Raw genomic sequence first — 57,671 nt, 5'->3', positions numbered from 1 at the left:
CTCCATCAAGAGTTCTAAGAGCATCTACTCGTCCTCGTATTCCTAATTCTTCACTTTCTAGAAATAATTCTTCCCAGATTTCATCTTCTTTTTTTTCTAAATCTACGTGCAGTCGACGTCCAGCAAATACAGCTGCATCTTGAGTGTAAAGCTGTTCGACTTCTTCAAGATAGAACAAACGTGGACAGTATGCTAACGCATGAAGTGCAGAAACCCTTATAGTTTCTGATGATAAATTTTCTTGAACCTCTATTAACTGATTAACGGGTTGCATATTGTTACCTATTTTTTTAATGTTACTTTACTATCAATTTACTAAATAGAGGCGGTAATAATACTTCCTCTTGTTTTATGATTTTTTGTGATTTAGGAAAAATTAACAACTTGCAATAACTTTTACTTGCACAACCCTACTGGTAATGGGATTGAGATTCTTGCATAAGATTAAATAGTCTAAAGCATAATGCTGAGGGCTTTCATAACTACCTTTTGTTATTTTTCCCGATTGTTTCCCTCTGGTAAGTGTAATTGGTGAAAAAATCTTGTCTAAAATTTGACATAAACAAACACACTGTTACTTTAGTAGTAATTAGTAGTAAATTTGTAAGTGTATTTAGTAACTTACAAAACAAAAATAGGTAAAATTATATTATTTAAGTTAAATAAAGGATTATAATAAACGTATTAAGTTAAGACTGAGATACAAATGATTCAGATAAAACCATACACAGAAGATGACAACCCTGCCCTATTCACACTCCTACGCGGTGAAGGTAACAACTGGTCTTGCTACTACAACCGTGAACAGGAATATGGTCAGGTACTCGCTGATTGTATTGTTTACGTCGCTGTGGCAAATAACTGTATAATCGGGTATATACGTTGCCGAAAAGATGGAATATTTGGCCTCTATGTCTACGACCTGCTCGTGTCCAAGCAATGGAGGGGAAAGGGACTAGGAAAACGTCTTATTGAAACTGCTGCTGCTGACCAACCACGTACAGATGTTTATATGCTATCTGATGAAGATGGATATTATAAAAAACAGGGATTTGAGCGTATTGGCTCTATTTTCAGTTTTGCAAGAGAGACCAAAAATCAGTTGACATATTCTAGTCTATAACTAGCTAGTATCACTAATTAAAGGTAACGTATGGAAAACATTCACAATTTGAATATTACAGATGAGGAATACCTACACCTTATCTCAAAAGGTTATGATCCTAAACTTGAGTCCCAATTTATAGAGTTAGGCGAGACTGAAGACCAAGCTCGAAAACTGGCAAAGGTGGTCGGAATGTTTAAGGATGGTCCTCCACAATCAGATGAAGAATGGGAACATTTTCTCGAGGTTTGGGAAAATTGACCTTTCTATTAATTGGCGATCGCATATCGAAACTCAGGGAGAATAACATACCACTTACTCCCAAATAGGATTGTGAAGCACTCCCTATGGGAAATCGCATCTCATGCAGCGAATAAAACAACTTTTGAATATCCTATCTGTCAGGCGATCGCCCATCTTAGAACTCTTACTTCCTTACCCAAATAAAACAACTACTCGAAACCCCTATACACAAGAGCGATCGGATCTCCTGGAGTTACCCCAAGAAATGCGATCGCCTAATAATGGAAGTGGTCAAGACACATTTAAGACAAGCCTAAAACCAATATCCCCATAAGCACTATCAGCCATGTGGAGACTACGGGAGGTAGACCTACAATCCTGGGGACTTGTATTCCAGGAACCACCCCTTACCACTTTCCACCTACTACTCCGGGAAAACCAAGGATTTTGATTATCTGGTGCGCCATTATAATTGCTGTGCCAATCATCTAAACACCATTCATAAACGTTCCCGTGCATATCATAAAGACCATAGGCATTAGGCATTAGTGAACCTACTGCTAGTGTCTTTTGCCTAAATTTCTGTTTGTGCACCAGTCCATAGCTGTAATTACCATTGTAATTAACTAAGTCACTGTTAATACTATCTCCAAAGTAGAATGCTGTTCCTGTTCCTGCGCGACAGGCGTATTCCCACTGGGTTTCGCTGGGTAGGGTATAACTCTTTCCTGTCTTTATGGCTAACTCCTCACAAAAACTTACTGCATTATTCCAACTCACGTTTTCCACAGGAAGTTGATCACCTTTAAACATGGACGGATTAGCACCCGTAATAGCCTTGTACTGTTCTTGTGTTACTGGATATTTACTCATGAAAAAGTTTGGTAGTATTACCTCATGCTCAGGAAATTCCCAATCACATCTCTCGTCCCTTGAACCCATGAGATATTTTCCACCTGGAATTTGAACCATTTCCAGGTTCACACCATTTCCTAAATCTTGGATGAAGGATCTGGCATAACCTAGAGTTGTACTAATTATTTCTCCTCTTTTATTCGTAGTCACCAGATTGAAGCTAAAAGGTTTTGTATCAATTCCTTTGTGACTATAACCGTTCTGGTATTCAGATGTTTTTCCATTATTAAGGAAGGAGAACAGCAAATTTATACCCTTCTCCCCATAACTTATGGCTTGCCCAATAATATTCGGCTTGTGGGGAGTTTCCTCATAAGTGGTTAATAGTGGTTCTTCTCCTGAATGTGAGGGTTTTTCTTGTGTATCTACTGTACCACCTAAAACAGCATTGTACTGGTATTGTTGGTTTATACTGCTCATAACTATTACAGTTGATTATGCTCAAGATTTATATACATTAATTATCTAAATTTCTATTCTCTATAATCAATGTAGAAAATGCGGTACTTTTTAAATCAGTTCACCTGAACTCTGACAGTAAAAACACTCCATATTAGTTCGGTAAACCGAACCTATGCAAAAATATGACCAGAAAAATATCTATCTTGGGGAGGATGCTAATAAAGTTAGGCAATGATGCAAGATTTTTTAATTCTTAGAGCTATTCTTATTTGGAGTAAAATATACACATATCAATCATAACCAAACGATAGTACAAACTATAGTTGGAGTACAGAAATAATTCGCCTAAAAAGGTGGGTAATTTACCAAAAGGGATAACTAATCCTAAAATTAATGGTACAAATGTTCTTGTAGAGTGAAACAAAAAATATGGAATCAAACGTAAAAATAGCAAAGCTGATTTCTCACAATAGCAACGTGGTCGTAGTATTCTACACTCCTGCACATGCTTGGGAGTTTAGAGTAATTGCTTTAGATGGTTCAGTTTATGGTAAGGGAATTTACTACACAGCAGATGCTGCATTAAAAGTAGCTAAAGAGTGGATAAATGAGTAGCAAGTCATTTTTTCAGGTTTTATTGGACATTCCTAAGAGATTTAATCTTCTCTACCAACAGTTGTACCTGGGAACCTTTATTATGAAACCACTCTGTTGACCAAATACGATAGATTTTCCAACCTAGTTTTTCCAACTGTTCTTGTCTGAGGCGATCTCTGTCTCTAGCGGTAAGAGAACTGTGATAAGAAGCTCCATCACATTCTATACCCAGAACAAACTCTCCAGGTCTCTCTTTGTGGACAATCGCTAAATCAATTCGATAGTCAGAACATCCAACTTGAGTATAAGCATTATAGTCTTTGAGTTCGGGATGGTGACAAATAGACATATACACATCCTCTTCAAATGGAGAATCAAATTTTAGTGACTCAGTGAAAGAGTTACCAGACAAGAAATTGCCACCACTTTCGACATATTGTAGGTATTCACGTAATAATCTACCCCCTTGACTGTTGACCCGTGTAGGATCGATATCCCCAGCAGTTATGGAGGAGACTAAAATCAGTTTATTTTTAGCTCTTGTAATGGCAACATTGAGTCTACGTTCTCCACCTGCTTTATTAAGCGGACCAAAGTTAAGTGTAAACTTACCGACACTATCTTTTCCATATCCAACACTTAATAATATTATGTCTTTTTCATTACCTTGTATATTCTCCAAGGACTTCAGAAAAAACTGAGTTGAATCATTTTCACAAAAATCTTGTAAATCTGGGTTGGCTTTGTATAACTTTTCTAGCTCTTGCTCAATGGCGTTAGTTTGAGATTGGCTAAAGGCAATAATTCCCAAAGATTCTTGAGGATTAGTTCTCACATGCTCCAAAGCAAGCCCTGCAATCGTTTGTGCTTCTTTTAGATTAACTCTACTTTCTCCACGTTGATAAATTCCATCTTCAATGTATTTAAACTCCACCCCCAGTTGTTTACTTTGAATAGCGTTAGGAAATGTAATCAATCTGGAGTCATAAAAATGATAGTTGGAGAAAGCAATTAGTCTCTCATCTTGGCTACGGTAATGCCATTTTAGGGTTAATTGCTGTAAAAAAACTGAACACTCATCTAATATGCTGTCAAATGATAGATTTTCTGGTACATCTTCCTCCATGTCTTCTTCTTCCTCAGTTGCCATAAAAAATGAAGTAGGTGGAAGCTGTTTAGTGTCTCCGATAATTATTACTTGCTTTGCCCGTATAATTGATGATATAACATGTTCTGTTCGTAATTGAGAAGCCTCATCAAAAATTAAAACATCAAATATAGTTTCGTCAGGGTCAATATACTTAGTGACAGCAATAGGACTCATCATCCAGCAAGGTTTTAAAGTTTTAATCACACTTTTGATACCTTGATTTTTATCATTGAGTAGTTTACGTATAGGTAAATATTTTCTTTTTTTCTTTTGCTCCTTTCCTAAATTTTGGATTTGGAGTGAATTATCAGGATTAACTTCAAAAGTTTGCCATCTTTGAGCATGGCTTAGTCTAAGTCTTATCTGTGCAATCTGTAACTGTTGAACATCTAGTTTTTTGAAATTATTAATATCATCTTGATGGGATTGTGAGTTAAATAACCTTAACCCTGGTTGTTTAAACAGAATACCCTGAATGTGTGCTTCATAAATAAGTTTTTCTAAAATTGTAAACCAATCCTGGCTTAAAATATCCTTATTCTTACGCAATAGTTGTAAGAAAGACTCACACCCTAACTTTTCCAATTTACGGCAAATATCTTGACATAAAAACCATTCACTTAACTTATCTAGATCTAAACTAGCTAGTTCTAAAAACTCCTTTACTTTTCCTAAATCTACTTGCTTTATATTTTCCCTAGTATAAATATAATTGAGTTGTCGCTGGTTAAACAAAAAGTCTAATCCAAAATCTATTTCCTGTTTTATTAACTTCAGGTTATGAACTTTTTTGATAACATCGTCCAGTTCAAGCACGGATTTCTGTATAGTATCTACATTTTCACGAGAAAGATAATATTTATCTAACTCATCTATCCAATTTAATAATTGCTCAAAGTTCTCTAGTTCTACTTCTACTTCATCCATATTGTGAATATTAGATAAAGATAGAAAAGAGCCTTGATTTTCGTTATTTGTATAATCTTGCTCTAAGTTATTTTCAATAGACTGAATTTTAAGTGACCTCAATAGGTCTTGTCTAAATTGATGTAAAGAATGGGATTTTCTATCATTGTTTAATTTACATAATAACTTCATATCTTGTCTATAGACCGGATTGAGCATATTAAGAATCCAGCACTTCTTAGCATAATTCTCATATCTTTGAGATAATTCAAATAAATTAAGAGAGAAAAACTCTTCTGAATATCTCTCCCTAATTAAAGTATTCTGAGGGTCATTAATGATTTTCAAGGAAGATTTATAATGCTCAATACTGGCTCTCTCTTTATCAATATCTATAGTTACCCAATTGTTTGGTAAATTAATTTCAGTTACTTTTAATAGATGACATAAGGCATTATAGGAGAACTCTATAGAATCTATATTATGGAGGATATAATCATTATTAAAAATTAATTTTAGTTCAGTTTCTAACTCTCTAGCAGAATCTATACCTTGCTGAAGATTACTGATTATTTGTTCCAAGTTCATTTTTTGAGCAGGAGAGAAATCATCAGAAGTAAAACTCTGTGACCAAATCGAATTTGTCTTTTCATAAAAAAGTTCAGACAAACTACCTAACTGTTTTAGCAGAGAATTAGCAATATTCAATTCCTGAGTAGACCAGCTTTCATAATTTGGAAACCTGACATTATAGTTTGGCAGATCTGCTCTCTTCTTTTTTAGTAACTCTCCATAAAGCTCAAAAAGAGACCTATCTAGAGGTTGATGTTTTGTATGTAAGTCAACAGGATATGAATTGATGTGTTCACGACTGCTGAGTAACTCATCGAAAAAATTTTGATGTTTACTAGTATCAAAACTACTATTAGTAGAAGTAATCGTTTTTAATAATTCTTGGATAACTTCCTTATTATTCATAGCTTGACTATTATGAAGATTTAAGCATAAATGCTCTAAACCACATTTAGATAACCTGTCATAAACGACTTTGACTGCAGTGTCCTTAGCTGCAACTAATAGGACTGACTTTCCAGCACCAATTAGTTCAGTAATCATATTGACAATAGTTTGGCTCTTCCCCGTTCCGGGTGGACCTTGGACAACAAAACTATCACCCTGTTTGGCTGCTTCAATAACAACCTGTTGGCTAGAATCTGCATCAAGTACCTGAAAAATATTTTGTGGTTTTACTTGAGAGTCTTTTATTGAGTTTTGCAAAATATCATTGAAGTTATATGGTATCTCTGTTAAACTACCGGAAAGGGATTGTAACATAGGATGGTCAAGAATTCTTTTTTCGTATTTATTGAAATCTTCAACCATTGCTATATTAGCATAAGAGAAAAGAGAGAGAAAAAGTTCATCTCGCACTTCCCATAAAGGATATTGATGTAAAATATTATCTCTGATAATATTTATGAAATCTCTGTATGAATTTTGAGATTTAATTTCTGATAGATTAATGTCAAACTTCTTTAATTTCAGACAAAGAGCAGGATTTATGATAATACTAGCCTCTTCATCCTCACGAATAGGAGATAGTTTATAAAAACTCTTTTTTGGTTCCTTAAACAAAGACACAGGAACTAATATCAAGGGTGATAACAACTTAGTTGACTTATCTTCATCCTCCCAAGTTAAAGTTCCAAAGGCTAGGAAAAGAATATTGACTCCCGTTTCCTCTAATGATTGTCTAGACTCCCTAGTTAAATTTTTGAGTATTTTTAATTTCTCATTCCAAGGCTGTACAGTTGTTAGTTCATTCGCAACTGATTTTATTCTTGGTCCATCTGGGCTTTCTACATTAAAGGAGAAAACCTTTTTCTCCTGTCGTATATCAGTGTAAACAGTGTCTATATTATCTGTAATTTGTAATGTTCGCTTATGGGGGCGAAATTGAATGAGAGGATTGTTCTTTGTCAGATCTGCTAAACTTTCTTTCCACTTCTCAATTTTCTTCCTGAGATTACTTGTTACCTCTTCTGAATTAAGTATCATTTTAATTCTCCCACTCAGCAAAATATTTTTTATATTGTTGATTTTGTTGACAGATATACTTATAGTCAAATACGTTAACATCAACTAAAGTATATCTACTAGAAGTTTCTATGTACCTGCATTTTTTAAAGTATGGTTATAGATTTAGAGCAGATCCTAATTTTTGCCAACAAAATACACTGCATTTAAATTATATATAATTAAGCATCTTCCTCATTTTCTTGATTCTTTATAAGCTCTTTCCATCTTTTGTTAATAGCAACTGACAGACTTTCTAGCTCGTCAATATTAGCTGACTTAACTAAATTAGCAAGCATCATTTTCTTATTGTCTAAATTTGTATTTTGTCTTCTATAATCTACTTCTATCAGTTTTTGACTAACAAGAGAATCGCAAAAATATTTAATCGATCCGGGGGATAACCGTTCCATTCCCCGCAAGAGAGCTTCCAGTGTACCCTCGCTAACCCATTTTCGCCCCTGGCGAAAGTCAGTCACATGTTGGGCTGAAACACCTGCGGTTACGGCTAGATCCTTACCTCGGACTCCGTACATATCCATTGATCTTTTAAAAATCTCATGAATTGCCATTTTAGTAAACTCCACTTGACTACATATCTACTAGCAATATTAAACGCGTATAATATAGCTATTAGAATAATATTTTTACTATTAAGTACAATAATTAAATAATGGTACAGAAAGGAATAAGAAGTCAAGAGAAAAAAGAAAAAATTAAAGTAAAGAAAAAACAAGTAACTATTCAAAACTAGTTTGAGAAAACAAAAGCAGAAATAGATAAAAAATAAACATCCAACTACCTAGACCTACGATTTTTAAGAATAAAGTCAACAATAGAAGAAACAGACAAATCCATATTAATCATCATTTTAACATCATCGACCAAATAAGAAGGAACAGAAAGGGTTCGATTTTTCCACTTGGTATCAACTTTAACTTCATAATAATAACCCCAACGCCAATGACTAACATTATTAACATCTCTATCAGAAAAGACTTTAGGATAAGTAGCAACAAGTCCACTTTTTAACTTCTTATTTTCAACATACTGAACTAAAGAACCAGTAGGAGTATAAGAAGAAAAAGAAGATTTTTGACAAGAAGAAGATAAACCAGAAAAATAAAGAACTAAATCAGTAGGGAGAAAAAGTAAAGAACTAAGATCATCATAAGACTTAACACAATCAGAATATTGAACACGTGTAGAACCAGAAGGGGAAGAATCAATGACCTGACCAAGTCTACCATTAAGAACAAAATCACCAGGTTTGAAAGAAAAAGTGGAAGAAGATATTTGAGAACCTAAATCAGAGTCCAAATCCCAAATAGAACCCTTACTAGACACAGAAATCATTTGAGAAATAGGAGTAAAATTCTCAAGCTTCCAAGCAAACTTACCTAACACCCATTGATGACCTTGTAACTCAAGCTGAGATTGTTGAGAAAGGAAAAAATTATCTATAAGAGAACAATCTGTAAGCTCAGCAAAACCAATTATTTTACCAAGAGGAAAATCTGAAGAAGAAAAAGAAAACTGATTCAGAATATTCTTGGAAGGAAGCTTAACAGCACAATGAACAGCAACCTTACCCCTGTAATTAGTGCTACGAGATTTAACGACATACTGCTTAGAAGACCCAAGACATAAAGCAAAAGGAGCTTGAACAGTCACAACCTTAATAGAAATATTATTTAAAAGAGCATCATGAATAGGAAGAAAATCAGAAGACTGATGTTCCTTTGAAGAAGATAAAACAGGATAATCGTCATCATCCCAAGCAGGATCGTAAAGAATACGCTCAATATCACCAACAATATACTTTGAATCGTAATCAGATATATAAGAATCTAAATCAAACAAAGTAGGCTGAGAAAAAGAACCTTCTGAAAAATTATGCTGAAAACTAGAAACCACAAAGCACCCCCGCTTTTTTAAGTAAGGAAAAAAGTATACAAAAACTAATAGCTATATATTTTCCTTTAGTATATCTAATAGAAATAATAAAGTAAAGACAAAAAAGAAGATTATTAAAATTCTTAACAAAAAAGCAAAAATAAACGGATTTAAAAAGAAAAAATAAGAAATAAGAAAGCTAAATAACGAATAAAGTATCAAAAGCAAACAGAGTAAGTACAAAAAGTACAGAAAAAATATATAAAAATTTACAGTACAAATATTGCATGTACGGAAAAAATAATCTAGGATAAAAGTAGAAATTACTAATTGTTGGAAAATAAGATGAAAAAGCTCTTAATACCTTTAGTTGGTGTATTGTCAACAGTGAGTTTAAGCCCTGCCCTAGCAATTCCCTATAACGGGAACACAGTATATAGAGGAACAGAGAGAGGAGTATTCGTCACTATCTTTAGTGGAACAGCAAATTCAGTTATTTCAGTTGGACTAAAAAACGATAGGCCAATAAGCAGAATCGTAGGTTCTTGTGGAGAAATCAGAATATCAGCAAATGCACTAGGAGCAATCCCACCCACATCTATAAGTGTAAATGGGACAAATACAGATATTAGCAATTTACCCACACACGCAACTCCAGCATGCGTAGGAGGAAATTTTGCAGATCCAGTTCCAACAAATTTCAAGACACCAAGTGGTGGATTAGTGTTAGGGGGTAGAACTGCGGGAAGTGCAGTGACTCTACTAATAGCTAGAGACGTGCCAAGATCAGTTCTAATAAACGCCTGTGGATTCGGAATATTAAGGTCTGCTCCAACAACATTTAATTATAATGGAACAAGCAGAACATACGCAGCACTACCAGACGCAGGAAAAGCACCTAAATGCATAAACGATCAAGCATTTGTTCCACAAGAATGGTTAACACCATAAAAGTTATAGCTATATAGCTAAACTAAAAGTTATTTAACTTACCAGGTTTTTTTTCATCCCCCATGAGAAATTAGAATCTCAAGGGGGATTGATAATAAAGGATTAAACTTCTGCATCTTTAACACCAAGAACCAAAAGCTTCAGCTCAAACAAAGATCTCCTAACCTTTCCCCAAGCAGAATAAGTCTGAGCCTTAGTCCTATCAAGCTGATTAAGCTTACCAAGATAAGTCTCAGTATTAGAATCACCAGTCAAATACTGCTTCTCAAAAATCTTAAACTGATCCACAGACCTAGAAGCTATTACCTGAGCAATCTGAAAGTCAGTCCTGGCCTCATCAAATTTAACCAAAGAAATAGCAACCTTTTCCCTAGTAGTATCAGCAAGTTGCGCTCTAGCTCTCTGTAACTCAGCAGTTTTTATTTGTAAATCAGATATAGCAATTGCATTTCTATTAGCTTCCTCATTAGCACCTTGAGAAGCTTTAAAGAAAGGAACACCTATAGCACTGATTAAACCATTAATTAAACCAATATCACCCCTAACTATACCAAGCAAATTATCTATAAACCCTCTTTGTTGAGGTTGACCAGGTTGAGGTGGAACACCCAAAAGATACTGTAAACCAGGAGTCAGAATAGATAAAGTAACAGTTTTAGCATTACGTTTCTTCGCATCATCTATCTTATCGTTAGCCTCCTGAATTCTAGCATCCAATTCCCTGAGCAACGGAGAACCAGCAACAGAACGAGATTGCAACTGGTCTAAACAATTAGACGAAGTTTCAAGACAAGGTAGACCACCACGCATAATACGCCACATATCAGCATTAAACTCACTAGTAATCAACTTATCAAGATCAGGCTTTGAAAAAGGATTTTGATTCGTATTAAGATTGAAATTATCATCACGTTCAGAATCAGTATCTTTGGACTGTTCTTCTGATCCATCATTATCAAGTTGTAAATCCTGACCAGAAGGAGATGGAGAATTAGACTGTGAAACAAGATTAGCTAAAGCAAAATCAATAAAAACACTATTTGACGTAATAGGCAAGATAAACAACAGTACGATTTTGATTATTTTTAACCTTCCAAGGTTGAATTCTTTGAATAACACCACTCCTAGGACTCCTAATTTTTACAGTTTGAGCCAACTTTTGATCAATTCCCGACAAAGACAATTTCAACTGAGAAACTTTATAATCCCTATCTCTAAGACTCTGATTATAATCAAGCTTAGAACGTTCAAACTTTTCTAAAAGTTGAGATTGTTTATTTTTCTGAGCAGACAAAAGACGAGACTGAGCCAAACGCAAATCAGACTCTGCTAATTCAACATTCATTCTCAAGTGTTCCAACTTTTCAGACTGAAGCAAAGAAGAAGCCTGCAACTGTGATTTTTTAAACTGAACTTCAGCATTCTGCAAAGAATGCTGACCAATAATCTTTTCTAACTTCTTTTTCTCATGAGTCAAAACTTCAGGAGGCATTTTAGAAGACTCCATAGAAAGAATTAAAGACTGTTGCTCCTTAATTTTCTCTGCCAGGATTTCTAAATTAGCTTCAGACTGTTGTAAATCAGCTTTTTTATGAGGATCTTCTGAAGACAAAACCTTAGAACTGTTAGATAATTTTAATCTAGCATGACGGAGTTTCAACTTAGCCTGCTCAAAAATTTCCTGCTCCTCAACGAAGCCTAAACTATCCAAGTTAGGAGAAATAGGAGGTTGAATAAGCCTTGAACTTAAATTATTAATTTCCAAATTAATAGACTGCTTCTGCAACTCTAATCGCCTACGCTCCTCCAAATCTTGAACAAGAATATCTCCTGTTTTTATAACTGTACCCTCACGTACAGTAAGATGATTAGGATTAGTAACAGCTATATTAATCCTTAAAGTTCTCTTATTTGAATCTGAGTCCTGATTTTGTAACTTAACCTTATTTGCTTCTTGAGCAACAGCTATAGAAGACTTATCATCAACCTGTCTAGAATTAAAGGAGAAAAGAAAAACAGTTAAAAGTAAAAAAGTGAACATATTCTTCATAATGATCTCTTATAATAAGGTATTATGTTAGTCTTTATTCCCTGATTACCCATTCTGACTAATGCTTCCAGTGGTTTTAAAGCAGCAACAACAGATTCAGAGAATCTAAAACGTCTAGCAACATTTTTAACCTCAGTCTGATCCACACTTAAAACAATCTTAGTAGCAGTATTAGCAACTATTTCCTTACTAATTTCAGCGTCTCTTTGAGAAGCAACAACACAACTCAACCCATACTTACGACCATCCTCCAGAATAATATTTAAAGTTCTACTATTACGAACCTCCTTACACTCATCAATAAATAAGTAAGTGCGTGGTATTTTAGATTCACCCATAATTCTATGAGCATCCATAATCTGCTTAATAATCGCTTCAGTAGCAATTGCACTTAATCCTACAACCTTACCTAAAGCAGATAAATCAAGCCTAATAAGAGGAACATTGTCAATCTTCTGAGGTTTAGTAAAGATACCATATTCAAAAGTAGCTGCAAGTTTAAGTGCCAACTTCTGAGAATCTTTACAACCACTTTGAATTCTTAACTCAATCTCCTTACGCATCTCATTAAAAGTAGGAGGTTCTTTAGTCCAAGTTTTATTATCTTCCTGAATTATACCCTTAGACTTATACAATTTAGAAAGAATATCAATAATTAAACCCTCCTGATTTGCTCCCATTAATAAAGATTTCCTAAGACTAGCAGCCACAGCTATTGCTTGTAAAGCAGGACCGCCACCCTTAACATCCTGATCAATAATCAAAGGATTAACGCCATGAGGAGAATTCATACTTAAAGAAAAACACTTTTCATCAGGAAGCTCCTGATCTCCATGATAATCTATAATTATCCTCTTAATATCAGGAAACAAACGAGGTAACTCATAAGCTAAAGCCTTTAAAGTTTGAGTTTTACCACTGCCAGAAGTTCCAATAATTGCAACATGTCCATTTGGTAAAAGAGCAGGGTTCCAATAACAATTATCGCCCAATAAAATACCTTGAGCATTATTAAATGAATTAAAATCAAAGGATTGATTAGTAGGTTGAAGAATTGGAGGAGGTAAAGGTTTTGATGGCATAATTGAAATGTAGGTTAATAAAAAGAATTAGTAAAAACTGACACTATTTATCAGAAATAGAAAAAATCTTAAGAGATCCAGTAAGAAACTCATCACCTATCTGATTAATAACTAGATTAAACGGTGCAGCAGTTAATTTAATTCTAGTAGTAGTAGCTTCAATAGGATTAAAGTAACTACTATCGCGTCCAAGATTTGAAATATCAAATTCATCAACACTAAAATCTCCAGACAAGAAAGACTTAACAGTTGAATCTGTATTTAAATTGAGAGAAACATCATTAATAGACTCATCTTCTAAATAAAAATCCTTAATCTGAGTCTTTACAGGAGGTCCAACCCTAGCAGTTATACGATTTATAACAATATTGCCAAATAACCTCTCAGAAGCCAGGTAAAGCTTATTTTCAGCCTCATCAAGAACTATTAAATCATCGTTCTTAATAGGTTGTATTAGAGTAAACTCCTTATTAATCAAATTTCTTGAGGTAGTATCAGTTCCTTCTATATTGAGAAGGATTTTATTTTGTTTAGAATGTTGCATATACAATCTCACAACTCCAGATGGAGAACTTATTATTTGGTTGAATTGCTGAAAAAATCCTCCTTGATAATTAATATAAAAAACTCCATAAGCTATCAATATCAAAAGAAAAAGAATGACATACTCTGCATTAGAACCAGTTGTCAATCGAAATTTCCGATTGGCAGGACAGACATAACGTGTTTTTGAGGGCCAAAAAACTTCGACACCATTTTTAGTAAACATATCTGCCAACCAACCAAAAATATAACCACAGACAATAGCAGAAGGAATTTGATAACCGAAATTAAAAAAGTAGGATATGGGGTAAACAATTAAAGCAAGCAAAAAAGAAGCAAGTAAAGAGTGCGTACAACTTCTGTGACGCATTTTTGCAGTTAAAAAATTTGAAATAAAGGGAAACAACCTTCCCACAATAGATTTTGGTGTATCTATATCAGGAAATAAACCTGCTATTCCACCAACTGCAATTACAATAGGATCAGAAGTATTAAGGACAATACTAGTAGCTAATCCACTAACGAGAACATGAGAAACTGCCAACATTATTGAATTTTAGCCCCCTCCCCCGGCAATAATCGCAAAGACCTATAAAGACCCCAAAAAAGAACAGCTAACAGACCACTGAAAGCGTAAAGCAATCTGTTATCAAGTCCAATAGCAAAAAATCTAACTGCAATAAAAGTAACAACACCAACAAATATTAAGAAACTGCCATCGCCATATTTTTGGTGATCCCCCTCCTCAAAATCAAGGCCAATATATTCTTCCTGAACTGCTCGAACTGCCAACATAGGATTACCTGCAACACGTTGCTGCAAAGATGCCAAATCCACATTTTCCAAATTTATAGAACGGTCTTGAGCAGTACTCCGCATAATTTGGCGAATTATTTTATCCGGAAGTGGCTCCAAATAAATCCTAGGAACACTAATGAAAAGATCGCCTCTTCGAGGTGAAGTAGCAAACAATAAAATAGGACTGGTAGGACATAATTGAACAATCTTCTTCAACCAAAACCTAATTTTTGTTTCGATACACTGAGCATCATCAAATATCATAATTTTACCACCCCCTTTTAAAACAATCTCAATTTCTTGCTTTAACTGTTCAACAGTCAACTTTTTACCTTCAAAATCCTGAGTAGGAATATTAAAAGAACTACAGATTTTTAAAAGGAGTTGCTTTGTTGTACAAGGTTCAACATAAGCGACAGAAAAACCGGCAATCAAGAAAGCCTTGTAAACCTGCTCCGCCAAAAACGTTTTCCCACTACCTTGATCGCCTACTACCAAAAGTGAACTTGCAGATTGAATAGAAGCTACAATTCGTTTGAATTCCTCCATGCGATAAATGTAAGGACTGCCAGGAAGAGAACTTAAATTTTGATATAAAATCGTAACTGGATCTTTTGGTTCATCTTCCTCAAGTCCATCTTGTTTATCATCTGGATGCTGATTATCTTCTAAGTCTCCATACTTTTGCTCTTCTTGAGATGTAGAATTGATATCAAAGTAATATCTTTGAGAAGACTGCTCCTTGAAATCAGTTCCATCCATTTCTTGAGAAGTATTATAGACAAACGGATCTTGTTCTACGAGAGATTCTTGTTCTATCTGATAATCATCAAAAGAATCATAAACTACCGAATACTCCGACTTATTATGTACAGGAGTTTGTTTTTTAGAAGAAAAAAACCACTTTTTTATAGACTTGAAAAACCGGGTTAATTTTTTAGAGAAAGAGTTTACCCTAGATTTTTTTACGCTTGCTTGGACTTTTCTAACTGCTTCGTCGCTAATTTGATCAAATTCTGCGGAGAATAGGCTTTCCCATGAACAGTCCCCCGCAGCTGAGAAAAATTTCGCCGCAACTCCAGATATTTTTCTTTTAGATCAGATGGTAAATCATTAGGATTTTTATAAAAGTGCATAGCTAAAGCATCTTGAGCCGCAAGAAGACCCAAAGCCTTTTCAGCACCACTTCTAGTGATATAGTTCAAATCTTCCTCTGGAAGATAATCGTTAATCTCCTCTGAAGACAGTGAATCTACTGACTGAGACTGTGTTAGTTCACCATTATCAAGTTTTACAATCTCTCCAGATGAAGCATTTTGATTTGATAGTTCACTTTGATTTAAAGTGGAATTAACTTCAATTCCTACCGAATCTGTACTTTGGTGAAATGGTTGAATAAAATCTGTACCTTGAATCAAAGAGGCAGAGCCATCTGTACGACTAACAGAACCAGAGTAAGCATCTTGAGTACAAAACTCAGAACTATTTTGAATACCGTTTGTACTACCATTTTGAATTATGTGTACATCTGTAGATTCATTAATTAATGGAACAGACTGCGTACTTTGAATCAGAGGTACAAAAGTATCTTTACCATCTTCCAAACTATGTTCTGGCGTACTATCTGTATGATTAACAGTTCCGGTATTTGTACCATCAGTCCGAATTTCAGTATCATTCGGAATTCCCTTGTACTTTAATTCCTTCCATTCGGATACCAAAGGAGAAATTGTACTAAAAGAACCGCCACCTAGCTTTTCGCGAACGACTTCACGATTTATTTTTTTATTATTTTTAGCTAGGCTTTCGCAGATCTGAAACACTCTATCTCTCAAATTTTGTTCCTGATTCCTTTCCAGCATAGGTTTAGATAACAAAAGGTTAAAAAGTGATGTTTAGAAATATGAACTTTTAATACTCAGTATTGTAATTAAAGTATTCTAAAAATGCTAGTAGTATTTAGCAACCGCACCATAATTTTTCCTTATGGTTGTCATTGAGTACAAGGAATTGATTAAAAATGCGCGAAAAACCTATTCTTTCGATTACTATACAAGAAACAACCAAAAGAGACTAAATCTTACTAAACGCTATTTTATAAACTTAGGGAATATTTTTCTGTGAGCATTCTGCTGAGAGTAGCGATTGCGAAGCACTCCCTACGGGAGATCGCACTAGGTAGAGAGATTAAGCCAAAAGGGGGATATAGAATAGGAGAAAACAGAGGTAAGCGATCAGGTGAGTATTAAAAGACCGTATTAGAAAAGTATTTAAGATAAATCAAGTAGAGGGAAAGATTATACATGGGAAGGGATAAAACCCACCCATACTTTTATTAGCGATTACAATTGTGACGTAACATCAGTAGTAAAATCCTCATATACCTTCAAAGAGGTAACATCAACATGAACATGTTGACCCACCTTCCTCATAATGGGTAAATCGAAAAGAATTTGGTCAAGAGCATCAGTTGTAGGAACATCCACAATAGCAATGAGCCTATGAGATCCCACACACTTCCAAAGATCCACAGCGACCCCAGAATCGTTAACTTTTAGTGCTGCATCTGCTTCCTTAGTCCAAATAAGAAACAAATCCTTCTGAGTCATACCGGGATACTCGACCCGAAAATCTAAGTGATAAAGCATAGCTGTGACCCTAGATGATAAAACTCAGACTATTATGACTAAATTGCCAAAAAATAGTCAAAAATTGTAGATTTATCATATTGCGATCGCATGTCCTATTTGTCTTCATGGCTTTAACACTATTAGCAGAAGACAGTAAATCTAATGGGCGATCTGTCCGAATTTCTTCTCAAGGGAAATTTGGGAGCGGGTTTTATTGGGTTCGGGAGTATTGACAAGAGGTAGTAAATTAGTGGGCAATCGCATGTCCTATTTGTTCTCAAGGGAAGTTAACCAAGGAAATTTACTAAGGCAAATAGGTATTTCTATGACGTTGTAAATACATTTGTACAGACTCTTCCTCAGTCCATCGCGACATAAGTTGTAAATCAGGAACACGAATAAATTGGTTAAGAATTAAGTGATTATTAGTTATATTACTAATAAGACTAGCAATTTTTTTACAGCAGCTATCAGGATATCTAACAACTTGTTCCTCAGCAAAACGAATAACAATCCAAAGGATATCTATAAAATAACGGTTTCGGTTGACTTCTGATTGTAACCCAATAAAATGAAGCGGTCTACCATCCATTGCATAAGGTTCATCTATTTCCACATCAATATGAAGGTTTGTGGCAGTGTCAATGTAAGCGAAATCAGGAGTATAATAAAAATCAGATGAAAACCATGGGGGCTGGACTTTTAATTGTACATGAATTTTATCAGAAAAGTATTGTATCAAATAAAGACGAAATGTTTCTTCACTTCTACCTATAAGAGCATGACCATTGTTGTCATCATAGGAGGTAGTATTTCTCAATACTTCTAACAAACGTTGATTACGGAACGCTTTTACTCTCTCTGGAGTTCTGGCTGCTTCAAGTTCTCTTTGATATGCTATCAAATCATTCTGATACTTTTGATAAGCTTTAATTTCTCTTTGATATGCTATCAAATCATTCTGATACTTTTGATAAGCTTCAAGTTCTCTTTGATATGTTATCAAATCATTCTGATACTTTTGATAAGCTTCAAGTTCTCTTTTACGTATTCGTTGTTGAGTGAGATATTCATTGTGTAGTCTAATCTTTCGGTTGTGTTGGAATTTAAAATAAGGATAGATTCTATAATTCCAAATAAGAACAGATGATAATATAATCGCTGGTATTATAGCAAAAGGAATTAAAATCAAATCTGAAATAGATGTAAAGAAAAGTAAAACGAGAGATAAGGAAAAAAGAATCAAGAAAGTCCAAAAAATGAAGATGGGAAGCCTTTGCGGTAAAGCTCCTGGAAATAGAGGTTCTATTGGAACCGGTCTTGGTAATGAAGGTTCTATCGGAGCTGATCTTAGTAATGGAGGTTCTATTGGAACTGGTCTTGGTAATGGAGGTTCTATTGGTGGTGTTGGAATTGGAGGTAGAGCTGACCTCACTTCATAAATCATTTGTGGAATCAAAATAAGTGGATATTGAGAATCAAGAGATTGAATCATAAGTTAAGAAAATTTTGAAATTTGTTCGTAGTGTCTAATTTTAGAGTCTACTGAGTATCTTTAATCATGAAAGATATTTAATTTAAAGAACTCCCTTATCAAAAGAGCAATCACCTATCCTGATTGTTCTCAAGTTTTATCGGTTTCAGTGAGTTTAAAAGTATTAATCTCTCATTTCTTTATGTGGACGGGAAAAAGGTTGAACCATCGTCTTGTATCTTGTAGGTAGTCAGTGCTAGGGTGGGTGTTTGGGAATCGCCCTCTTGCTCATATCCCAACTAAATTTATTCAACAACGTGCGATACTAAATTTACTTAATATGCGATCGCCCGTAGGGAATCCTTACCAATAAGCAGGCGATCGCAGGAAGACAGAATCTGATAGGGATGTGTGTGATAGATATCAGTGGAATTCTTTTGATAAATAGAACAGAAAAATGAGATAATCAGGGAGCCAAAAGAGATTGCAATAACTCAGTGATTATTTGACGGAAAACGTTTTCCGTCAATGTTAGAATTTAGTGAAGACCTCTAAAAAGAGAACATGACTAAAACTATCGCTGTCTTTAACCAAGCGGGTGGGGTGATGAAAACCACCCTGACAATGAACCTGGGTTATGATCTGGCAAAAAAATATAAAGTCCTACTCATTGACCTAGACCCACAAGCATCTCTAACCACATTTATGGGGATTCAACCCCACGAGCTTAATGAAATCATCTCCAATCCACTTCTTAACCCAGGAGCTAAATTACCAATCCATAATTTACACGGTATGGATCTAGCCCCAGCAAATATAACTCTTAGTGCTGTAGAATTACAATTAGCTGGCGTAATGGCGAGAGAAACCAGATTAAAACAAGTTCTAGAACCTATCTCCCACAAATACGACTTTATTTTCATTGACTGCCCCCCTTCCCTCGGTATTCTGAGTATTCTCGGTTTATCTGCTGCTAATTATGCCTTAATTCCAGTCCAAACTCATTACAAGGCATACAAAGGAACAGAACTATTACTGGATAGCATTAAACAGGTAAAACAACATATTAATAGAAACTTGAATATTGCTGGATTTGTGCCGACCTTGTACGTTAACGCGAACCAAGATAAGGTAATACTGGATGGTTTAGAGCGGCAGTTATCAATGTTGGGGAAGGTATATCCAAAAATTCCCCGTGCTACAGCTTTTGCAGATGCGGCAATGAATAGTCAACCATTAGCCGTGTATGACCCAAAACATCAGGCGCTGACGGTACTCAAAGAGATAGCGAAGGGTATGGAAAAACTCTAATGGTCAAAAAAACTCTCGAACTCCCAAGAATGCGTGGCATACAAGATTTATTAAGCATAAACATAGATGTGGAATCTCCAACCACTACCATTAGTATTGATAAAATCAGATTACCTGCCAAGCAAGCGCGTCGTTATTTTGATGTTGAAAAACTAAATCATTTAGCACAGTCAATTCAAGAACACGGTATTTTACAACCTTTATTAGTGCGTCCTTTTTCTGGAGTTTCTGGCGAATACGAATTGGTGGCTGGTGAACGCCGACTCAGAGCAGCTCAAATAATAGGTTTAAAAGAAGTCCCGATTATCTCAAAAGATCTATCTGATATTCAAAGGTCGCAAATCACTTTACTAGAAAACTTACAGCGGGAAGATCTCAGCCCCCTGGAAGAAACTGAGGGAATTCTGGAATTGCTTGGCATTCAACTTGATGTAGCGCCTAGTGACATTATCTCAATTCTTAACCAAGCTGCTAATAACAAAAGACGTAACTTGGAATTGACGGAAAACGTTTTTCGTCAGATAGAAACCATAGAGAAGGTCTTTTCTACGATTGGAAAGTTTAGTGCTGAAAGTTTCAGGACTAGCCGTTTACCACTGTTGAATTTACCTGGTGATTTACTAGATGTATTACGTCAGGGAAAACTTCAATACACTAAAGCTAAAGTTATAGCCCAAGTTAAGGATGAAGGTAAACGTAACGAACTAATCAATAAAGCTATAAGTGACAATTTGTCACTTAATGAAATTAAGCAGTTACTCAAGATCTCGAAATCAGCAGAAACTACTATTGAAGAAACTTTGAGAACAAGATACACCGGTATCGCCAAAAGGTTAAAGAATACTAAGGTCTGGGAGGATGTCAAGAAAACTAAGAAACTAGAAAAACTCCTGAAGGACTTAGAAGAGTTATTAGACTAGATGTGATCGCTTTCTAAATACCAACACGGAATCCGATTTCTGTCACTATTTGATATAGTTTCGGAAATCTCATATATCCTCGCGAATCGCACTTCTTTTATAGTTTCGAGTGCGATCGCTCTTTTTACCTAAGCCTTTTTACTATTACTCTACTCCAAAGCGATCGCCTGTCAAAACATTTATATTTTTCCCGTTCTCCGTGAAAAGTAAGGTTTTGAATACGCCTGTCAAGCGCTGGACTAACATCAGCAACTCCATAAGCATTAGTGCTAAAGCGATCGCCAAGATACTCAGCTAAAACATCCTGTTCCGTACCAGGAAGGGCAAAGGTAAATTTGCCGGGAGCCAAAGTTAAAGCAGTATCAACCTTGCCATTGCCATTGACATCAGCCGTTTCACCGCGCAAATCTACTCGGTTGGCTAGGCTTGCATTTTGCTTGACAAAAGTGGGAAAAGGATAATTGTCACCACCAAGGACAGCAGTAGCACTAGTACCCGCCAGAAAGTTTAGTGTTACCATTCTAAAGCTGCGGTTGGCATCTCCAACTAACACACCATCTTTCACAATGATGTCTACCAATGAGCCATCTTCTTTCACAACCGCCAAATTACGAACCCGCTCACCTTGTCTACTCACTTCACCAGTCGTACTATTAAACTGAATCGATGTTTTGGTAGGATCAAAGCTAAAGTTTAACCCAGATATCTGGGGAAATTGTCCTGGGGTTGTACCTGGGGCAGTACCCCCTACTGCATGCTCAATTATGTGCTGTAATTGTTTGGCGGTAACCGTAATTAGTGATAGGTCATTGTTAAAACGCAGGGAGTTCTCAATGTCTAACTGAGACACATCACCTTCCTTTTTACTTGGTGCTAGAGGGTTGGGCTGGGTTGGTAGCTTAACAACATCATCTTTACTGATTGCTCCTGCACCTGTGCCAATGGCACCGATATTGTCTCGGATAGCACCGCCATTTTTCAGGGAGATAACTACGCTGGGATCTATCTGCTTGGCATACCAAAGATTGGCATCAGCGGTCAAGTTGCCCAAGTTGGTTTCTTGGGTGCGCACATCCTCACGAGTACCGTTGAGAAACACACTGGCTTTGCCCACAATTAAGTTGTCTTTACTAGCAAGAAGGTTTTTGATCCCATCAGCGATCGCTACCACATTGGGGTTAGCTACAGCACGAGGATCAACATCACTGCCATAGACGCGATCAACTCCTGCATCATCTGTAGCATAAGCTCCATTAATTGCGCTATCCAGTTTGTTAACCTGAATCACCCCATCCTGGTCAAATTCAGCCACTAAACGCCCGACGTACTTGTAATTAGCATCTGTACTGACCACTAAAATAGGCTTACCATCTGCGCCTGTCTTGACAATGGGATAATCGCCCTTGCTGCTGTCACCTGTTCTCAGCCCATCATTGGCATCAGACAGAATAGTATGGTTCCCCCCCGCGATGATGATATCCACATCTCTCAATCGCTTCGCCAATTCATCCCGCTCAATAGTCAACTGCTGCATGTGAGCTAACAAGATAATCTTGTTAATACCCTGTGCTTTGAGTATATCTACAGAAGTCTGAATTTCCGCAGCTAATGCGTCATAGTCAATGGGGTTAGCTGGCTTAACTATAGTGCTACCACTTGAAGAAATATTTGCCAAAGTTGGTGTAGTTGCACCTACAATGCCAATTCTTTGGTCGTCAGCAGTGCCAGTAATACCATCAATACCCGCAACATTAATGATGGTACTTTTAGCAATCTTACCCTTTATAGAGCTGGCATCAGCGGTATTTTGGTTAGCGGCCAGGTCAGTTGCACTGAGGTTGCCCGCTGTAATTTCAGGGCTAAAATCCAGGTTAGTACTCAAATAGGGGAAGTTGGTCCCTGGGTTACCGCTTCCTGTCCTGAGAATATCGCGCACTTGTCTCACACCCAGGTCAAACTCATGGTTGCCCAATGCGGAAGCTTGAATGCCAATCCCATTTAGAATGCCAATATCACCACGTCCAATGACTGGAGCAGTACTAGAGCCTAATCCACCTACATTATTCAACTTGGTATCGCTGGAAGCATTAAAAAATGCGCCTGGAATATAGTTATCACCAGAGGAGAGAATTAACGTGTTGGTTTTGTATTTAGGATCATCCTTGAGTTTATTGACAACAGCTGAAAAGCCAACAACATCAGTAACAGCAGGAATGCCACCCTCAAAGTCTGAACCATGGAGAACTTGTAAGGTAAAATTTGTTGTGCTAGTTAGAGATAATTCAGAATCAAATTCACTATTACTTTTACTGGTTTGAATATACTCAAACTCTACGTGTTGGGACGGAATTATATTATTTATAATAACCCGCAAAGCAAAAATACTAATGTAACCTTCAAGTGACATTAGCAGTCGGAGTAGTAACATTACTATTAGTTGGGTTAAAGAGAGCAACTTTAAATCCTTTACCTGCTTCAACATCAGTATCTCCTGACACATTTAACATAATAATTTTAGTCATTATCTATTAATGGAAAGACTTTACCTCAGATCTGTTGGTCTCTCAATCTACGTTACTGGAACTCACGGAAAAAGTGCGATCGCATGTCCCGATTTTTTCCATAGGTTCAGCAGTATTAACAGGAGATAGTAAACCTAATGGGCGATCGCCTGTCCCAATTTCTTCTCAAGAGAAATTAACCAAAGTCTTTTACTGGTTGGATAGATTCAGGAATGTTAACAGTAGATATGCGATCGCCCATCCTGCTCTCAAGAGAGATCAGGATGGTGACCACCATAACTCAAATTGTATTTCTGCATTTTCTTACCTCTCCTGTCTATTCCTCCATTAACAGAGCCTCAACATTTTAAACCTTATGATCCTTGACAGCTTTTTCCTGGATTAATTCTTCAATCTCTGCCAGTTTCTTGCGAAGGGCTTCCTGAAACTCCATTAATTGAGACACCTCAACTTTCTTCAACGCTTCCCCAGAAACTTTATACAAAGAGCGTGTTGCTGTTGCTACTGGTTTAACTTGTTTTTCTATTTTTTCAGCGTCTGTACTTTGTGAAGCGATCGCCTCAGTGACTAAATGCCGGGTTTTTTGTACAGATAATTTTTCTGCTAATACCTTTTGGGTGATGTTGATTCTAATTTCTTCTGCTTCTGATTCTGGTAGTCCCAAATTTTTTGCAGAAAGTTTTTGTAATGCCATTGCGTGAACACCTTTAAGACCAGAAGACCTAATAGCAGCTTTCAAGTCTTCAGCTAAAGAAAGCATGGGAAAAATATTAGCATCAATAGAAGCAGGATTAAGTTGTAAATCCAAAAGTATCGTCAACACTGCCACTTCTCGCTCATCTAAGTCCAAAGTAGCTAAACCTTGTTGTTGTTCCTCTGGGGTTACCGTGAGCAGTTCAACAACAGAGTTCATTCGTTTTTGTGCATTCAACCGTCGCACTACTGTTGAAAGAATCCGGGGAATATCCTGGGGTTCTAAACCGGTGTTAGTTGCCAATTCCCGGACAATAGCTTCGGCTTTATCAAGAGGATTGAGGTCTTCCCGGTGTAATGAAGTAATTAAAGCTTTGCGGTGTAGAGCATCAGGTTCAGGAATAATAACAGCTTGCAGGTTTTGCCAACCCAAGTGTTTAGCACTGCGCCAACGCCGTTCCCCATCAAATATAACTAAGTGTTCCCGTTGAATTAAAATAATTGGCTCTAGTTGTCCGTCTGATACCAGGGAACGAGACATAGATTCAATACTTTCTGATAAAAAAGTTTGTCTCGGTTGCTCTGGGTTAGCTTGAATTTTTTCTAAGGGAATATATTGGATACCTGATTGTGATTGAAGTTGTGCTCTGAGTGTTTGTAACTGTGTTTCTAACTCACTTGACCCTTGAGAGCGGAGTTCTTCGATTTCAGCTTTTAGGCGTTGAATTTCTGCCTCAGCTTCTGATAACTGTTGGGATTGCTTTGCGCCTGAAAAATAATTGGTGAGGTCAGGAGATTTACGGGTAGTCATAAGTTAGCACAGTTTTAATTTGTTTATTGAAACAGCGATCGCGCGGAGTGGAGTACCAATAGCGCAGCATAGCCTAAGTCCTCTTGGTTAAGCCGTGACTTTCTCTTTGGTCTTGCTACCAATCAAATCGGCTAATTTTGAGGCAATTTCTTTAAAGTCATCCTTTGCTGGATGACTGGGACGGTGAATAGGTAATGGTAATCCTTGTGCACAGGCGTTAACAAATTCAGCACTATCCCGAACTTCTGGAAAAGCATGGATATTCATCTGCTCTAACTGAGATGGCAATGCAGCTAACATTTGTCTATGGGCTGCACGTCGAGCATCATATTGGTTGGGAACAAAGCCGAGAATTTCTGGTGTGGGTTTTAAGCGTAAGTGCTTGCAATGGTAGTAATACCATTCCAGTAAATTAGCTGCTCCTTGAATTGATTTGGGTTCTAGCTGGACAGGAATAATTATGTGTGTACTGGCTGTCAGTGCCATTAAAGGTAAGGGACCCAGGGTGGCTGGACAATCAAAGATGATTAAATCATGTTTCAGAGGATAGTCAGTTAGGCGATCACCTAATAAGTAAGCTCCTCTTTTGTGTAAAACTAATTCATCTGCTGTTTGGGTCAGAACCATCCCACCCTGACAAATAACTACTTTATCGGTGTGTTCACTCCAGCAGGGTGTCAACGGCCAGTTACCATCAAAATCATCTTTGAGGACAGCAGCTAAAGTGTGTTCTGGTTCTGGTTGATTTAAACCACAAAACAGTGTTAGTGACCCTTGCGGATCAAGGTCAAACAGTGCTACCTTAAAACTATGTTTTGCCAAAGCATGAGCGAGATGGACAGAAAGGGTTGTCTTACCACTTCCTCCGGCATTACTTATTACAGCTAATCTAATTTGCATGACCATTTTTTTGATATTAGGGAGTATCATACATAGACTTCTCCACCTCATATATCAATATCTGATGTTCTGATGTGGGAGTATCATATATCGAATTTTTTAAATCATATATCAATATCTGAGGAATTAGACAATTTAGCTCCCCAACTTTCTCGAGGGAATTTTCTGAAAATGGTAATGAACGCGATCGCAAAGCACTCCCTACGGGAGAACGCATGTCCTAAGAGAGATCAGGATGTTGAGAACTGCCAGGGGACTTCCAAATCCTTATAAAGTAGCCAGAGCATACCCTGCTTTAAATATTTTGGTAGCTGCCTTAACATTTCACCTATTCTCTCCGGAGTTTGTGCCACCCTTTCTAAGGTTTCAATTACCTCTTGGGGGCTCACCTCCTCTTCTATAAGTATGGGCAAATACTGGTCTATGAACCAATTTTCATCCGGTAGCAACTCAGGTTCTTTTTTATCGGATTCTGTATTAAATCTCCCTAATAGGATTTCCGATATTTTTTTGAACTTACCCCAGGGGATACTCTCTGCTATGGTTGACTGTCCTATACCCGCTACTTTAGCTAGGTTTTGTTGAGTCACTTTTTTACCCTCTTCTATCAGTTTTCTTACTCCCTTGCTAACCAGCGCTAAAACCCTATGGCTGGCATCCCCTGCTTCAGGGCAAATTTCTCCGACGTCTTGTGTAGTTATTTCCGCTCCATTAAAGTTCTCTTTGAGGGCTTTACTCAAGTCAAACCTGGTATCTCCTGCTATGTATACTATTATCTCCTCTTTGGGTCTGCGACTAGCCCTCAGTCTACCTATGGTTTGACATATCTCCGCTACAGTTAACCTCCCTAGGTAATCATCAAATCCTTTTCCCCCACCCAACCCAATTTCCCAGGCGGCTCGGGCATCAGCAAGACTAGGTATGGGAACTCCTAATAACAAGCAAGCCTTTTTCTCTTGGTCTGTGTTGTTTGCCCTACTGTCTCGAAAGTGGACTCTGTCCCCTTCTCGAGCCACTGATTTATACTCAAAAACTACTCCATCGGGAAAAAGAGTGAGAAATTTTTCCCTTATTGCATCTACTCTCTTTTGTTTGCTGCTAGTTCTTTCCTTGCTCTGGGGTCTTAAATTTCCCATCCCTGTTAGGATTTTTATTTTCAGATTGGGGGTTTCCACTTCCGATGTTAAAACTATGGTCTTTTCCCTCTCCATTTTTAATGCTGTTACTATGTATTCTGGATCCGCTGTAGCATCTAATATGATATTAACTTTGGCGGCCTCCATTATTTTGGTGTGTTTCTCTTCCGGTAAGGAAATGGTGAAGACCCCCTTCTTGTAGTATAAAAATCCTTTTTCTGTAATAGCTCTTACAAAAGGTAATAACCACTGTTTACCCATATTATTTATGGTTTCAGCAGTTTCCTTCACTGACTCTTTTCTCAAGCTCAAGTTGGCTGACCTATTACCATGCACTCCATTAAAAAAGTTTTCTAAAAAGGAAAGGTCGGGGACAAGGTTGGTTGCCAAATCTAGATGCTCCCTGGTTACTTCCGGTAGGCGGGCAAGAATTTCTTCCCTCTCATATCCATTGTAAGGGCTGCTCTTCTCTTTAAAGAATTCTCTAATTCCATTTAACAAAGGCAGAAATTTTACCAACACTTCTGTGTTATGTGCTAGAAACCCCAAGGTAGCATTTAAATCTGTTTCAGTGAAAGTAACATCTTTTTTAAACTTGATGATATTTTCATCCCAAATAGCTCCAATCTGTAAATGAGAATCGAAAATGGTGGGATCTATTGATTCAGGATGGATACGCACTCGGTCTTGTTCTAATGCAGTCTTGCGGTCTATGAGAAATCCTTGAAAAGATTTGCAGGTTCCTGATACGGGACATCCATCGCAAATAACAGATGAGTTATCTACATTCACCTCTTGTTGTCGCAAACCCTCAAATACCTCACTAGCAATGCAATTAGGCTGAATATCCGGCTTTTCTCCCTTTTTGGCTCGTCGTAGGTAATACCTGCCATCAGCAGTTTTTTGAGAGGTATCCCACTTCAGACCACCGTGTCTTGCCGTAGCTGGAGACCAATCAACCAGACTTGATACTGTGGGATTTTGCACCCCATTAGTGACATAAAGAATTTTATTTACACTAAGCTCATCAGGCATAAAAGTTCCCGCTGTGTGGGTTTTTCCACTGCCTGGAGGTGTTTTAACAATTATGTTCTTATAACCACTTTTATAAGCATCTAGTATCTCTTTCTTAATTTCTTTTACATTTATTGTCTTTCTTGTTACTGTATGTGATGGATTAGATACCACATATTTTTCTTTACCAAATCCTTTAGCTATTTTACACAGACTTCTGCCTGCTTTTTTCAATAAAGCAAATAGGTCTTGAGATTCCTCAACCCGCTTATCTTCCAGATCCTTAGCTCTAATTTCTTCTCCAAACTTAGCTAACTTCCCATTTTTAAACCGGTTCCAATCGGAAAATGGTATGCCCATTTCTGTTAGGTAGGCTTTAGCAATGTCAACCCATTCTTTACCGGTGGGGTTTTCCTTACCGTAACGCAATTTAGAAAAGAACCGGAAGTGGTCTAAAAGTCTATTGTCAGTGTCTATAGGACAAGCCCAACCTAACTTACCACCAATATTTCCAAACCAACCAGCCGTTCCCGATTGTGATTGATGAAAAGGGCAGTCGCTTTTGGCCCTTTTGCCAAACCACTTTACTTTCAGGGGATGTAATTTTTCAAAGTCCTCAATGGTGGCTTGTTCCGCAGTTTTATTAACCAGTTCAATTAAATTATTCTCCTCTTCCCAGACCAACTGTTTTCTGGCTGCCAGTTGCTTCTGCCTCTCCATCTTGCTCACCACAGTTGGTAGTGATTCCTCTGGCATGGATAAAATCCCATTCTTCTCAGCTTTTTCCGCTAGTCTCCAATCATTCCACCGCTCATCGGATAAACCATAGGGAAAAAAGGGTTGTAAGATATCTTCAATCTCTTTAATAGAATAGCGTCTATCCCCCGTACTCACCAGGGATTGATATTTGCCCTTATCCGGTCGGAAGAAACCCGGTAACCGCATTTCCCGGTTTAAGTTCTTAATAGCTGGATCTGACTGAGTTAGGCAGATCAATTTTTTCTGCAAAATAACCCATAGGTCTGGACCGGGGTCTTCTGTTAGAGATAGGAATGTATGGAAAGACTTGCCACCAGAGAAAACTATTGCGCTCGGTAAAAGACCTAAACTCTTTAGATTTTCAATATTTTGGAACTGTTGGTCTAGGGGGAGGTCATCTACCTCAAAGAAAAGATTAGAGAAATTGGTGCAGTGTCCCTTGCCAATCCCACCTTGAGGATGGTTGGGCAAGAAGAATAAGGAAGTTTCTTGAGAAAGCTGGTATAGGAACTCCCATCCATAGGATTTACCAGCATCCCGCCACACAGAACCACCTTTCGGATCTTCTACCTTGCTTACCTTCCTTTGGGGAAATACTTCTAGTTCTCCCTTTCCTACCACAGCCCTTAACACCTGGCGCTTAGAAGTTTTTATCCACAGTTCTTTTCCTACAGTAAAACCAAGGCGGGTTAAAAAGCTAAAGGTTTGTTTTTTAAGTTCGGTCTTATCTAAATTATCAGCTGTTTCACACCGGTCGTCTATCTTGTCTTTGGCTTGAGAAAATTTTTGTGAACTAGGTTGACACGAATAGGAAAAATTGTGTACTATAGTCATGTGATTATCCCTCCGGGGAATATTCCACAGTCATCAAAGTCCCGGGTTCTGCAAAAAACAGAGACAATGTTCTGTGGGGTTAATAAGTTAAAACGAGAGAAACTCCCTTGCACGGGGGTTTCTTTCTGTTTAACCGTTTTTATTATACATGCTCTCTAATAAAGTTGCAACTAAGAAAGGTTTATTTATTGAAATTCGATATTACCTGAATTAGTATTTGTATTTACGCTGAATTAGCGATATAAAATGCTACGATTACCAGATACCAGAAATACTCTCAATTGAGTTTATTTATCAATACTAGAGATATCACCCTGTATAAGTTATAAGGATCTATGCCTTGAGTAAGAACTAAATATAGCTAATAGCCTTACTAAATCATTTTCTGTAATAAAACATACAGCTAATTGGAATCAAGGAATTTTTATCCGCCCGGGTAGAGTCCCTGCTAGGGAATTTATTTATTTTTTCTTTTTCTCCTCCTTTTGAGTTTCCACATAATCACATACTATTTCTCTTACTTTGTCTTTCATGGTTGTGTTTTCTTCTAAGCAAATCTTTCTAAACTCTAATTTTTCCTCCTTAGAAAGAAAGAATCGAATAGGGACTAGCTCTTTTTCTTCCATCACTCAAAGTACCTGAATTACTTGACAACCAGATAGTATCACCCAATCCTTAAATTTTCAACAGACCATTGACATTATAAGGTATTTATGGTGTATAATGACTTTAGTGTATTTGAATATCATTTCCTTTGCATCACCATAAGTCCTGTGGGCAGGAGATCTGGATAAAGATAGCAAATGGCACAAAAGGACTAAAAACAGCACTTAGCCTGAACGATAAAAATACACCACAATGCTCTATCAGTTTGGATTGTTCCCAATTTTGTGTAATTCTTGCCGGTTACGCTATTTGGTACATTCAGTCGTGACTAAGAGCTGTGGAAATTACTCCTTTGAAAAATGCAGTAATTTGACTATGCAGTTATGTATACGGTAGAAAGACAATTGTACGAATCCTTATTGGGAAAAAGGGTTTCTGACTCTCATTGGTCGAACCTCAAAAAAACTGCCCAAGAAGCTGGCATCCTCTTAGATTCACAGGGGGTTAGATTACTTATAAGAATCAAGAAGTTAAGTCCCCGGTTTCTAAAAAACCTAAAACAATTTCAATCTCAAGTTCAAGAGGTTTCTATCAACTTAGGACAGGTAGTAACCGGCAAAGAAATTGAAAGAATTGTTTTTGAAGTGATGCAGCTTAATCCAGCTCGTTCTACTTTTTTGAGATGGTTCCACAAGTTGAGTCTACCTTTTGACCAATCCAATCATTATTCCCGTGACATCTCGGGATTGATTATGTTGAGTGCTTTGATTTATAAATCAGGGAGGAAAAAACGTTGATTCTCACTGCTAGCGCTATCAAACGAGTGCAAATTAATCTACAAAGACGAGGTGTACGTATTACCTCCAGACAAATACGCGATAATTGGAATTCTTCTCTGTCAGAAAAAGAAAACCAGAAACGTCTGGAAACTTTGTTTCAGGCTGAGTTAGTTCCTGTACCACCTCCTTTGGCAGACCATGTAATTACTCTAGACGAGCCTCCAGAGCTATCACAAAATAAGGAAATTACCTTAGCAGAAAAGCAAACCATATCCACCGTGGCTAAAGACCTGGGTTTTATCCTCCCCCAGGATGAACTAAAGGCGATCGCGAGTAGTTTAAGGGAGGACAGTGAAATAACAAGCATTACAGAGATAAAAGAAGCCATACTGAGGTTCATTGCCAAAAAAGGGGAAAGAACCAGAAGGGAGGTAGATACAGCGCTATCAGAAATAGCTACCGCTTATGCAGCAGAGCAATTAATAAGTTCCCGTCTATTTGCCAGTTCATTAGCTAATTTAAGCAAGGAGGTAAAAGTAGCCAAGGGACGGTTTCAAGATCAAGTTGTATCTACTGTGGCCCTGTTTGTTCTTGATGATTAGTTTACTTATTCTCATTCAAATTAGACAAAAACCATCGACCTTACCACAAAGATATGAGATTAAAACACATTGACTCTCCTGAGTTAGAAACCGCTACCAGAAAAATCGGACTAGATCTTTCTCTATTAGAAAAAGCTGCGGAGGGGGACTTACAAGCAGTTAAGGTTATAGGAGAACTGGGGAGAAGGGGGAGACTAGCAACTGAACTTTCCCCCCAATTAGCCCAGAATTATAGCCAAGCTATAACCGGTGTTGTAGAGTATAATCGCGCTCTTGCTACTATTTATTCCAGTGCGGGGAAAGGAGTTATTGCCCTGGAGAAAGGAATTTTGGATACCAGCTTAAATGCAGATAAATTAAGGAATCAAAGGAAAGAGCTACATACAGATAACAAAATTGCCTTGGCAGCAGAAAAAGCACGTCATAGTTTTGCTATTTCCCTGAGTCAAACAAGGGGGTATGTAGATGCCCAAATAGCCCAGGTAGACCGCCAAGCCCAAATAGCAGAGGTTCAATCTAGACCGCAAATTAAGCAGGTTCAAGCTGACCAGGACTTACAAAGAAAGTTGGTTAGTAATTATCTGGAAAAGGGAGAGGATTTCACTCCGATAGATGAACTCACACCACGCAAGAAATATAGAACCTTGACCAGAATCAAAACTGCTTTAGGTTTCTGAATTTTACCCGGAGGTATAATATGAGTAACTTCATTGAACTCTATTGTATAAATCAAGGTCAGAGCTTTAAAGAACTTTGGTTTTGTTCCCATATTCTCAATGATTCTGAAGATATGCGGTATATACTGAATCATCCTGAAGTGGAAGTAGCCCAAACAGATTATTGTTATCGTCCAGCTATAGTTTGGAGATTGAAGGTAGAGGCTCTACAAAATGTTAGGCAAACTGCAAGAAGAAACTAATCAAATCATTGAAGGAATCAAGCCTGAAACCCTGCGATACTTAACTCACCTTGAACAGGATTTATACAATGCCCTGGAAACAAGGGCCAATATTGATAGTTGGTTAGTTTTTGGGGCTGCCCAAGCAGCTGGTTTGACCTTGCCTTACATTCTATTTAATCTGGGTGTGACTCTTTCTATCATCCAACTTTTTGGAGTCTTAACCGGAATTGCTCCGGGTATTATGGGTATTTCCCAAGACTGGAGATTTAGAAAAGGTACAGATGGATGGGAGATAGATTTAGGGAAAAATCCCCTGGCTGTGTGTGCCAAAATAGGGGCGGGAGGTTTAATCTCCTGGAATGGTACAGGAAGGATATCGTCGGCTACGGAAAAGACGAGGGTGGCTCTGGAAGAAGCCAAAAAGGAGATAACACCCAACTCTAGTTTTTTAACTACTACAGACTGGTTGTTGTTAGGAGCAGTCTGTTTAGCAGCTATAGCGGGGGCGCTTTTTTTTAGGAAAGATGAATAAAATACTCCACCGAGAACGCCGCCATAACACCCTTACAGTGTTACTACTGCTGTTTGGGGGACTAGTGTTGCTCACCCCTCTTTCCCGAGAACTAGTGTTTTGGGAGGAGGTGACCTTCTGTGTGAGAAAGAAGTGCTGGAATGGAGTGAGACACTTGGTAGCGGTAGAGTTACGTAATAATATGGAGCTAATGCAAGCAGTTAAAGTAGTTAAAGTTATACCTAGCGATGATGCCCTAGCGCCTTACTTTGCCCTGGGGGGAACAGCTCTGTTAATAACTGCTGCAAGCATCTCCCATAAACTTACTCAAGACCAGGCAGCCCAGTTGCTTTCTAGTTTGAGGGGAATAAAGGGAAGGGAGCTGCGGGAAGATATGCAGGAGGAATATGCTCTGGACTTACATAGACACACTTTGGCATCTACTGCCCAGGTAGAACAGGAGGTGATTTCTAGGGAAGCAATGACTACTTTAGCTTCTATCCAGAGTGAACAGGAGCAACAGTTAGCTTATTTAGAAGGACAGCAGCAAGGAGAAATAGACCTATTAGAGCATGCGAATAAGGTAGCAGAGTTAAGATTGTCTCTAAAAGAGAAGGAGGAAAAGTTAAAGGTTACAGCCCAGCCCAAAAACCCCAAGGAACAGTTGATAAAAAAAATGAAGGGTCATGAGGGGGGATGGTTATGGGATGTGTTAAATTCCTTAAAGCCATTGTGGTTAGTGGGGAATCAAGGGAGTGGAAAAACCACAGCTGGAGCTACCCTAGCTTTAGCCAGAAAGGTGTTACTAGAAAGAGAAGTAAACATGATAGTAGACCGACATGGGGACTCGGAGAATGGAGAATTATGGAAACTGTTTCCTGAAGCAATGTTAGCTATAAGTGCTGATGAGATAGGTCAAAGTTTGATAGAGAGCATACAGGACTGGGGGAACAGAATGAAGATGAAGCCCAAACCACCAGTGGTGCAAGTCATTGTAGATGAGTTTACTGCCTTGAGGGAATTGGTTGGAGATATATCAGATACTTGGTTTAAATTATCTTGTACAGATACAAGAAAAGGACAAGTGCAGGTAATAGGCATTACCCATAATACAACCAATGAGAGTTTTCCAGCGGGAACGGTGGGGACAAGGAAGGCGGGGACTATATTATTGGAGAAGTTTTCTGCTAATAATGAAACACCATTACCCAGGGTGGTGATTAGATGGGGATTGACCGATAGCAAGGGTAATCCCTTAGAAGATGAGGAACGCACTTGGCCTGGTTGGTTCAACATTGACGAGTTGAACGGGGTGACCTAGGCAACGAATCTCAAAACCTTTCAAGCATTTTCATCCTGTAAATGTGTAACTGAGAGAATGTGATTAACGTGCCAGCCTTAAATTTTTATGAGTCGAAAACCAAGAAAATTAGAAGCAGGATACTGCTATCACATTACAATCAGATGTAACAATCGGGAATTTAGACTAACTAAATTAGAATGTCGTCAGGTCTTGATTTATGCAATAAAAAAAGCAATTGACAAGTATAATTTTAGAATGTATGGGTTATGTCTAATGAGTAATCACATACATTATTTAATAGAACCATTACAGCCCTCAGATCTGCCTAAAATTATGCACTGGTTAAATTGGTATACAGCACTGTGCTTTAATCAGATGCTGAATAGAACAGGGCATTTTTGGGAAAAAAGGTATCACAGCACGGGGTTTGCCATGTCAGATAAGAAAAGGGCATTAAACACGCTGAGATATATACACGGCAATCCTAAAGCAGCAGGAATACAACAGGGAATGTTTTATGATTTTAGTAACTATGGAGTACATGAGAGATTAGGTAGTGATGGGGTAACAACATGGCATCCAGCCTTTTTAGCGTTAGGAAAAACTTTAGATGAGTGTGCAAGCATTTATAAAGGATTTTGTCAAAAATATCGTCCTCAACCGAAAAAGGTGGAAAAAAACCGGTGGGGGAGTAAACTTTTAGCCGGGATGAAACCAAATCAAAAAAAGAAGGGAACATCACCAGGACAGCTAAAGCTTTTTTGGGATGAGTTAGACATAACTAATGAGGAAATAATAAAGGCAGCAACAATATTTGTCAAGGCAAATTGTTATACACCTAATCCTAAAAATAAATAGTACCAGGTATCCGAAACCCTGGAACTAGCAAGGTTTCGTTAATTTCTTGTTATTTACAAAAGTTAACAATACTATCAAACCTTTATGGGTTACACTCTACATGTCTTGACAGGAGGGAAGAGGTTATTTCTAAGGCTCCACATGGTCCCGGAGATTGACGGGAGTTGACCCGTTGGTGCGGATAGTGAAAAGTTTAAGTCGTTGTAATTCAGCCATGAACCCTCTGACCTCCATCCAATTCTATCTGCGAAGGATTCCCATACCTTTTCATTATATTGTTTTGTGCCGCCCAGGTTTTTGTATATTTCTTGTTGGACAGAGATACCAAATTTCCCTTTACTATATTTTAACCACAAATTATCAATGGTGCGCAATTCCTTACAGGGAAAATTTTCTGCATCTTCCACTCTTAACCAGCCCTGGCTTTGTCTGTTAGCTACTGCTAACATTACTCTATCTGTTTCTGAATCTGCTTCTCTAAAATTTTGAGCTTTTAACAAGGTTTCTAATTGTGTGTACCTGCTAGGTGTGGTTATAGGAGTTTCTTCTAATGTGGGGATAACTGTGGGAGGATCTTTTGGTCTATATAGTAGCACAACAAGTGTTACTATTGCTAGTGTAAATAATCCTAGTGTGAGTTCTGTCTTCTTTAAAATTCCTCGTGTAATAAGTGGTTGGGGTGTGAGTTGTAGTAAGCGACTGAAAGTGTCTGAAACCTCAATAGTAAGTTTTGATTGTCTTGTCATAAAGCTTACAAATAAATAGTCTCTTAATTGACTACCTTCCGATACTCTTCTAGATAAAAGGTAGAACATTATTGGATTAGCAAGTAGTTTAGACAGAAAACTGTGATGCTTTTTTCCAATTTCTAATTGCAGTCTACCTTCAGATCCCTGAACAGCAGTGACCAGTAAATCTTTGAATACAGTTCGGATTGTATGTTTTTGTTCGTTTGTAAGTTTTGCAATCAGAAGAGAGCGCAACCAATCTGGCATATAACCATAGCGTAACCAGGGTAAGCGAGCCAATTTAGTTAGCGAACCTACTTCCAATAGAGAATGTCCCGTCTCTGTTTTGAGAGTATTACCCAAATAAACAGTGATGTTCCAATGCAACTGTGGAAAGACTGCACAGGCTCCCAACCAGTAAAAGTTATTTTTACCAAGATATTCCTCTAAGGAAACCAACATTGCATCAATATCTTTAGTTGGTGGTGAATTACGCTCAATCCAATGCAAGGGTCTTAGACGTAATGATTCAGGCAAAGGAGATGCAGTTTCTGTGGTTAGATAATGATTAGTTGCTATTTGCTGTCGCAATCTTTGGCTTAACACTTGTAAACCTGTAGGTGTTGCAGGTAAAATTAAAAAATCTTGTGCAAGTACAAATTTTTCATAACTATAATTTTCTACTAGCTTTGGTGTGAGAATTACCCGATTTTCCCAATCTAATAGTTGATTTACCCAAGGTTCTAGTTCACCAGTAATAGAGCTAAACAGCTTTTCAGTGTCTGAAACCAGGATGAGGTAATGCTGACTATATTTAGTGGCAATTTGATGCAGTTTTAGTGGGGAATTATGTTCATCACTTGAGAAGCAAATGCGTGGATCTTCGTCATAAAAATAAGTTTCGACATAAACTCCATCATTTTTGAGTTGCTCAATCATCTCGGCAACAAACTTAGATTGATGATCTCGATAACTAGTGCGTTCAACCAGAAATAAATATTCTGGAATTGCAGCAGAATTACGGTATATTGGTTCTAACCACCTACCGCGCTGAAAAAATGCGTCAATAGTTTTTTCCACATCCAGTATGTTAGTGGGAACTAAGATACGCTGTCTGAAATTTTTAGCAATATTGATAAATAGATGCCTTGGAAATAAATTTTGCTCCAACTCAGGAATTGAAATTGTCTGTAGCTCTGGTATTATTTTTGTACTGGAACGGTGCAGAAATAAATTAGCTCGCCATAACCATAACAGCTGTAAGCCTATATAAATAAAACAGAGACTAAGTGAGAAATAAATAAGTGCGATTTGCCAGGGGACAGGAAGTGTTTGTTCCTGTGTTTGAGGTACTGTTGGAGAAGGGGTTTGGCTTATGGGAGGAAGTGTCTCGTTCGGTGTTTGAGGTACTGTTGGAGAAGGGGGTGGGTTTATGGGAGAAAATGTCTGTTCCGATTTTAGTGTTCCCATGAGAACTGCTATAAATATCAAAATCCACTGTAATTGGCGCCAGGGTATCCTCCTCCTTGCGACTGGCAATGATCCTTTATCTTCTACTGTATGACTAAGACCAATTTCTTTTATCAACTTTAGCCAATTATCAAAGTGGTATTGAAAATTTTCCTGCTCAATTAGAGATTTACAAAAGATTGGTCCGAGTAAAGTTCTCAGTTGTTTTGGATCATCTAAAGTTTGCCCTTCAGCAATCAGGAACAGAATTAGATCCTGAGCCGCTATATGCTCAGAAATGCCAATTTTATATCCTGCTTCCCTTAGTAGCTCAATCAATTCTATCAATCTATCAAGATTTAACCAATTTGGGATGTCTTTGTTTTCTGTATCCATTGTTCTACAATTTTGGTGGCTTTTTGTTGGTCTTCAGCAGTTTTAATTAGGGTACTGAGAGTACGGAGCATTTTGTCTGGTTCATTAAAAGGATTATTTGTATCACTAGTGAATTTTTGTAAAGTTATTAACCAATTTAATAACTCAGCCGTTGCGGGTTTCTTTCTCAATCCACTTTGCGGTGCGCGCAAACTATAGAATAAATCTAAGGCTGTTTGTAAAAAAGTATTACTGTTACCAACGTAAGTGCCAAGATGATTAGCAATAATATCCTGCAAGCTCTTTTTATCTGGAAAGGGTAGATTATAATAAATACACCGACGTAAAAAAGGCTCTGGTAAATCTTTTTCAGAGTTACTGGTAATAATCACAATCGGTTGTAATTCTGGATCTGCTTCAATTTTTTCATTACCCAACTCTAAAACTCGAAAATAGATATGTTCTAACTCATTCAGGACATCATTACAGAAGTCACGGGGGGCTTTATCAATTTCATCAATTAGTACAACAGAACGTACTTTTTCCTTATGTAAAAGTTCAGGTGGTAAATATTGATTTATCTGAGATGGCTCACGAGTGCGTAAAATAGCTAGTCCTAGAGCTTGATAATTGATGTAATCCAAAGGGTTGATTAAAGTAGAAGGATTCTGAATATCTTGAAAACGCTTTAGAGTATCATAGGTGTAGAATAAATCACGGGCAGTGCTAGTGGACTTAGTTTCAAACTTTAAGGGAGTGCTAAAGCCAAGTTCCCAAGCCAGATGGTAAGCAAATTGAGTTTTTCCAGTCCCTGGTTCTCCAGTCAGCAGTAAAGGTTGTCCTAGCAAGAGCGCCACGTTACAAGCATCCCTCAAACCTGGCTCTGGAATATAGTTTTCTGGGTTTAGTAATTGAGAACGTTGAGATATTGGCAGTTTTGCCGGTAATTTATCTTCCTGACGAGTTCTCTTACCTACATAAAACGGAAACTTCATATCATTTCTCTCTTAACTAACACTTAGATTTTAGCACTTTGATTAATTCCTGAGCTAAATGATCCATTGGAATTATATCGGATGAGTTTTCTTCTTCCCATTTGTGAAATAAATCTCTAATTGTTCTCATGAGATTATCAGCCATTGCTTCTCCAATAAAGTTTTGAGTATGATCCCGCACCCAATTCTCAGCGTCTGATCGACTCACTCCAGTTAGCTCTGGAACAAGAAATAACAAAGGATTAGATTTTTCAGAATTACATAGTGATTTTATATGCTGAGAAATTTTTTGATTGGCTTTTTCATAGCGATATTTTTTAACCAGATAACTTAGAAAATCAAATAACTTTATAATACCAGAATTTTTAGTACTCATTTTACGCTTAATTTGGTATTTGATAAATATACAAATTATTAACTTTTGGTTGCTCTTAATAGTCCATTTGCACCAAAAATTCACTAGATTATCCAAAGTTTCAAATTTTTCTTTCAATTGTTCAGTCAATAAATGAGTATGAATAAGAATAGGACAGGGATATTTATGAAAAAAATCATTAATCTCTGTTAGAGAAGCAGAACTACGTCCGATAAGAATATCCGCTAAGGTCTTGTGTAAGTAACCTGAAAATTCATCCCGATTATTTAATTTTGGTGGGGAAGGAAGATGATATTGTTTAATAGATTCTTCTCCTAGAAACCTAGGTAATGAAACTTTATGTAGCCGCTCTAAAAACTTATCATGGCTTTGAAACTCATCACCATGAATGATACAAATTAGAGGGGAAGGTGAATTTCTTTGTATTATTCTTATTAGTTCATGCTCCTGCTCACTTCGGTTTACTAAATAGGGTAAAAGAGAGGGGATTTTTCGTTTTTTAGTGATGGGAGTAACAGGTGGGTTTACAACAACTTGAATATTAACATCACCTTGAATGTTACCATCACCTTGAATGTTACCATTGCCTTGAATGTTATCATCACCTTGAACCACCTCATTGTGATTCCCTTGAACTACGCTATTTTCATTACCCTGAACCATATTTTCATTTATACAACTATCAGCCTGTTGCTGTTGATTGGCATCAGGATGTTGTGGGTCAAAGTTACCAGGCGGTTGGCTCATCTTTCTACAATCCTAACAGATGAGAACCAGCAGCAGCACCTAGCCAGAGAGCAACTTTTGTAATTATCGGCTTGGCTACTGTCCAGATTTTTTGTCCAGCTTCTACACTCTTGCTGGTTTTTTCTAGTGTTTCTGTTACACTTGTTAAACGTTCTAAGGCACGTTTTTTATTTGGTTCTTCTTTATCTGTGGCTCTCTTCGCTGCACCTAAATCTTCAATTACTTCTTCTTTGGTGTCTTCAGGTAATTCTGCTTTTTTAATTAATCCTTCTAGTTCTGCGAATAACTTAATAATGTCATCTTTAGTGAGTGTGGTTTCGGCAGTTGCTCCAACTTGGTTCTGTTGTGTAACTCGATTACCATCTCCTAGTAGAGCTTGATTATTGTCCCCTTGGACTGTGCGGTTGTTATTGCCTTGAACGATGTTGATGTCACGACCTACTGAACCGCCAATTGAAAAACCACCTGGATTGCTAGTCATACTGTATACCTTAATGCGTTAAATAACTGCCCATAGAACCTTTCGGTAGCTCGATTAATAAAAAGTCAATCTCATAACATATTTACTGACTTTTGCGTGCAATTATAATACATAATTATGGATGGAGAAATCAAGGTCAAGACTTTGTAATAATTTTTTATGCTGAAAGCATGCGATCTCGCCAGACTTAACCCGTATGTGTTTTACTAGTTATGTTATAATGTTGAGTCGTCTTAAATTAAAAGAGCGATCGCATTACACTTCTTATGGGCGATTGCGAAGCACTCCCTACGGGCGATCGCATTACACTCCCTACGAGTCATCGCATTCAGTGTTCCCCCCGGTTCCTTCTCAAGGGAAAATTCTGAACGTATTGAAGGGAGATTGCATTACACCCCCCGACGGGCGATTGCGCAGCACTCCCTATGGGAGATCGCGAAGGACTAGCAACCTGGAGACTGTCCGTGGGGGAGACCGGGAATCAATTCCCGGTCTCAAGTGCGACCTGAAAAGGGTCTTTCTGTTACGGGGAGCCTACTCCCCCAGGGGATTCACAGCCCTTGCTCTCGTGTAAAAGACTCTGTTAAGAGTCCGGTCACGTCCCAGTACAGTAATGGATAAGGACGGAATGCAGACCACAAATGTAGCCAAAACTAGTAGTCTAAAACCGGTTAGGAGCTAGAGGGAATTCTTCCAAAGGTGAACCACGTGAATTATCGATAAAACTGCGTTATGGGAAGAATGTCCAAATTAGACTGATAGGACATAAGCGGTGTAGTTTAGGTGCTTTGAGATTGCCTAAACCTGTGAATAACAAAACCGCCGCAGGATAGATAGCACCCAAGGAAGAGTGTAACAACAGAAGGACCAACAGGGCAAGCCCTACAAGGTCTGGAGAATGTCGATAACTCCAGTAGGTCAAAGGTAACAATGACGGAACTCCTTGGAGGGTACAGGATGGGTGAGAAAGCGAATGTTGGAGGTAATGCTCCAAATAGGGGTTCAAGATTTGCCTCTGACCGAAAGGAATAGCAGAATTCACCTGGGTCTTATACGAAAGACAAATTGAAAAAGAAATCAAATCCAATGACAAGTTAGATACAAACACTCTTATGTTAGTAAACGGACAGAGGAAACAGCTTGAGAACTGGAGCCAAATCAATTGGCGACGGATAATGAAAGCTGTTCGAAATCTAAGGCAAAGAATCTTTCGTGCTAGACAACTTGGTAACTTTCGCAAGCTAAGGAGCTTGCAAAAGCTTATGTTACGAAGCCACGCAAACCTACTGTTTGCAGTAAGACAAATCACTCAGACCAATCGTGGCAAGAAAACATCTGGGATAGACAAGGAGATAATAAACACCCCAGGAGAAAGAGTGAAACTTGTACTTGAATGGAATGAGGTCGCACCTAGTCCTACAAGACGGGTAATGATTCCAAAACCAAACGGCAAGAAACGTCCCCTTGGTATCCCAACTATAAGGGACAGAGTCATGCAAACAGTAGTCAAAAACGCACTAGAACCTGAATGGGAAGCCGTGTTTGAAGAACATTCTTATGGATTCAGACCAGGTAGAAGTTGTCAAGATGCCATAGCACAGTCCTTCATAAGATTGAAAAATGGCAGAGACAACTGGGTTCTAGAAGCCGATATCAAAGGCTTCTTTGATAACATTGCCCATGAAACCATTCTACAAAATATTGGTGACTTTCCTAAGAAAGAACTGATAAAAGAATGGCTAAAAGCTGGTTTCATATTCCAAGGGAAAATAAACCCTTCAGAACGAGGCACACCACAAGGAGGGGTAATATCGCCCTTACTAGCTAATATAGGATTACATGGATTAGAATTTTTTATAAAATCTACCAATCCAAAACTTGGTGTGGTGAGATATGCTGATGATTTCATAGTCACAGCTAGAGACAAAGAAAGTCTCAAAAAGGCACGAAACCAGATACAGCAATGGTTGAGAGAAAAGGGTCTTGAACTCAGTTCTGAGAAGACGCTAATCACGTCAATGGTAGATGGGTTCGATTTCCTTGGCTTCAACCTCAAGCACTATGATGGCAAACTCCTTATCAAACCCTCGAAAAAGAAAGTGTTAGCTCTCTGTAAGAGGCTAGGGATGGAAGTCAAAAGTCTAAACGGTCGAGAGCAAGAGGTAGTCATAAATAAACTCAATCCGATTCTCAGAGGGTTTGCTAACTATTACAAAGGTGTAGTTAGTAAAGAAATCTTTGATTACATCTCTCATAGAGTATGGCAATACCTTTGGAGGTGGGCAAAGCGGAGGCACCCACAGAAGAGCAAAAAGTGGATTAAAGACCGCTACTTTAAATCAATAAAAGGCAATCAGTGGAGGTTCGTTTGTAAAAGGGAACGCCGTGGGAAGATATCGTTGATATCGGTCTATCCAATAGATAAGACACCAATTGAGCGCCATATAAAAGTTAAGGGTAGTGTGTCCCCAGACGACCCAAATCTAAAAGAATATTGGAATAAACGTCACCAAAAGAAAGGGAAATCACATTGGGATAAAGGCTCGAAATATTATGAGGTAGCCAAAATCCAAAACTGGAAATGTCCCATCTGCGGTGAACCACTACTCAATGGAGATGGAATCGAAACCCACCACATAGTACCTGTTGCAAAAGGTGGTCTGGACGACATAGAAAACCTGAAGCATTTGCACTCAGCGTGTCATAAACAGGTACACTCAAAACCCAAGTTGAAAGGCTTGAAGTAAGGCTTGAGCCGGATGATGGGAAACCGTCAAGTCCGGTTCTTAGGGGAGGGAAGGATAGTGATGTCCAACCCTTACCCGACAGCGCAAGTCAGTTGAAAACTGACTGGTTTTGCTGTAGGTGGATGGCATTGAACACACAACACACAACATGTGTTTTATTAATATTACACTCCCTACGGGAGATCGCTCTCCTCTAGGCTCATTTCATGTTCGGTTCCCGTTTGGTAAAAGATTGACGGTAAACGTTTTCCGTCAAAGGATAAATCAGTTATTTCAAGGGGGTAGGGATATTTGGAGGGGGATTGCGAAGCACTCCCTACGGGCGATCGCTCTTAGAGATTATCCCCCAGTTCCTTCTCAAGGGAAAAATTTGAACATGGGGACGGGCGATCGCTCTGATGTAGCCACATTTCATCTTCGTTTTCCGTCAAAGATAAATCAGTTATTTCAATGCTTTTAGGGTATTAAAAGCGCGATCGCATTTCCTCAGTTTTACACTTTAAAACCAGGTAATTGCGAACTACTCCTTTGACAAAAAACATCTTCCATCATTCTTTTATAGACAGGGATTCGATTATGAAATGCGACTAATGTTAGGTTAAGCTCCTTTTCTCAACCCGACATCTAATTTATAAAGTGTTCCAAACTAATTGGGTTCTCAGATTTTTTTGCAGGATCCATCACCTGAAATCCAAATACCGTGACCTTTCCAACTTGCTTATTCCCTTATAAAATTAACTTAAGTCTATTTTTCCCACTTAGTGCTAGACGCTATCTCAAAGCATTATCTAATTCATCAATTAAAATAATTAAATCTCCTTCCCCAATCTCATTGAATATAATTTCTCGGTTATTATCATGCAGATACTGATAGAAGACATTTTTCCAGGAAACTGAAGAAATACTCCTATCTTTCCAATTTATTTTCCCTCGATGTGCAAACGCATTTCTGACTAGCCATGCGAATTGCCAAATTGAATCCCATTGGTTCGTTTTTCCCCACTTCGCCTTAGCACAATCTTTTTGACTTTCATAGAAATTTGTAAAGACAGATTCAATAATTCGCTTTCGTATTAAGCTAAGATCTGGCATTTCGACCCACGTTGTAGATTCATAATACTTTTCTTCAGGAAATTTTTCTTCACGAAATTTAAGTTGTCTAGGTTGACGATTGTGAGAAAGTTCAAGTAAAAAATCAGATGGATCAAAATGTAATATTACGCCACTAGCTGGAGCAGGAGCACATAAGTTAAGTGATGGCTGTATATTAACACTATTTAGTATATCAGCTAAATTTTTACTATGGCGAATGGTATAAAGGTATTGTGAAGCACTTGTGATAATGTTACTTGAAACCATTAAAGTTAGAATTGGCTCGAAACATACCCTTGAACTGTCGATAATTCGAGTAGACATAATTCATTTTAACCCAGGTGCTAAGGATGGTTCAATAAGTTGTTTGAATCTACCAATCTTGCTGGTTGAGCAGTATTAGGAGGCAGATCTTCTAATAATTCAAATCCCGCAATATCTTCTGCAAACTGATTAGGACGAACGGGATTCCAAAATACTATTCTGGCTTCTAATAATTGCCTCGTTCCTGAAAAAGGAAAATCTAATCGTACTCTTTGATGAGGCATTTCAATAGTATCTCTATTAACCCCTAAAGCATCTGCTACCACATGAGCACACGTAAGAATTATTTTTTCTTCGACTAAGAACCCATTACCAACAATCGTGCTACTGTTTGAGTAAATTCTGACGATTGATGACTGTAGTGGTCTGATTATCTGTGATGTATTCATCTTATAGATTCCTTCTCCACTTCAAAGTAATTTCATAGTTCACTTCACTGTTACCAGAAGCGATCACCGCCCCAAGTGTTCCGCTCATCTTGATACCAAATGTGAACAAAATGGTAGCAGAACCCATTTCTTTTGTGTACATGCTACACCAGAAAATTAAGTCTTGTAAGCTACAAAATTTTAAATCGTTACAAAAATTTACAATACAGCGAAATTCAGGTAAATGAACCACGGTTTTTGTTTCGCGCAAAGGGAGAAGGTAATCAAAATCTGGTTTAAATAGATGCAGAAGTGTTGAATGTTAAGAAAAAGGAAGGGGTAGGAACAACACTGGGTTCCACTGGTGTAAAACCAGTTCCGGAAGATTGACTTAAGAGATTAGATCGATTCTGATCATCAGTGCTGAATCCCATTAGGTCACCAGATTTATTGGAAACTTCCTCTGCTTTAACAGATGTATTCAAAACCAGACTAGTAAGTAATGCAGGAAACCAGAATAAACAGTAAACTTTCATATTTTGGATAGAGTACAAGTTTTATTTAGGAGTTAGCAATAACACCATAGTTAATTATAATATCTTATTTCATCTATCTTTAGATAGATATTTGGTCTAAGGTATTAAAATAGTGTAACTAATTTAAGCAGATAAAATTTATAACAAGAATAACTGGCGTTGCATATTTGCGGGATGAATCAACTAAACGCGGGTATTACTTCATACTTTAAATAGTGAAGTAATAATTTAATTGAATACCTAAGCATATCTACAGATTTTGAATAGCATAGCGTTTTTCTATGTAGTCGCGCTAAGTAGTGACGTAAACGTGTATTTTCACCCTCTACCCTAGTCATATATGTTTTGCTCACAATATGATCCTCTGGCTGAATAAAACTCGGATAAACCCTCCACCCATCAGTAACATAAAAAAAGCATTGCCAGAGTTTAACGATGTCCCACAAAGGTTGAAATGCTTGTGAGCTGTGGTCTCCCACAACCCAAGCCAGGATATTTTTACGGAAGTGATTTACTGCTGTCCACAACCATATTTTGTTTTTTTTGATCCCACAAAGGTCTCCAACTCATCAAGTTCACCTACCAAGGGTGTTTCCTCAACTGGTGGAGCATCTGGAAGTATGGAACCAATTTGTTTTAGCCAGTAAATAATAGTTGTATGATGAACGCCTTTATCGCGTTCAATTGCTCTAAATCCCATACCGTTAACATAAGAGCGCAGGCAACTTTGTTTAACTTCTTCTGAATAGCCTTTAGGTGGACTATAGACATCGATAAATTGACGACCACAATCAACACAAATGTGATTTTGTTTACCTCGACGTTTGCCATTCTTTCTGATTTTGGAAGACCCGCAGTTTGGACAATGCACAGTAGATTACCTCAATTCATACCTCTATTATGCAACGCCGAATAACTTATTTTATAATCCTGTATAAATACAAAAAGATATGTGACAAGTGATCACATATTGAACAAATTTAGTTGGGATATGAGCAGGAGGAAGATTGCGCAGCTCTCCCACTAGCGAGATTCCGAATCACCCCCGACGGGCGATCGCTCGCTTGTGGGAATCGTCTCCACTTCCTTCTCAAGGGAAAAATTTGAACATGGGGACGGGTGATTGCCAAGCACTCCCTGTGGGAGATAGCTTTCATCTAGGCGTATTCCATAGTCGCTTCCCGCCTGATAAAAGATTGACGGAAAACGTTTTTCGTCAAAAGATAAATCAGTTATTTCAATGCTTTTAGGATATTTACAGGGCGATCGCTTGTGGGAATCGTCTCTACTTCCTTCTCAATGGAAAATACTGAACATGAGGACAGGCGATCGCACCTCAGATTCTTCTCAAGGGAAAATTCTCAACGTGTTGAGGGGAGATCGCATTACACTCCCTATGGGCGAACCCTCTTAGTGATTATCCCCTAGTTCCTTCTCAAGGGAAAATTCTGAATGTGTTGAGGGGCGATTGCGAAGCACTCCCTTTGGGAGATCGCATTCAGGGTTCCCCGTGTTTCTTCTCAAGGGAAAAACCTGAACGTGTTGAGGGGAGATTGCATTACACCCCCGACGGGAGATCGCTCTCATCTAGGCTCATTTCATGTTCGGTTCCCGGTTGGTAGAAGATTGACGGTAAACGTTTTCTGTCAAAGGATAAATCAGTTATTTCAATGTGGTAGGGATATTTGGAGGGGGATTGCATTACACTCCCTACGAGATCATGGATATAGGACTAATAATGAAACGCCATTACCCAGGGTGGGGATTGACCGATAGCAAGGGTAATCCCTTAGAAGATGAGGAACGCACTTGGCCTGGTTGGTTCAACATTGACGAGTTGAACGGGGTGACCTAGGCAACGAATCTCAAAACCTTTCAAGCATTTTCATCCTGTAAATGTGTAACTGAGAGAATGTGATTAACGTGCCAGCCTTAAATTTTTATGAGTCGAAAACCAAGAAAATTAGAAGCAGGATACTGCTATCACATTACAATCAGATGTAACAATCGGGAATTTAGACTAACTAAATTAGAATGTCGTCAGGTCTTGATTTATGCAATAAAAAAAGCAATTGACAAGTATAATTTTAGAATGTATGGGTTATGTCTAATGAGTAATCACATACATTATTTAATAGAACCATTACAGCCCTCAGATCTGCCTAAAATTATGCACTAGTTAAATTGGTATACAGCACTGTGCTTTAATCAGATGCTGAATAGAACAGGGCATTTTTGGGAAAAAAGGTATCACAGCACGGGGTTTGCCATGTCAGATAAGAAAAGGGCATTAAACACGCTCAGATATATACACGGCAATCCTAAAGCAGCAGGAATACAACAGGGAATGTTTTATGATTTTAGTAACTATGGAGTACATGAGAGATTAGGTAGTGATGGAGTAACAACATGGCATCCAGCCTTTTTAGCGTTAGGAAAAACTTTAGATGAGTGTGCAAGCATTTATAAAGGATTTTGTCAAAAATATCGTCCTCAACCGAAAAAGGTGGAAAAAAACCGGTGGGGGAGTAAACTTTTAGCCGGGATGAAACCAAATCAAAAAAAGAAGGGAACATCACCAGGACAGCTAAAGCTTTTTTGGGATGAGTTAGACATAACTAATGAGGAAATAATAAAGGCAGCAACAATATTTGTCAAGGCAAATTGTTATACACCTAATCCTAAAAATAAATAGGTATCCGAAACCCTGGAACTAGCAAGGTTTCGTTAATTTCTTGTTATTTACAAAAGTTAACAATACTATCAAACCTTTATGGGTTACACTCTACATGTCTTGACAGGAGGGAAGTAAACCACACCATAACCACCAACCCCCCACCGTGAACAGAGAGGGACCGAGTAACCAAAGTAGCCCAACACCACGCAGTAATGGGAGTTGACCCGTTGGTGCGGATAATGAAAAGTTTAAATCTTTGTAATAGAGCCATGAACCTTGTTTTCTCCATCCCACCCTGTCTCCGAAGGAGCTCCATACATTCCAATCATATTGTTTTGTTCCCCCCAGGTTTTTGTATATTTCTTGTTGGACAGATATACCAAATTTACCCTGACTATATTTTAACCACAGATTGTCAATGGTGCGCAATTCTTGACAGGGAAAATTTTCTGCATCTTCTATTCTGAACCAACCCTCGCTTTGTCTGTTAGCTACTGCTAACATTACTCTGTCTGTTTCTATATCTGCTTCTCTAAAGTTTTGAGACTGTAATAAGGTTTCTAGTTTTGTATATTTAGAAGATGGGAGCTGGGATGGGTTAGTGTGGGAACTGGGTGATGGGGTGGAATTAAAGAAGGTTCTGGGTAAAAAACCATATAGGATATTAATGGGAATACCTGCATTAAAGCCAGTTTTTTCAGAAAGGGCGTTGGTATCTTCGAGTCCGTGAATGGCAATTACCTGACCTTGTGCATTAAAAACGGGACCCCCATTATTACCAATATGGGTGGTAGCATTATAAACCAGTCCATAGCCTTGGGGGGGATCTAAGTGTTTGAAAACTACCTTACCAACAGTGATGGTAAAACTTCGTTGCTTACCCACTGTGCCAAAAATGGCGGGGAATCCAGCTACGGAAATATCAGCTCCTATGGTTAGGTTCTCTGAGTTACCCAAGGATGCAACTTGATAATTTTCATTGGATTGAAAGGTGACTAAAGCCAGGTCAGGGTCCTGAACGGTTTTTTGGATAAGTTGGAGTTCTTTGATGGGATATTCTTTGCCATCATGAGTTCTAACAGTATAAGTAAAGTCTTGGCGACAGCGAATTTTGGTAGTACCAAGTCTATCACATACCACATGATTGGCGGTGAGTACGGTATATATGGTGCCTTCTTTTTTGACAATTACACCGGAACCACCGGGGTGAGCGTCACTGTTGATTTGGACTGTGGTTTTTTGGGCAATATCCTGGATATTGGGGATTGTTTGAGCTGGGGTGAGCTGGGATGAGAATAGGACTGTAGATATGATTCCAGAGGTTATAAATATATAGGTGAATGGTTTATACATTTAAATTTACAGGGTAGGGTATGTTTTTAATATAGCTTGAGTTAAGGGGTGAGGAATGAAAAGGGCGATTGCGCAGCACTCCCTGCGGGAGATCGCAAGGCACGCTCTCATCTAGGCACGTTTCATGTTCGGTTCCCGGTTCGTAAAAGGTTGACGGTAAACGTTTTCCGTCAAAGGATAAATCAGTTATTTCAAGGGTTTTCGGATATTTGGAGGGGCATTTTCTAAATGCACGCCCCTCAAAATCTTCAGAATTTTCCCTGAGGAAAACTAGCGCTCTTCTTTTTAATCTAAACACCGGAAGATAAACGTAGGTTGGGTTGAAGCATGAAACCCAACACCCCCATGGGTTAGACTACTGCTAACCCATCCTATTAAACTTGTGTAGTCATGCGATCGCACGTAAACCCCCCGCAGGATGTGTATTCTCCTAGGAGGAAAACTGGCGCTCTTCTTTTTAATCTAAAGACCGGAAGTAATCCCACGCTTTTCTATAGTTCTCTATCCTATCACACTTCTCAAAGGGTGCTTGATAGATGATACTTTGGTTCGCAGGATTATTAGATAAGGTCTGATTGACAATAGGTACTTCAACTGTACCAGTAGTCATATCTTTTATATCTTCCCATCCCGGGGATTTAGTTTTAGGGTTACCTTTGCGGGGTAAACCTACCCCCACAGATCCTTTTTTCTGAACAGTAAACACGATTCTACCATTCATGTCGTAATAAGTATTTTTTTCCTTTTGTTGCATGACAGGAAACTGGACTCGATAGATGGTATTCAATTCATCTAGGGTCATACCTAAGCTCATAGCAGCTAATACATCTATTTCTACTAAAGCCTGTCTGCGCTCATAATCCGTACGTAAGGCATTATTCCTTTGCCAAAAGGGTGTAAGTTGACTAAAGAAGTTATTGTTCAATCGTGGATCTTGGGGTTTACTCCAACTTTCTTGGGTGTATTCATTATGCCAGTTTTCCTCCCATAAATCCCCGTAGTATTGTGTTAGGCAGTTTAGTGCTAGGGTACGTATGTGTAATGAGGATATAACATTAGGATGAGGGAGGAGAGAAAATAAATCATTTCTAAAATGACCTTTTCCTGTTGTTTTGATAAAAAAATCATAGGGTAAGGAGGATGATAGTCCAGTAACTGATATGAGATGTTTGGTATTTTCAAATGTGACAGAAAAACACCCATCAATATGTCCAACTTGTTTGGGAATAATCGCTGGTATTAAGGTTCTTTCACCCGATTGACTTAACATTGTTCTATAAGCAACCCGATAAAAATCAGTGACGGGTTTTTGCTCACCCCAGGGAACACGGGGGGTGCGGTCAAGATAATCTCTGGGAGTGCAGTCTGGGACGTAATTGGTGCGGGGGAGATAATCTGGGGGAATTTGGGTCAGGTCAATAACATCATAATCACTACTGAGTCTACAAACCTTTCTGGGGGTTTTATTTAAAGGATTACCCACAAAAAAATGGGGGCCAGATAATATCAACTGTTCTGCACCCTGGGCAAATTGGGTGTTACGCTTAATAGTCTGGTCTTTTTGCGAATTGGTTTCATGCCACATTTCTAGAGCAAAATACTCACCCTGTAAATCACCTAAGCGCCTTTCTTGGGCTGCAAATTTCTCCAGTACCCCCATTAACTGCTGGGAATGTAAGGTTGGCAATCGCGCTTCTTCCCCCGGGGTTCCCCCTTCATCATAGAGTTGGGCAAATAGATTTAGTCTCTCCCTATTTACAGTGATAATTCTCTCTTTGTGTCCCTGTACATTCCACTTATCTGATTCATCTTTAATTCCTTTCACCTCTCCCTTACCATCATGCTCTAAACACTCATCCACTGTTTTAGATATATACAGGTTAGATATGCTTTCAAACAAGGTATTTGCTTTTTTAGAAGAATAAATATTTATTGAGTAAGTTACCCAAATCATTACTTCTTGAAATAGCTTTTTCACGTTAACAAACTGAAAATGATAACGCAATCGCTGATAAATTGCCCTACGTAACCTTCCCCCCTTGGGGTCATCATAAACCCCCTCAGGATGTAAAAAAGCTGACACTCCTCCTTCTCTGGTGTATCTCCACCCCTGGGGTAAAAAACACTTAAATAAATTAGTTTGTGACCCTTTTAGCAATGGATAATTCTGTTCCGCATTGAGAAAATTCTTGGTTCCGCTTATCTCTTGATACTCTTGTATATATGCAGCCCTCAATCCAGGATGTCTATCAAAAAGCTCCTCCCGCTTTTTCGCTAATTCACTCGCTGATAGGTTGCGGATGGCTATCCTGGGGTCATAATCCCCTAAAATTCCCCCTTCTTTCCATTCCATCTTTATCCAGGGGGGATTTCCTAATATGAGGTCAAAACCTCCTCTCTCCCAAAATATATCTGCAAATTCTAGTTCCCAATGGAAAAATCGCTGGTTGTTAACAACTTCATCTACTATCTGTAACCGAATATTCTTCTGCTTTAATTTGTTTAAGTTAACAAATCCCCATTGATTAATAAACTCTTCCCCCTCTTGTGGGGTTTGGGTCTCAGGAAATAGAGATAGCTGTCTGTTACTATCCAGCAACATTTCTGTTTCGCCTAAAATAATAGCTAGGTCACAAAAAAACTGCTCTCTGTCTGGTAATTCCTCTGCTTTTTCTATGGGCCAAAACCAAAGGGCGCACCAGTAGTCCATGACCAGCTTTAATCTCCTATAGGATGTGGCGTTTTCTATCCCTTCTGCAAGTTTCTCCTGGTCATGAATCTTATCTTTCTTCTCCAGGGCTATTTCTTGCTTTTTTTCTTCCTCCTGTCCCCATATATTTAGACTGTCTGTGGTTCTTTTTCTAATTCTTTTTAACTCTTGGGCATAATGATGCCACAGTTTATCAATTCTCTCACTTAAAGTATGGGCATAGCTCCCTTGCTCGTCTGTTAATTCTTGACAAAACTCTTTTCGCCAATTATCTATTTTCTTGAGGTTCTCCCCACTCATTTTTTTTATAATTTTATCTGTATAGTTCGCCATACCCGGATCTCCCAACAGAAAATGAAAAATTCCCCCTTTGGGTAAATTTTTCCCCAAGGATAGTTGTTCTGGTTCTTGTTCATACCACTTGGTATTTTTACTACTCTTGCTCTTTTTCTTTTCCGTAATATTGTTTAAGTAGTAGATTTGTCTCCTGGCTCCTATTAAGGAGTTTCCGCACTGCAACTGGAAGCCAAACCAAGGAATAAATATGTTATCTTTATCAGCTTCTGACGCATAAATACAATTTAACCATAGGGATACTTCTGCTAGTTCCATGGCTATAGGATTTTTATCAATCCCAAATACATTTCTATCGGCTAGGAGCATCTTAATCTTTTGTTGCTCTCGCATGGCTTGTTCATGACTTATTAACTCTCCTTTTTCTTTTTGTTTCCTTTCCAAATACGTTTCTGCTAACTGGTCTATTACCTCATTTAAAAAAGCTGCACTCCCCATGGCAGGTTCACATATAGTTAGCTCTAATATATCGTCTGCTTGCTTACCCTCTAATAGTTCTTTTAAAGCATATTTAACTAAACATTTGGTTAAACTTTGTGGGGTATAGTAACTAGCACTCTTTTCTCTATCTCTCCCAGCTAACCGAAACAGGAATTTCCCTTTGGCATGTTTACGAAATTCCCCTTTCTCCCAATCTATTACCAACTCCTCTTGCTTAAATTCATCCATGCGATGTTCTGGAATAAAATATGCTACTTCCAGATCTTGTTTTAAATTCTCTTTGGCCTTTACTGTTTTCCCCTGAGGTACATTCCTCTTCTCATTAGTTTCTAGGTCTTCCTCTTCCTGTTCTTCTGACTCATCTCCAGATTCCTTTTTATTCCACGGTTGCACTTCATATAAATCCTCTTGGGCCAAAAAGGCAGAAAGACTTAAAAGACCTTCATATACTTCCCCTAACTGGTTTACACCTAGTTGGGCGTAGCTAATTCTCCCCCTTTTCCCCTCTTGTGTTGATAGGGACATTAACCGGATTATTTTTTGGAGGGCTACATTACGAAATTTAACTTCGTTTAGCATTTCTGTGTTTTTGGGATCAAACAGATGACTTTGCAAGGAGGGGAGACGAAAGGTCTTATGAATGGGTGTATCAGCTAAAGAGGGGTTTTCAGTGGTTAGTTGTTTTTGTTTATCTAATGGATAGCCTGACCACAGCAATTCAAAGAGTAACCTAATTGACCAATCTAGGTAATAATTCTCTTCATCTTCTTCTGTTAATTTAGCCAGTTCTACATCTCGCAATGCTTCTAGGCTATATCCTTGACGGTAAACATCAGATCCCATGGGTATATATCCTAGGTCTGGTCTGGCTTCTATATAAAATAAAAATAGCAATCTATATATCCATCTTAAACATTCTTTTTTTAATTGCTGAGGGTCTATTTCTACTACACCCTGTTCTTTTTGTTTTTGATTATCGAATACTCTCTTTCCTGACTTTTGCCAGTAATAAATGGCCTCATTCCCTAGTATTTCAATGGCTTCTCTTAGGGCAAACTTTAAGTTTTCGGAAATACTATAACTATGTCGGTAGCTCTTTTCTTCTATTATATCTAATAAGCAAGTACCGTCTTTTAGGACAATAGATTCCCGATGTAATAGGTTAGCAGTTACCATGAGAGATTTCTTATCTCTTTCTTCTAATAACTTTGCTAAATCAAATCTAATTAATCGAGAAGCATTCCACTTATAACGGTCTATTAATACTATTTGCTCCATATTTATCAATATTACCCATTTTGGGGGTGCATTCTGGGCAAAAATAGCGTCGTTTAAAAGCTCTTCTAAATTTCCTTGTACTACTTGTGGTTCCCGGGAGGATTTTTTCCCCTTTTGGACTTTACTGTTAAGTAGGTAGGTGGAATTAATTTCATTAATCTGCTCTTGATTTATTTCTAAAGAGAGAATATCACTGGTTTCTATACCCAGATTAAAAGCAGATAATATCCACACGTAGGGTTCGCCAGAGTTTTTCTTGACCTCCGCCACAATAGGTAATATTCTATCGTCATCTAATAACTTAAAATCTATTTTATATTCATAGCCTAAAATAGATAATAGCTTTCTTATTAAATCACTTTGTAATTCATACTTCTCTTGTTGGTTTGTAGTTCTTTCTACCCTATTCCGAACCTGAAAATACTCTTGTTGTATTTTTTCCAAAAGCTCATAAGCTGGTTTCTCTTCAGTTTCTTTGCTTTTTACATCTACATCTTTACTCAGCAAGGTATCTACATAATAAGGCGCATAAAACTCATTTTCAATTGAAATTCCTACTAGTGCCATATCTAACCTCTCAACACAGCAATTAACTTAATATAGGGAGTGGGGGAATTAAGAGCTTTGGCGCTACTAGTGCTCATATAGCGTTCTACCCACTGCTCATGCTCTTGAAACATTTTATCAATTTCTTGTTGTTTTTTTTCTACCTTTTCTTGTGTCATCTTTTGATTTATTCCACTGTCTAGGTAGAAATGATTCCATTTTTGAAGATGATACTGTCGTAGGTCCTTTAAACGACTTTTTTCTTTGGCTATTCTCTCATTCAGCTCTTGTTGTACTGTCTTTCTTTCTTTTTCTAAATATTCCTGCCCTTTTTTTACTACCTCCTTTAAAAAACTACTCACTTCACTAATGTCTATATTCCCAGGATTAGGTATGGGCTTATTTAAGCCTACTTTTTTTATAGTTTCAGCAAAATCTTCTATTCTATAAGGGTTATTATGATCCACAATAACTGAAAATTGACGACTAATAATTGGTGAACCTTGGCGATTAGAGAAACTGCCAAAACAGATAAAAGTTAAGGTTTTTTTGTCGCTAGGTAGTTGAATTACTGGTGCTTGATGTCGAGGAATGTGGAATAAACATCTGTCGGTTAACCATTCTACTAGGGGATGTAATTCCCACAGATATTGTTTCATTGACCATTGTTTTTCTTGTTGACGCGCATCAGCAATTTCCTTTTTTATCACTTGGGGTGAATCGGTGAGATATAATAAATCTTTTGGTTCTGGAATAATTTCTCTAGGCAATCTTTTATAGCGAGACCGTAATTCATCTGGCAACTGCAATTCAATAAACCTGACTTGCTGATTTATATTTAAATTTGTGACATTTACTATATCAGAACTTAGGGCGGTAGAGACAAAATCAAAGGTCGAATCAAACAGACTCAATAAACTTCCTGTTTCGCATAGCTCTTCTGGTTGTGGAGAACTTGAATAATCATCCTCCTGGTCATTTTCAAACCAGTCAAAAAGCCCTCCCTCCTCCTTTTTATTGTTGTTTTCTAACATACTATTAAACTCTTCAGCAGTCTTTCCCTGCTCTATCAGGTCAGAAATATAGTTCTCCTCCTCCTGAGCATTAAACACCCCAATTAAAATTGCGGGATCTCCTATATTTTTAGTAGCCTGTTCCTCTTTGGCCAAGAGTACTTTAATAATACGATGTACCTCATCCATTCTATTTCTACGGGATCTAGTCAACAGATACGTAATCTCGGGCTTTTTACTTTGTCCATAACGGTCTATTCTACCGTTTCTTTGTTGCAATGTCATAAAAGACCATGGTATGTCAAAATGAATTAATCTATGACTTAAATAATGTAAATTAATTCCTTCGGAAGCTACTTCTGTTGCTAACAGAATTCTCACTGGATCCTTTTCTTTAGAGAACTGTTCTACTACCTCTAACTGCTGGGTATCAGACATATCTCCTTTTAATTTTAAAATACTTCCTGATTTCAACTTTAAATCTTTCTGCAATTCTGTAAACAGAAAATCTAAGGTTTCTAACCTACCTGTAAAAATTACTAACCTATCCCCACTATCTTCCCCATTCCAGCTTAAATCTTGCTTTATCAATTTTAAAAGTCTTTGATATTTAGAAAAATCTTCCTTACCTACTTCACCTAAAGACTGTTGTAACTCTTGTAAAGCCTCTATATCTGCTCGATGATTTTCCCCACCCACCGGATTTTTTTTATTCCCTTCTTTTAGCTTTTTCAACCTGTTATTTACCGTTGCCAAACAAGCCATAGGACTAGAAAGAATAGACTTTAGCAGGGTGGTTTTAAATAACTGTCCACCCCGTAATTGCTTATCACCGGACAGGTTTAAGTTATCCAACAAATCAAATACCCTTTCTTCACTTTCGGAAGCTGGGGTATCAATAGATTGAGAATGACGTTCTGGGACATTATCCCGTAAATCTGCCAAAACATCCTTTTTAAACCGTCTGATATACAAATTTCGGATGTCATCTTTGGTATAATCAGACTCATCTGCAATGGCAGTAGGATCCAGCATATTCATCAAACTAGCGAAACTTTCTGGTTTTCCATCATGGGGAGTAGCAGAAAGGAGGATTAAGGTATCGGAGCGTTTTGAGAGACGCTGAGCCAATTTAGAGCGTAGAGAATTATCTTCTGCTCTTCCTCTTTTCGCTACATTATGAGCTTCATCAATAATAATAATATCCCAATTTGCCTTCTCCAAGTAATTACGATATTCTCTGTCTTGTTTTAGGGTATCTATAGATATAATAGTGCGGTCATAATAATAGAAGGGATTATGGTTAGTAGGTATAATAGATTTTATGCGTTGAACTTCTGTAGAATCCAACCTTACCAAGGGGATAGTAAAACGGAACCAGAATTCCTTTTGGAACTGAGCCATCATGGACTTACTGGTTACCACCAAAATTCTTCTTCCCCGGTGTCGTGCAATTAATTCTGCTACGAGAATACCACATTCGAGAGTTTTACCTAGACCTACTCCATCTGCTATGAGCATTCTTTGGCGTAGCATTTTCAGAGCCATACTTGTAGGAGAGAGCTGATATTTAAGAGTATCCATTGCTGCTCTGTGTCCCACATATATTTTTGAGTCGGGGGGGGCTATTTGTTTTAGATTTGCTTCTATAAAGAGACGACTATTTCTATATTCGGGTGAGGTATCTGTAACCAGTCCAGTTTTCTCTGCTTTTAGCACTTCAAAGGGACCTTTTTTAGATTCTAATTCTTCTAGAAATAGGGATCTGGTGCCACGAATAAACTCTGACACCCCTACGACCTG

49 protein-coding genes and 1 pseudogene (2 of these 50 cut by a window edge) are annotated in these 57,671 nt (G+C 38.0%); 20 read left to right on the top strand and 30 right to left on the bottom strand.

The genetic code is table 11. The annotated features are described in order from the left end of the window. Positions 1 to 274, bottom strand: the start of a protein-coding gene (locus tag IAR63_RS17990) for a type I-MYXAN CRISPR-associated endonuclease Cas4/Cas1 (protein ID WP_187707545.1). Its footprint begins 1,403 nt before the window's first position; the window shows 274 of its 1,677 coding nt (coding positions 1-274); the start codon lies at positions 272 to 274; its stop codon lies beyond the left edge, outside the window. A 432-nt stretch (positions 275 to 706) separates the two neighbouring features. Between IAR63_RS17990 and IAR63_RS17985 the strand changes: the two genes are divergently transcribed. From IAR63_RS17985 to IAR63_RS17975, 3 genes are all read left to right on the top strand, one after another. Continuing rightward, positions 707 to 1,123 carry a GNAT family N-acetyltransferase gene (locus IAR63_RS17985; protein ID WP_187707544.1) on the top strand — a complete coding sequence of 139 codons (417 nt, stop codon included), beginning with the start codon at positions 707 to 709 and terminating at the stop codon, positions 1,121 to 1,123. A gap of 30 nt (positions 1,124 to 1,153) precedes the next feature. After that, positions 1,154 to 1,366: a hypothetical protein gene (locus IAR63_RS17980; protein WP_057177698.1), complete on the top strand. Its 213-nt coding sequence runs from the start codon at positions 1,154 to 1,156 to the stop codon at positions 1,364 to 1,366. A gap of 103 nt (positions 1,367 to 1,469) precedes the next feature. Then, complete coding sequence (locus IAR63_RS17975; RefSeq protein ID WP_187707543.1) at positions 1,470 to 1,682, top strand: hypothetical protein; 213 nt, start codon at positions 1,470 to 1,472, stop codon at positions 1,680 to 1,682. On the opposite strand, the gene IAR63_RS17970 is transcribed toward IAR63_RS17975, so the two are convergent. Continuing rightward, positions 1,640 to 2,683 (bottom strand): formylglycine-generating enzyme family protein, encoded by a 1,044-nt coding sequence (locus IAR63_RS17970; RefSeq protein WP_187707542.1) that lies wholly within the window; start codon positions 2,681 to 2,683, stop codon positions 1,640 to 1,642. The two genes, IAR63_RS17975 and IAR63_RS17970, sit on opposite strands and share 43 nt — an antisense overlap. 411 nt (positions 2,684 to 3,094) lie before the next feature. Between IAR63_RS17970 and IAR63_RS17965 the strand changes: the two genes are divergently transcribed. Beyond that, the gene (locus IAR63_RS17965) at positions 3,095 to 3,280 is read left to right on the top strand and encodes a hypothetical protein (protein ID WP_057177697.1); all 186 of its coding nucleotides are present in this window, start codon (positions 3,095 to 3,097) and stop codon (positions 3,278 to 3,280) included. 19 nt (positions 3,281 to 3,299) lie between these two features. Here IAR63_RS17965 and IAR63_RS17960 read toward each other — a convergent pair whose 3' ends face one another. The 3 genes from IAR63_RS17960 to IAR63_RS17950 all read right to left on the bottom strand — a co-directional run bounded on the left by IAR63_RS17960 (position 3,300) and on the right by IAR63_RS17950 (position 9,311). Continuing rightward, entirely contained in the window at positions 3,300 to 7,376 is a 4,077-nt protein-coding gene (locus tag IAR63_RS17960) for a DUF4011 domain-containing protein (protein ID WP_187707541.1), read from the bottom strand. A 200-nt stretch (positions 7,377 to 7,576) separates the two neighbouring features. Next, complete coding sequence (locus tag IAR63_RS17955; protein ID WP_187707540.1) at positions 7,577 to 7,966, bottom strand: XRE family transcriptional regulator; 390 nt, start codon at positions 7,964 to 7,966, stop codon at positions 7,577 to 7,579. A gap of 226 nt (positions 7,967 to 8,192) precedes the next feature. Further along, entirely contained in the window at positions 8,193 to 9,311 is a 1,119-nt protein-coding gene (locus IAR63_RS17950) for an ASCH domain-containing protein (protein WP_187707539.1), read from the bottom strand. A 324-nt stretch (positions 9,312 to 9,635) separates the two neighbouring features. Between IAR63_RS17950 and IAR63_RS17945 the strand changes: the two genes are divergently transcribed. After that, positions 9,636 to 10,241 (top strand): hypothetical protein, encoded by a 606-nt coding sequence (locus IAR63_RS17945; RefSeq protein WP_187707538.1) that lies wholly within the window; start codon positions 9,636 to 9,638, stop codon positions 10,239 to 10,241. Positions 10,242 to 10,343: 102 nt separating this feature from the next. On the opposite strand, the gene IAR63_RS17940 is transcribed toward IAR63_RS17945, so the two are convergent. The 8 genes from IAR63_RS17940 to IAR63_RS17905 form a co-directional block, all read right to left on the bottom strand. Further along, positions 10,344 to 11,360, bottom strand: coding sequence for a hypothetical protein (locus tag IAR63_RS17940; protein ID WP_235678420.1), 1,017 nt, complete (start codon positions 11,358 to 11,360; stop codon positions 10,344 to 10,346). Continuing rightward, complete coding sequence (locus IAR63_RS17935; protein WP_187707537.1) at positions 11,278 to 12,291, bottom strand: HlyD family secretion protein; 1,014 nt, start codon at positions 12,289 to 12,291, stop codon at positions 11,278 to 11,280. Before IAR63_RS17935 ends, IAR63_RS17940 begins: the two co-directional genes overlap by 83 nt. Continuing rightward, positions 12,288 to 13,373 carry an ATP-binding protein gene (locus IAR63_RS17930; RefSeq protein WP_187707536.1) on the bottom strand — a complete coding sequence of 362 codons (1,086 nt, stop codon included), beginning with the start codon at positions 13,371 to 13,373 and terminating at the stop codon, positions 12,288 to 12,290. Before IAR63_RS17930 ends, IAR63_RS17935 begins: the two co-directional genes overlap by 4 nt. A gap of 43 nt (positions 13,374 to 13,416) precedes the next feature. Continuing rightward, the gene (locus tag IAR63_RS17925) at positions 13,417 to 14,463 is read right to left on the bottom strand and encodes a metal-dependent hydrolase (protein ID WP_187707535.1); all 1,047 of its coding nucleotides are present in this window, start codon (positions 14,461 to 14,463) and stop codon (positions 13,417 to 13,419) included. Then, a complete protein-coding gene (locus IAR63_RS17920) occupies positions 14,463 to 15,476 on the bottom strand; it encodes an ATP-binding protein (protein ID WP_187707534.1) in 1,014 nt (337 codons plus the stop codon). Before IAR63_RS17920 ends, IAR63_RS17925 begins: the two co-directional genes overlap by 1 nt. Positions 15,477 to 15,679: 203 nt before the next feature. Beyond that, complete coding sequence (locus IAR63_RS17915; protein ID WP_187707533.1) at positions 15,680 to 16,576, bottom strand: DNA-binding protein; 897 nt, start codon at positions 16,574 to 16,576, stop codon at positions 15,680 to 15,682. Positions 16,577 to 17,056: 480 nt separating this feature from the next. Next, entirely contained in the window at positions 17,057 to 17,362 is a 306-nt protein-coding gene (locus IAR63_RS17910) for a muconolactone Delta-isomerase family protein (protein ID WP_096545470.1), read from the bottom strand. Between the two features lie 286 nt (positions 17,363 to 17,648). Next, positions 17,649 to 18,839, bottom strand: coding sequence for a hypothetical protein (locus tag IAR63_RS17905; protein ID WP_187707532.1), 1,191 nt, complete (start codon positions 18,837 to 18,839; stop codon positions 17,649 to 17,651). A gap of 543 nt (positions 18,840 to 19,382) precedes the next feature. Between IAR63_RS17905 and IAR63_RS17900 the strand changes: the two genes are divergently transcribed. Together IAR63_RS17900 and IAR63_RS17895 are read left to right on the top strand one after the other, a co-directional pair. Beyond that, a complete protein-coding gene (locus IAR63_RS17900) occupies positions 19,383 to 20,129 on the top strand; it encodes a ParA family protein (RefSeq protein ID WP_187707531.1) in 747 nt (248 codons plus the stop codon). Beyond that, positions 20,129 to 21,049 (top strand): ParB/RepB/Spo0J family partition protein, encoded by a 921-nt coding sequence (locus IAR63_RS17895; RefSeq protein ID WP_187707530.1) that lies wholly within the window; start codon positions 20,129 to 20,131, stop codon positions 21,047 to 21,049. The genes IAR63_RS17900 and IAR63_RS17895 overlap by 1 nt, the downstream gene beginning before the upstream one ends. Positions 21,050 to 21,173: 124 nt before the next feature. Here the strand turns inward: IAR63_RS17895 and IAR63_RS17890 are convergent, their stop codons facing one another. After that, on the bottom strand, positions 21,174 to 23,531 hold the full coding sequence (locus IAR63_RS17890) for a bifunctional metallophosphatase/5'-nucleotidase (protein ID WP_235678419.1): 2,358 nt from the start codon (positions 23,529 to 23,531) through the stop codon (positions 21,174 to 21,176). 74 nt (positions 23,532 to 23,605) lie between these two features. On the opposite strand from IAR63_RS17890, the gene IAR63_RS17885 reads away from it, so the two are divergent. Then, positions 23,606 to 23,902 carry a hypothetical protein gene (locus tag IAR63_RS17885; RefSeq protein ID WP_187707529.1) on the top strand — a complete coding sequence of 99 codons (297 nt, stop codon included), beginning with the start codon at positions 23,606 to 23,608 and terminating at the stop codon, positions 23,900 to 23,902. A 15-nt stretch (positions 23,903 to 23,917) separates the two neighbouring features. On the opposite strand, the gene IAR63_RS17880 is transcribed toward IAR63_RS17885, so the two are convergent. From IAR63_RS17880 to IAR63_RS17865, 4 genes are all read right to left on the bottom strand, one after another. Further along, on the bottom strand, positions 23,918 to 25,075 hold the full coding sequence (locus IAR63_RS17880) for a ParB/RepB/Spo0J family partition protein (protein ID WP_057178955.1): 1,158 nt from the start codon (positions 25,073 to 25,075) through the stop codon (positions 23,918 to 23,920). Between the two features lie 87 nt (positions 25,076 to 25,162). Further along, positions 25,163 to 25,975, bottom strand: coding sequence for a ParA family protein (locus IAR63_RS17875; protein WP_187707609.1), 813 nt, complete (start codon positions 25,973 to 25,975; stop codon positions 25,163 to 25,165). A 230-nt stretch (positions 25,976 to 26,205) separates the two neighbouring features. Beyond that, positions 26,206 to 29,718: a hypothetical protein gene (locus IAR63_RS17870; RefSeq protein WP_187707528.1), complete on the bottom strand. Its 3,513-nt coding sequence runs from the start codon at positions 29,716 to 29,718 to the stop codon at positions 26,206 to 26,208. A gap of 461 nt (positions 29,719 to 30,179) precedes the next feature. Beyond that, complete coding sequence (locus tag IAR63_RS17865; RefSeq protein ID WP_187706001.1) at positions 30,180 to 30,344, bottom strand: hypothetical protein; 165 nt, start codon at positions 30,342 to 30,344, stop codon at positions 30,180 to 30,182. A 363-nt stretch (positions 30,345 to 30,707) separates the two neighbouring features. Between IAR63_RS17865 and IAR63_RS17860 the strand changes: the two genes are divergently transcribed. From IAR63_RS17860 to IAR63_RS17830, 7 genes are all read left to right on the top strand, one after another. Then, complete coding sequence (locus IAR63_RS17860) at positions 30,708 to 31,121, top strand: hypothetical protein (protein ID WP_187707527.1); 414 nt, start codon at positions 30,708 to 30,710, stop codon at positions 31,119 to 31,121. Continuing rightward, positions 31,118 to 31,705, top strand: coding sequence for a hypothetical protein (locus IAR63_RS17855; protein ID WP_187707526.1), 588 nt, complete (start codon positions 31,118 to 31,120; stop codon positions 31,703 to 31,705). Before IAR63_RS17860 ends, IAR63_RS17855 begins: the two co-directional genes overlap by 4 nt. 53 nt (positions 31,706 to 31,758) lie before the next feature. Continuing rightward, positions 31,759 to 32,382 carry a hypothetical protein gene (locus tag IAR63_RS17850; protein ID WP_187707525.1) on the top strand — a complete coding sequence of 208 codons (624 nt, stop codon included), beginning with the start codon at positions 31,759 to 31,761 and terminating at the stop codon, positions 32,380 to 32,382. Between the two features lie 20 nt (positions 32,383 to 32,402). Beyond that, the gene (locus IAR63_RS17845; protein WP_187707524.1) at positions 32,403 to 32,624 is read left to right on the top strand and encodes a hypothetical protein; all 222 of its coding nucleotides are present in this window, start codon (positions 32,403 to 32,405) and stop codon (positions 32,622 to 32,624) included. Further along, entirely contained in the window at positions 32,596 to 33,138 is a 543-nt protein-coding gene (locus tag IAR63_RS17840; protein ID WP_187707523.1) for a hypothetical protein, read from the top strand. Before IAR63_RS17845 ends, IAR63_RS17840 begins: the two co-directional genes overlap by 29 nt. Further along, the gene (locus IAR63_RS17835) at positions 33,131 to 34,438 is read left to right on the top strand and encodes a hypothetical protein (protein WP_187707522.1); all 1,308 of its coding nucleotides are present in this window, start codon (positions 33,131 to 33,133) and stop codon (positions 34,436 to 34,438) included. The genes IAR63_RS17840 and IAR63_RS17835 overlap by 8 nt, the downstream gene beginning before the upstream one ends. Before the next feature lie 87 nt (positions 34,439 to 34,525). Continuing rightward, positions 34,526 to 35,278: a transposase gene (locus tag IAR63_RS17830; protein WP_096547088.1), complete on the top strand. Its 753-nt coding sequence runs from the start codon at positions 34,526 to 34,528 to the stop codon at positions 35,276 to 35,278. An 89-nt stretch (positions 35,279 to 35,367) separates the two neighbouring features. On the opposite strand, the gene IAR63_RS18605 is transcribed toward IAR63_RS17830, so the two are convergent. The 4 genes from IAR63_RS18605 to IAR63_RS17810 are packed head-to-tail and all read right to left on the bottom strand — an operon-like array spanning position 35,368 to position 40,429. Beyond that, positions 35,368 to 37,851: a GUN4 domain-containing protein gene (locus IAR63_RS18605; RefSeq protein WP_235678418.1), complete on the bottom strand. Its 2,484-nt coding sequence runs from the start codon at positions 37,849 to 37,851 to the stop codon at positions 35,368 to 35,370. Beyond that, positions 37,815 to 38,825 carry an AAA family ATPase gene (locus tag IAR63_RS17820; RefSeq protein WP_187707521.1) on the bottom strand — a complete coding sequence of 337 codons (1,011 nt, stop codon included), beginning with the start codon at positions 38,823 to 38,825 and terminating at the stop codon, positions 37,815 to 37,817. The genes IAR63_RS18605 and IAR63_RS17820 overlap by 37 nt, the downstream gene beginning before the upstream one ends. Positions 38,826 to 38,841: 16 nt before the next feature. Further along, positions 38,842 to 39,948, bottom strand: coding sequence for a hypothetical protein (locus tag IAR63_RS17815; RefSeq protein WP_187707520.1), 1,107 nt, complete (start codon positions 39,946 to 39,948; stop codon positions 38,842 to 38,844). Between the two features lie 4 nt (positions 39,949 to 39,952). Beyond that, positions 39,953 to 40,429, bottom strand: a complete 477-nt coding sequence (locus IAR63_RS17810) for a hypothetical protein (RefSeq protein ID WP_235678417.1) — start codon at positions 40,427 to 40,429, stop codon at positions 39,953 to 39,955. Between the two features lie 220 nt (positions 40,430 to 40,649). Here IAR63_RS17810 and IAR63_RS17805 point away from each other — a divergent pair, with 220 nt between their 5' ends. From IAR63_RS17805 to IAR63_RS17795, 3 genes are all read left to right on the top strand, one after another. After that, complete coding sequence (locus IAR63_RS17805) at positions 40,650 to 41,003, top strand: hypothetical protein (RefSeq protein WP_187707519.1); 354 nt, start codon at positions 40,650 to 40,652, stop codon at positions 41,001 to 41,003. A gap of 538 nt (positions 41,004 to 41,541) precedes the next feature. Further along, the gene (gene ltrA / locus IAR63_RS17800; RefSeq protein ID WP_187706623.1) at positions 41,542 to 43,176 is read left to right on the top strand and encodes a group II intron reverse transcriptase/maturase; all 1,635 of its coding nucleotides are present in this window, start codon (positions 41,542 to 41,544) and stop codon (positions 43,174 to 43,176) included. Between the two features lie 148 nt (positions 43,177 to 43,324). After that, positions 43,325 to 43,636, top strand: a complete 312-nt coding sequence (locus IAR63_RS17795) for a hypothetical protein (RefSeq protein WP_187707604.1) — start codon at positions 43,325 to 43,327, stop codon at positions 43,634 to 43,636. Between the two features lie 311 nt (positions 43,637 to 43,947). Here the strand turns inward: IAR63_RS17795 and IAR63_RS17790 are convergent, their stop codons facing one another. The 5 genes from IAR63_RS17790 to IAR63_RS17775 all read right to left on the bottom strand — a co-directional run bounded on the left by IAR63_RS17790 (position 43,948) and on the right by IAR63_RS17775 (position 46,367). Next, positions 43,948 to 44,592, bottom strand: coding sequence for a hypothetical protein (locus tag IAR63_RS17790; RefSeq protein WP_187707603.1), 645 nt, complete (start codon positions 44,590 to 44,592; stop codon positions 43,948 to 43,950). A gap of 20 nt (positions 44,593 to 44,612) precedes the next feature. Continuing rightward, the gene (locus IAR63_RS17785; protein WP_187707602.1) at positions 44,613 to 44,981 is read right to left on the bottom strand and encodes a trypsin-like peptidase domain-containing protein; all 369 of its coding nucleotides are present in this window, start codon (positions 44,979 to 44,981) and stop codon (positions 44,613 to 44,615) included. Position 44,982: 1 nt separating this feature from the next. Further along, positions 44,983 to 45,069 (bottom strand): hypothetical protein, encoded by an 87-nt coding sequence (locus tag IAR63_RS18265; protein WP_268905691.1) that lies wholly within the window; start codon positions 45,067 to 45,069, stop codon positions 44,983 to 44,985. A 187-nt stretch (positions 45,070 to 45,256) separates the two neighbouring features. Then, a complete protein-coding gene (locus IAR63_RS17780) occupies positions 45,257 to 45,496 on the bottom strand; it encodes a hypothetical protein (protein WP_187707601.1) in 240 nt (79 codons plus the stop codon). A gap of 179 nt (positions 45,497 to 45,675) precedes the next feature. Further along, a protein-coding gene (locus tag IAR63_RS17775; protein ID WP_187707600.1) for an IS1 family transposase occupies positions 45,676 to 46,367 on the bottom strand; the annotation gives its coding sequence in 2 pieces (ribosomal slippage) (positions 45,676 to 46,043 and positions 46,043 to 46,367; 693 coding nt in all). Positions 46,368 to 46,736: 369 nt separating this feature from the next. Here IAR63_RS17775 and IAR63_RS17770 point away from each other — a divergent pair. Together IAR63_RS17770 and IAR63_RS17765 are read left to right on the top strand one after the other, a co-directional pair. After that, the gene (locus IAR63_RS17770; RefSeq protein WP_187707599.1) at positions 46,737 to 46,910 is read left to right on the top strand and encodes a hypothetical protein; all 174 of its coding nucleotides are present in this window, start codon (positions 46,737 to 46,739) and stop codon (positions 46,908 to 46,910) included. A gap of 528 nt (positions 46,911 to 47,438) precedes the next feature. Beyond that, a pseudogene (locus tag IAR63_RS17765) lies at positions 47,439 to 48,191 on the top strand (transposase). 90 nt (positions 48,192 to 48,281) lie between these two features. On the opposite strand, the gene IAR63_RS18600 reads toward IAR63_RS17765, so the two are convergent. The 3 genes from IAR63_RS18600 to IAR63_RS17745 form a co-directional block, all read right to left on the bottom strand. Beyond that, complete coding sequence (locus IAR63_RS18600; protein WP_235678428.1) at positions 48,282 to 49,526, bottom strand: GUN4 domain-containing protein; 1,245 nt, start codon at positions 49,524 to 49,526, stop codon at positions 48,282 to 48,284. Positions 49,527 to 49,983: 457 nt separating this feature from the next. Then, a complete protein-coding gene (locus IAR63_RS17750; protein WP_187707598.1) occupies positions 49,984 to 54,876 on the bottom strand; it encodes an Eco57I restriction-modification methylase domain-containing protein in 4,893 nt (1,630 codons plus the stop codon). 2 nt (positions 54,877 to 54,878) lie between these two features. Further along, a protein-coding gene (locus IAR63_RS17745) for a DEAD/DEAH box helicase (RefSeq protein ID WP_187707597.1) crosses the window boundary here: on the bottom strand, positions 54,879 to 57,671 show its 3' portion. 93 nt of this gene lie beyond the right edge of the window; 2,793 of the gene's 2,886 nt are visible here — the last part of the coding sequence; its start codon lies off the right edge, out of view; it ends in the stop codon at positions 54,879 to 54,881.

This window comes from Cylindrospermopsis curvispora GIHE-G1 (assembly GCF_014489415.1).
GTDB classification, from domain to species: domain Bacteria; phylum Cyanobacteriota; class Cyanobacteriia; order Cyanobacteriales; family Nostocaceae; genus Raphidiopsis; species Raphidiopsis curvispora_A.
This window is presented reverse-complemented; position numbering and strand designations above follow the sequence as displayed.

Excerpts from the sequence above, each read along its gene's own strand:
- IAR63_RS17795 (WP_187707604.1), top strand. The coding sequence starts at position 43,325 with ATGTGTTTTATTAATATTACACTCCCTACGGGAGATCGCTCTCCTCTA.
- IAR63_RS17845 (WP_187707524.1), top strand. The coding sequence starts at position 32,403 with ATGAGTAACTTCATTGAACTCTATTGTATAAATCAAGGTCAGAGCTTT.
- IAR63_RS18600 (WP_235678428.1), bottom strand. The coding sequence starts at position 49,526 with ATGTATAAACCATTCACCTATATATTTATAACCTCTGGAATCATATCT.
- IAR63_RS18605 (WP_235678418.1), bottom strand. The coding sequence starts at position 37,851 with ATGGATACAGAAAACAAAGACATCCCAAATTGGTTAAATCTTGATAGA.
- IAR63_RS17890 (WP_235678419.1), bottom strand. The coding sequence starts at position 23,531 with ATGTTGAAGCAGGTAAAGGATTTAAAGTTGCTCTCTTTAACCCAACTA.
- IAR63_RS17905 (WP_187707532.1), bottom strand. The coding sequence starts at position 18,839 with ATGATTCAATCTCTTGATTCTCAATATCCACTTATTTTGATTCCACAA.
- IAR63_RS17970 (WP_187707542.1), bottom strand. The coding sequence starts at position 2,683 with ATGAGCAGTATAAACCAACAATACCAGTACAATGCTGTTTTAGGTGGT.
- IAR63_RS17960 (WP_187707541.1), bottom strand. The coding sequence starts at position 7,376 with ATGATACTTAATTCAGAAGAGGTAACAAGTAATCTCAGGAAGAAAATT.
- IAR63_RS17785 (WP_187707602.1), bottom strand. The coding sequence starts at position 44,981 with ATGAATACATCACAGATAATCAGACCACTACAGTCATCAATCGTCAGA.
- IAR63_RS17805 (WP_187707519.1), top strand. The coding sequence starts at position 40,650 with ATGTTGAGTCGTCTTAAATTAAAAGAGCGATCGCATTACACTTCTTAT.
- IAR63_RS17895 (WP_187707530.1), top strand. The coding sequence starts at position 20,129 with ATGGTCAAAAAAACTCTCGAACTCCCAAGAATGCGTGGCATACAAGAT.
- IAR63_RS17880 (WP_057178955.1), bottom strand. The coding sequence starts at position 25,075 with ATGACTACCCGTAAATCTCCTGACCTCACCAATTATTTTTCAGGCGCA.
- IAR63_RS17780 (WP_187707601.1), bottom strand. The coding sequence starts at position 45,496 with ATGAAAGTTTACTGTTTATTCTGGTTTCCTGCATTACTTACTAGTCTG.
- IAR63_RS17790 (WP_187707603.1), bottom strand. The coding sequence starts at position 44,592 with ATGTCTACTCGAATTATCGACAGTTCAAGGGTATGTTTCGAGCCAATT.
- IAR63_RS17875 (WP_187707609.1), bottom strand. The coding sequence starts at position 25,975 with ATGCAAATTAGATTAGCTGTAATAAGTAATGCCGGAGGAAGTGGTAAG.
- IAR63_RS17840 (WP_187707523.1), top strand. The coding sequence starts at position 32,596 with ATGTTAGGCAAACTGCAAGAAGAAACTAATCAAATCATTGAAGGAATC.
- IAR63_RS17925 (WP_187707535.1), bottom strand. The coding sequence starts at position 14,463 with ATGTTGGCAGTTTCTCATGTTCTCGTTAGTGGATTAGCTACTAGTATT.
- IAR63_RS17810 (WP_235678417.1), bottom strand. The coding sequence starts at position 40,429 with ATGACTAGCAATCCAGGTGGTTTTTCAATTGGCGGTTCAGTAGGTCGT.
- IAR63_RS17820 (WP_187707521.1), bottom strand. The coding sequence starts at position 38,825 with ATGAAGTTTCCGTTTTATGTAGGTAAGAGAACTCGTCAGGAAGATAAA.
- IAR63_RS17900 (WP_187707531.1), top strand. The coding sequence starts at position 19,383 with ATGACTAAAACTATCGCTGTCTTTAACCAAGCGGGTGGGGTGATGAAA.
- IAR63_RS17985 (WP_187707544.1), top strand. The coding sequence starts at position 707 with ATGATTCAGATAAAACCATACACAGAAGATGACAACCCTGCCCTATTC.
- IAR63_RS17815 (WP_187707520.1), bottom strand. The coding sequence starts at position 39,948 with ATGAGCCAACCGCCTGGTAACTTTGACCCACAACATCCTGATGCCAAT.
- IAR63_RS17750 (WP_187707598.1), bottom strand. The coding sequence starts at position 54,876 with ATGGCACTAGTAGGAATTTCAATTGAAAATGAGTTTTATGCGCCTTAT.
- IAR63_RS17935 (WP_187707537.1), bottom strand. The coding sequence starts at position 12,291 with ATGAAGAATATGTTCACTTTTTTACTTTTAACTGTTTTTCTTTTCTCC.
- IAR63_RS17945 (WP_187707538.1), top strand. The coding sequence starts at position 9,636 with ATGAAAAAGCTCTTAATACCTTTAGTTGGTGTATTGTCAACAGTGAGT.
- IAR63_RS17770 (WP_187707599.1), top strand. The coding sequence starts at position 46,737 with ATGCTTTTAGGATATTTACAGGGCGATCGCTTGTGGGAATCGTCTCTA.
- IAR63_RS18265 (WP_268905691.1), bottom strand. The coding sequence starts at position 45,069 with ATGAGCGGAACACTTGGGGCGGTGATCGCTTCTGGTAACAGTGAAGTG.
- IAR63_RS17865 (WP_187706001.1), bottom strand. The coding sequence starts at position 30,344 with ATGGAAGAAAAAGAGCTAGTCCCTATTCGATTCTTTCTTTCTAAGGAG.
- IAR63_RS17830 (WP_096547088.1), top strand. The coding sequence starts at position 34,526 with ATGAGTCGAAAACCAAGAAAATTAGAAGCAGGATACTGCTATCACATT.
- IAR63_RS17850 (WP_187707525.1), top strand. The coding sequence starts at position 31,759 with ATGAGATTAAAACACATTGACTCTCCTGAGTTAGAAACCGCTACCAGA.
- IAR63_RS17870 (WP_187707528.1), bottom strand. The coding sequence starts at position 29,718 with ATGACTATAGTACACAATTTTTCCTATTCGTGTCAACCTAGTTCACAA.
- IAR63_RS17910 (WP_096545470.1), bottom strand. The coding sequence starts at position 17,362 with ATGCTTTATCACTTAGATTTTCGGGTCGAGTATCCCGGTATGACTCAG.
- IAR63_RS17930 (WP_187707536.1), bottom strand. The coding sequence starts at position 13,373 with ATGCCATCAAAACCTTTACCTCCTCCAATTCTTCAACCTACTAATCAA.
- IAR63_RS17980 (WP_057177698.1), top strand. The coding sequence starts at position 1,154 with ATGGAAAACATTCACAATTTGAATATTACAGATGAGGAATACCTACAC.
- ltrA (WP_187706623.1), top strand. The coding sequence starts at position 41,542 with ATGTTAGTAAACGGACAGAGGAAACAGCTTGAGAACTGGAGCCAAATC.
- IAR63_RS17835 (WP_187707522.1), top strand. The coding sequence starts at position 33,131 with ATGAATAAAATACTCCACCGAGAACGCCGCCATAACACCCTTACAGTG.
- IAR63_RS17955 (WP_187707540.1), bottom strand. The coding sequence starts at position 7,966 with ATGGCAATTCATGAGATTTTTAAAAGATCAATGGATATGTACGGAGTC.
- IAR63_RS17920 (WP_187707534.1), bottom strand. The coding sequence starts at position 15,476 with ATGGATGGAACTGATTTCAAGGAGCAGTCTTCTCAAAGATATTACTTT.
- IAR63_RS17965 (WP_057177697.1), top strand. The coding sequence starts at position 3,095 with ATGGAATCAAACGTAAAAATAGCAAAGCTGATTTCTCACAATAGCAAC.
- IAR63_RS17915 (WP_187707533.1), bottom strand. The coding sequence starts at position 16,576 with ATGCTGGAAAGGAATCAGGAACAAAATTTGAGAGATAGAGTGTTTCAG.
- IAR63_RS17975 (WP_187707543.1), top strand. The coding sequence starts at position 1,470 with ATGCAGCGAATAAAACAACTTTTGAATATCCTATCTGTCAGGCGATCG.
- IAR63_RS17860 (WP_187707527.1), top strand. The coding sequence starts at position 30,708 with ATGTATACGGTAGAAAGACAATTGTACGAATCCTTATTGGGAAAAAGG.